49 protein-coding genes and 1 pseudogene (1 of these 50 only partly in view) are annotated in these 57,372 nt (G+C 62.9%); 22 read left to right on the top strand and 28 right to left on the bottom strand.

Annotation, left to right across the window (positions count from 1 at the left end; genetic code table 11):
* Positions 1-110: 110 nt before the first annotated feature.
* Together AC27VQ_RS18475 and AC27VQ_RS18480 are read left to right on the top strand one after the other, a co-directional pair.
* Entirely contained in the window at positions 111-641 is a 531-nt protein-coding gene (locus AC27VQ_RS18475) for a GNAT family N-acetyltransferase (protein ID WP_313530322.1), read from the top strand.
* 169 nt (positions 642-810) lie between these two features.
* Complete coding sequence (locus AC27VQ_RS18480; protein ID WP_488717434.1) at positions 811-1,221, top strand: DUF4864 domain-containing protein; 411 nt, start codon at positions 811-813, stop codon at positions 1,219-1,221.
* 11 nt (positions 1,222-1,232) lie between these two features.
* Here the strand turns inward: AC27VQ_RS18480 and tgt are convergent, their stop codons facing one another.
* The 6 genes from tgt to coaD form a co-directional block, all read right to left on the bottom strand.
* A complete protein-coding gene (gene tgt, locus AC27VQ_RS18485; RefSeq protein ID WP_488717435.1) occupies positions 1,233-2,363 on the bottom strand; it encodes a tRNA guanosine(34) transglycosylase Tgt in 1,131 nt (376 codons plus the stop codon).
* Positions 2,360-3,421, bottom strand: coding sequence for a tRNA preQ1(34) S-adenosylmethionine ribosyltransferase-isomerase QueA (queA, locus tag AC27VQ_RS18490; RefSeq protein ID WP_488717436.1), 1,062 nt, complete (start codon positions 3,419-3,421; stop codon positions 2,360-2,362). Before queA ends, tgt begins: the two co-directional genes overlap by 4 nt.
* Positions 3,422-3,429: 8 nt before the next feature.
* On the bottom strand, positions 3,430-3,879 hold the full coding sequence (locus tag AC27VQ_RS18495) for a DMT family transporter (RefSeq protein WP_488717437.1): 450 nt from the start codon (positions 3,877-3,879) through the stop codon (positions 3,430-3,432).
* Positions 3,880-3,956: 77 nt separating this feature from the next.
* Positions 3,957-4,472, bottom strand: a complete 516-nt coding sequence (locus AC27VQ_RS18500) for a peptidylprolyl isomerase (protein WP_421592487.1) — start codon at positions 4,470-4,472, stop codon at positions 3,957-3,959.
* Positions 4,473-4,552: 80 nt separating this feature from the next.
* Complete coding sequence (locus AC27VQ_RS18505; protein WP_313530338.1) at positions 4,553-5,119, bottom strand: peptidylprolyl isomerase; 567 nt, start codon at positions 5,117-5,119, stop codon at positions 4,553-4,555.
* A 35-nt stretch (positions 5,120-5,154) separates the two neighbouring features.
* Complete coding sequence (coaD, locus tag AC27VQ_RS18510; protein WP_488717438.1) at positions 5,155-5,649, bottom strand: pantetheine-phosphate adenylyltransferase; 495 nt, start codon at positions 5,647-5,649, stop codon at positions 5,155-5,157.
* Positions 5,650-5,898: 249 nt separating this feature from the next.
* Here coaD and AC27VQ_RS18515 point away from each other — a divergent pair, with 249 nt between their 5' ends.
* Both AC27VQ_RS18515 and AC27VQ_RS18520 read left to right on the top strand, forming a co-directional pair.
* On the top strand, positions 5,899-6,024 hold the full coding sequence (locus AC27VQ_RS18515; protein ID WP_280518833.1) for a hypothetical protein: 126 nt from the start codon (positions 5,899-5,901) through the stop codon (positions 6,022-6,024).
* Positions 6,025-6,038: 14 nt separating this feature from the next.
* Positions 6,039-6,185 (top strand): hypothetical protein, encoded by a 147-nt coding sequence (locus AC27VQ_RS18520; RefSeq protein WP_421592485.1) that lies wholly within the window; start codon positions 6,039-6,041, stop codon positions 6,183-6,185.
* Between the two features lie 121 nt (positions 6,186-6,306).
* Here the strand turns inward: AC27VQ_RS18520 and gyrA are convergent, their stop codons facing one another.
* Positions 6,307-9,093, bottom strand: a complete 2,787-nt coding sequence (gene gyrA, locus AC27VQ_RS18525) for a DNA gyrase subunit A (protein ID WP_488717439.1) — start codon at positions 9,091-9,093, stop codon at positions 6,307-6,309.
* Between the two features lie 228 nt (positions 9,094-9,321).
* On the opposite strand from gyrA, the gene AC27VQ_RS18530 reads away from it, so the two are divergent.
* Complete coding sequence (locus tag AC27VQ_RS18530; protein ID WP_244758888.1) at positions 9,322-9,951, top strand: MarC family protein; 630 nt, start codon at positions 9,322-9,324, stop codon at positions 9,949-9,951.
* A gap of 117 nt (positions 9,952-10,068) precedes the next feature.
* Here AC27VQ_RS18530 and AC27VQ_RS18535 read toward each other — a convergent pair.
* Together AC27VQ_RS18535 and AC27VQ_RS18540 are read right to left on the bottom strand one after the other, a co-directional pair.
* Positions 10,069-10,386, bottom strand: a pseudogene (locus tag AC27VQ_RS18535) (cupin domain-containing protein); the annotation flags it as partial.
* An 83-nt stretch (positions 10,387-10,469) separates the two neighbouring features.
* Entirely contained in the window at positions 10,470-11,006 is a 537-nt protein-coding gene (locus tag AC27VQ_RS18540) for a single-stranded DNA-binding protein (RefSeq protein ID WP_488717440.1), read from the bottom strand.
* A 292-nt stretch (positions 11,007-11,298) separates the two neighbouring features.
* Here AC27VQ_RS18540 and uvrA point away from each other — a divergent pair, with 292 nt between their 5' ends.
* From uvrA to AC27VQ_RS18555, 3 genes are read left to right on the top strand one after another with little or no spacing between them, the layout of a single operon-like run.
* Positions 11,299-14,217 carry an excinuclease ABC subunit UvrA gene (uvrA, locus tag AC27VQ_RS18545; RefSeq protein WP_488717441.1) on the top strand — a complete coding sequence of 973 codons (2,919 nt, stop codon included), beginning with the start codon at positions 11,299-11,301 and terminating at the stop codon, positions 14,215-14,217.
* Between the two features lie 4 nt (positions 14,218-14,221).
* On the top strand, positions 14,222-14,845 hold the full coding sequence (locus tag AC27VQ_RS18550; RefSeq protein ID WP_488717442.1) for a glutathione S-transferase family protein: 624 nt from the start codon (positions 14,222-14,224) through the stop codon (positions 14,843-14,845).
* 37 nt (positions 14,846-14,882) lie between these two features.
* Positions 14,883-15,686, top strand: coding sequence for a DUF72 domain-containing protein (locus tag AC27VQ_RS18555; protein WP_488717443.1), 804 nt, complete (start codon positions 14,883-14,885; stop codon positions 15,684-15,686).
* Positions 15,687-15,872: 186 nt separating this feature from the next.
* Here the strand turns inward: AC27VQ_RS18555 and AC27VQ_RS18560 are convergent, their stop codons facing one another.
* Positions 15,873-17,360, bottom strand: a complete 1,488-nt coding sequence (locus tag AC27VQ_RS18560) for an NAD(P)H-hydrate dehydratase (protein ID WP_488717444.1) — start codon at positions 17,358-17,360, stop codon at positions 15,873-15,875.
* 364 nt (positions 17,361-17,724) lie between these two features.
* On the opposite strand from AC27VQ_RS18560, the gene AC27VQ_RS18565 reads away from it, so the two are divergent.
* Positions 17,725-18,063 (top strand): P-II family nitrogen regulator, encoded by a 339-nt coding sequence (locus AC27VQ_RS18565; protein ID WP_003515720.1) that lies wholly within the window; start codon positions 17,725-17,727, stop codon positions 18,061-18,063.
* 61 nt (positions 18,064-18,124) lie between these two features.
* Positions 18,125-19,534: a type I glutamate--ammonia ligase gene (gene glnA / locus AC27VQ_RS18570; protein WP_488717445.1), complete on the top strand. Its 1,410-nt coding sequence runs from the start codon at positions 18,125-18,127 to the stop codon at positions 19,532-19,534.
* A 102-nt stretch (positions 19,535-19,636) separates the two neighbouring features.
* Here glnA and AC27VQ_RS18575 read toward each other — a convergent pair whose 3' ends face one another.
* A complete protein-coding gene (locus AC27VQ_RS18575) occupies positions 19,637-20,671 on the bottom strand; it encodes a TAXI family TRAP transporter solute-binding subunit (protein ID WP_488717446.1) in 1,035 nt (344 codons plus the stop codon).
* 39 nt (positions 20,672-20,710) lie between these two features.
* Positions 20,711-21,742: a hypothetical protein gene (locus AC27VQ_RS18580; RefSeq protein WP_488717447.1), complete on the bottom strand. Its 1,032-nt coding sequence runs from the start codon at positions 21,740-21,742 to the stop codon at positions 20,711-20,713.
* Between the two features lie 155 nt (positions 21,743-21,897).
* Between AC27VQ_RS18580 and hspQ the strand changes: the two genes are divergently transcribed.
* Positions 21,898-22,230 (top strand): heat shock protein HspQ, encoded by a 333-nt coding sequence (hspQ, locus tag AC27VQ_RS18585; RefSeq protein ID WP_313530371.1) that lies wholly within the window; start codon positions 21,898-21,900, stop codon positions 22,228-22,230.
* Between the two features lie 77 nt (positions 22,231-22,307).
* On the opposite strand, the gene AC27VQ_RS18590 is transcribed toward hspQ, so the two are convergent.
* On the bottom strand, positions 22,308-22,931 hold the full coding sequence (locus AC27VQ_RS18590) for an invasion associated locus B family protein (protein WP_313530373.1): 624 nt from the start codon (positions 22,929-22,931) through the stop codon (positions 22,308-22,310).
* A 247-nt stretch (positions 22,932-23,178) separates the two neighbouring features.
* Between AC27VQ_RS18590 and AC27VQ_RS18595 the strand changes: the two genes are divergently transcribed.
* Both AC27VQ_RS18595 and AC27VQ_RS18600 read left to right on the top strand, forming a co-directional pair.
* Positions 23,179-25,014 (top strand): extracellular solute-binding protein, encoded by a 1,836-nt coding sequence (locus AC27VQ_RS18595; protein WP_488717448.1) that lies wholly within the window; start codon positions 23,179-23,181, stop codon positions 25,012-25,014.
* Positions 25,015-25,168: 154 nt separating this feature from the next.
* Positions 25,169-25,840 (top strand): DsbA family oxidoreductase, encoded by a 672-nt coding sequence (locus tag AC27VQ_RS18600; RefSeq protein ID WP_488717449.1) that lies wholly within the window; start codon positions 25,169-25,171, stop codon positions 25,838-25,840.
* Between the two features lie 48 nt (positions 25,841-25,888).
* Here AC27VQ_RS18600 and mfd read toward each other — a convergent pair whose 3' ends face one another.
* Together mfd and AC27VQ_RS18610 are read right to left on the bottom strand one after the other, a co-directional pair.
* Positions 25,889-29,401 (bottom strand): transcription-repair coupling factor, encoded by a 3,513-nt coding sequence (gene mfd / locus AC27VQ_RS18605; RefSeq protein WP_488717450.1) that lies wholly within the window; start codon positions 29,399-29,401, stop codon positions 25,889-25,891.
* Positions 29,398-29,706, bottom strand: coding sequence for an FAD assembly factor SdhE (locus AC27VQ_RS18610; protein WP_488717451.1), 309 nt, complete (start codon positions 29,704-29,706; stop codon positions 29,398-29,400). Before AC27VQ_RS18610 ends, mfd begins: the two co-directional genes overlap by 4 nt.
* A 103-nt stretch (positions 29,707-29,809) precedes the next feature.
* Between AC27VQ_RS18610 and recG the strand changes: the two genes are divergently transcribed.
* Both recG and AC27VQ_RS18620 read left to right on the top strand, forming a co-directional pair.
* Positions 29,810-31,915, top strand: a complete 2,106-nt coding sequence (gene recG / locus AC27VQ_RS18615) for an ATP-dependent DNA helicase RecG (RefSeq protein WP_488717452.1) — start codon at positions 29,810-29,812, stop codon at positions 31,913-31,915.
* Between the two features lie 75 nt (positions 31,916-31,990).
* Complete coding sequence (locus AC27VQ_RS18620) at positions 31,991-32,206, top strand: hypothetical protein (protein WP_488717453.1); 216 nt, start codon at positions 31,991-31,993, stop codon at positions 32,204-32,206.
* 219 nt (positions 32,207-32,425) lie between these two features.
* Here AC27VQ_RS18620 and AC27VQ_RS18625 read toward each other — a convergent pair whose 3' ends face one another.
* From AC27VQ_RS18625 to AC27VQ_RS18645, 5 genes are all read right to left on the bottom strand, one after another.
* Entirely contained in the window at positions 32,426-33,118 is a 693-nt protein-coding gene (locus AC27VQ_RS18625) for a DUF502 domain-containing protein (protein ID WP_313531339.1), read from the bottom strand.
* Between the two features lie 34 nt (positions 33,119-33,152).
* The gene (locus AC27VQ_RS18630) at positions 33,153-33,647 is read right to left on the bottom strand and encodes a GNAT family N-acetyltransferase (protein ID WP_488717454.1); all 495 of its coding nucleotides are present in this window, start codon (positions 33,645-33,647) and stop codon (positions 33,153-33,155) included.
* Entirely contained in the window at positions 33,644-35,470 is a 1,827-nt protein-coding gene (gene glmS, locus AC27VQ_RS18635; protein WP_488717455.1) for a glutamine--fructose-6-phosphate transaminase (isomerizing), read from the bottom strand. Before glmS ends, AC27VQ_RS18630 begins: the two co-directional genes overlap by 4 nt.
* Positions 35,471-35,593: 123 nt before the next feature.
* Positions 35,594-36,973: a bifunctional UDP-N-acetylglucosamine diphosphorylase/glucosamine-1-phosphate N-acetyltransferase GlmU gene (glmU, locus tag AC27VQ_RS18640; protein ID WP_488717456.1), complete on the bottom strand. Its 1,380-nt coding sequence runs from the start codon at positions 36,971-36,973 to the stop codon at positions 35,594-35,596.
* A 70-nt stretch (positions 36,974-37,043) separates the two neighbouring features.
* Positions 37,044-38,690 carry a Na/Pi cotransporter family protein gene (locus AC27VQ_RS18645; protein ID WP_421592467.1) on the bottom strand — a complete coding sequence of 549 codons (1,647 nt, stop codon included), beginning with the start codon at positions 38,688-38,690 and terminating at the stop codon, positions 37,044-37,046.
* 280 nt (positions 38,691-38,970) lie between these two features.
* On the opposite strand from AC27VQ_RS18645, the gene AC27VQ_RS18650 reads away from it, so the two are divergent.
* The 6 genes from AC27VQ_RS18650 to lexA all read left to right on the top strand — a co-directional run bounded on the left by AC27VQ_RS18650 (position 38,971) and on the right by lexA (position 45,362).
* Positions 38,971-40,860 carry a peptidylprolyl isomerase gene (locus AC27VQ_RS18650; RefSeq protein ID WP_488717457.1) on the top strand — a complete coding sequence of 630 codons (1,890 nt, stop codon included), beginning with the start codon at positions 38,971-38,973 and terminating at the stop codon, positions 40,858-40,860.
* Between the two features lie 116 nt (positions 40,861-40,976).
* Entirely contained in the window at positions 40,977-41,999 is a 1,023-nt protein-coding gene (gene trpD / locus AC27VQ_RS18655; protein ID WP_488717458.1) for an anthranilate phosphoribosyltransferase, read from the top strand.
* An 8-nt stretch (positions 42,000-42,007) separates the two neighbouring features.
* A complete protein-coding gene (trpC, locus tag AC27VQ_RS18660; RefSeq protein ID WP_488717459.1) occupies positions 42,008-42,823 on the top strand; it encodes an indole-3-glycerol phosphate synthase TrpC in 816 nt (271 codons plus the stop codon).
* A complete protein-coding gene (gene moaC / locus AC27VQ_RS18665; protein WP_488717590.1) occupies positions 42,823-43,317 on the top strand; it encodes a cyclic pyranopterin monophosphate synthase MoaC in 495 nt (164 codons plus the stop codon). Before trpC ends, moaC begins: the two co-directional genes overlap by 1 nt.
* Positions 43,317-44,540, top strand: a complete 1,224-nt coding sequence (locus AC27VQ_RS18670) for a molybdopterin molybdotransferase MoeA (RefSeq protein ID WP_488717460.1) — start codon at positions 43,317-43,319, stop codon at positions 44,538-44,540. The genes moaC and AC27VQ_RS18670 overlap by 1 nt, the downstream gene beginning before the upstream one ends.
* Before the next feature lie 93 nt (positions 44,541-44,633).
* Positions 44,634-45,362, top strand: coding sequence for a transcriptional repressor LexA (gene lexA, locus AC27VQ_RS18675; protein ID WP_488717461.1), 729 nt, complete (start codon positions 44,634-44,636; stop codon positions 45,360-45,362).
* A gap of 134 nt (positions 45,363-45,496) precedes the next feature.
* On the opposite strand, the gene AC27VQ_RS18680 is transcribed toward lexA, so the two are convergent.
* Positions 45,497-48,025 (bottom strand): ComEC/Rec2 family competence protein, encoded by a 2,529-nt coding sequence (locus AC27VQ_RS18680; RefSeq protein WP_488717462.1) that lies wholly within the window; start codon positions 48,023-48,025, stop codon positions 45,497-45,499.
* 305 nt (positions 48,026-48,330) lie between these two features.
* On the opposite strand from AC27VQ_RS18680, the gene gltA reads away from it, so the two are divergent.
* On the top strand, positions 48,331-49,620 hold the full coding sequence (gene gltA / locus AC27VQ_RS18685) for a citrate synthase (RefSeq protein ID WP_313531317.1): 1,290 nt from the start codon (positions 48,331-48,333) through the stop codon (positions 49,618-49,620).
* 30 nt (positions 49,621-49,650) lie between these two features.
* Here gltA and lpxB read toward each other — a convergent pair whose 3' ends face one another.
* From lpxB to rseP, 7 genes are all read right to left on the bottom strand, one after another.
* Positions 49,651-50,829 (bottom strand): lipid-A-disaccharide synthase, encoded by a 1,179-nt coding sequence (gene lpxB / locus AC27VQ_RS18690; RefSeq protein ID WP_488717463.1) that lies wholly within the window; start codon positions 50,827-50,829, stop codon positions 49,651-49,653.
* 4 nt (positions 50,830-50,833) lie between these two features.
* The gene (locus tag AC27VQ_RS18695; protein ID WP_488717464.1) at positions 50,834-51,703 is read right to left on the bottom strand and encodes an LpxI family protein; all 870 of its coding nucleotides are present in this window, start codon (positions 51,701-51,703) and stop codon (positions 50,834-50,836) included.
* A 5-nt stretch (positions 51,704-51,708) separates the two neighbouring features.
* The gene (gene lpxA, locus AC27VQ_RS18700; RefSeq protein WP_488717591.1) at positions 51,709-52,524 is read right to left on the bottom strand and encodes an acyl-ACP--UDP-N-acetylglucosamine O-acyltransferase; all 816 of its coding nucleotides are present in this window, start codon (positions 52,522-52,524) and stop codon (positions 51,709-51,711) included.
* Positions 52,521-52,988 (bottom strand): 3-hydroxyacyl-ACP dehydratase FabZ, encoded by a 468-nt coding sequence (gene fabZ, locus AC27VQ_RS18705; protein ID WP_257950766.1) that lies wholly within the window; start codon positions 52,986-52,988, stop codon positions 52,521-52,523. Before fabZ ends, lpxA begins: the two co-directional genes overlap by 4 nt.
* The gene (gene lpxD, locus AC27VQ_RS18710) at positions 52,981-54,048 is read right to left on the bottom strand and encodes a UDP-3-O-(3-hydroxymyristoyl)glucosamine N-acyltransferase (RefSeq protein ID WP_488717465.1); all 1,068 of its coding nucleotides are present in this window, start codon (positions 54,046-54,048) and stop codon (positions 52,981-52,983) included. The genes fabZ and lpxD overlap by 8 nt, the downstream gene beginning before the upstream one ends.
* Positions 54,049-54,098: 50 nt before the next feature.
* Positions 54,099-56,429, bottom strand: a complete 2,331-nt coding sequence (bamA, locus tag AC27VQ_RS18715; RefSeq protein ID WP_488717466.1) for an outer membrane protein assembly factor BamA — start codon at positions 56,427-56,429, stop codon at positions 54,099-54,101.
* Between the two features lie 239 nt (positions 56,430-56,668).
* Positions 56,669-57,372: the 3' portion of an RIP metalloprotease RseP gene (gene rseP / locus AC27VQ_RS18720; RefSeq protein ID WP_488717467.1), read on the bottom strand. The gene runs 430 nt beyond the window's last position; 704 of the gene's 1,134 nt are visible here — the last part of the coding sequence; its start codon lies beyond the right edge, outside the window; it ends in the stop codon at positions 56,669-56,671.

Below are 57,372 nucleotides of genomic sequence, written 5' to 3' on the forward strand. Positions count from 1 at the left end.
GTGAAATGAACATGATTTGCGCCGTGAACGTTCCCCGGCCCGCTGTCGACTATGGCCGGCAAACCATAGTAGTTTGTCGCTCCCACCGCATCCCAGACAGCGATACCGATATGACCGATATTCCCGTGCTCGAAACCGGCCGCCTCATCCTGCGTGGCTTTCAACCCGGCGATCTCGATGCCATGACCGCCATGTGGGCGCTGCCCGACGTCGTGCGCTACATCGGCGGCGTGCCGCTAACGCGCGAGCAATCCTGGACGCGGCTGCTGCGCCATATCGGCATGTGGCACGTCATGGGCTTCGGCTTTTGGGTCGTCACGGACAAGGCCACCGGCCGCCTCATCGGCGAAGCCGGGTTTCATGAAATGCGTCGTGAGATGAGCCCCAGTATCGAGAATACGCTGGAAGCCGGCTGGGGCCTGCTGCCGGAAATGCATGGCCAAGGCTATGCCAGCGAGGCGCTGGGGGCCATGGCCGCCTGGGCTGCGCAGAACTATCCCGGCATGCCGATCACCTGCATCATCGACCCGGAGAATACCGCCTCACTGACGCTCGCTGCCCGGCACGGTTTTGAGGAAACCGCCCGCGCGGTCTATCAAGGCTCCGAGGTCGTAATCCTAAGCAAAACAGCCGCCCGATAGGCGATGTGCGCGCCCTACTCCAACATTAAGACTTTAACAAAATTAAGCATCTTTATGTTTATGAAGGGATTTTATAATCTACAAACCACTTTAAGCTCTTCGCGCCACACCAGAAGCGTTTTGCACTTTCCTGTGTTATCCTGTCGTCATCGAAACGGGAGTGTGCGCCATGAGATTACCTGTCGCCGTGTTTCTTTGCGTTTCCATGCCTTTGTTTGCGCATGCGGAAGAGCCCGTCGATACCGCGCAGGGCATCATCCAGAACCAGATCGCCGCCTTCCTGAACGACGATGCGAAGACGGCCTACTCCTTCGCCTCGCCCACGATCCGCGGAAAATTCCCGAACGAGACCGCGTTCTTCGACATGGTCAAGAAGGGCTATGCGCCGGTCTACCGTCCGGGCAACTTCGCCTTCGGCCGGTCCAAGGTCGCGGGCGACATGGTGGTGCAGGAGGTGCTGATTTCGGGACCTGACGGCAAGGACTGGACGGCGCTCTACCAGCTTCTGAAGCAGCCGGATGGCAGCTACAAGATCAACGGCGTGCACATGGTGCACGCCGCGCCCGGTCCGGAAATCTGACGCCGATTCCGTCAGAGCGGGGCGAGATCGCCCCTCGCCCATTCTTCCTGCGTCTCCGCCATGAAGTCGGCAAAGCGGCCTTCCTCGATCGCCTTGCGGATGCCGGCCATCAGGTCCTGGTAGTAGGACAGATTGTTCCAGGTCAAAAGCATGCCGCCGAGGGATTCGTTGGCGCGGATGAGGTGGTGCAGGTAGGCGCGCGAATAGTCGCGAGCGGCCGGGCAGTTCGATTCCTCGTCGAGCGGGCGCATGTCCTCCGCATGGCGGGCGTTGCGCAGGTTGATGCGGCCGCGACGGGTGAAAGCCAAGCCATGGCGGCCGGAGCGGGTCGGCATCACACAGTCGAACATGTCGACGCCGCGCGCGACGGATTTCAGCATGTCGTCCGGGGTGCCGACACCCATCAGGTAACGCGGCTTTTCGAAGGGCATGTGCGGGATGACCGTGTCGATCATGTCGAGCATGACCTCCTGCGGCTCACCCACGGCAAGGCCGCCGATGGCGTAGCCCTTGAGGTTCAGGTCGGCGAGCGCCTGCGCCGAGCGTACGCGCAGATGCGCGATGTCGCCCCCCTGCACGATACCGAACATCGCCTTGCCCGGCTGGTCGCCGAAGGCCACCTTGCAGCGTTCGGCCCAGCGCAGTGACATTTCCATGGCGCGCTCGATTTCCTTGGGCGATGCCGGCAGCGCCACGCATTCGTCGAGCTGCATCTGGATATCGCTGCCGAGCAGGCCCTGGATCTCGATGGAGCGTTCCGGCGACATATGGTGCAGAGCGCCGTCGATATGGCTCTTGAAGGTCACGCCCTGCTCGTCGAGCTTGCGCAGGCCGGACAGCGACATGACCTGGAAACCGCCCGAGTCGGTGAGGATCGGATGCGGCCAGCGGATCAGCTCATGCAGGCCGCCGAGGCGGGCGACGCGCTCCGGGCCGGGGCGCAGCATCAGGTGATAGGTGTTGCCGAGAATGATGTCGGCCCCGAGCTCGCGCACCTGGTCGAGATACATCGCCTTGACCGTGCCCACCGTGCCGACGGGCATGAAGGCCGGCGTGCGGATAGTGCCGCGCGGCATGGAGACCTCGCCGCGGCGAGCCTTGCCATCGGTGGCGAGAAGCTTGAACTGGAAAGTTTCGGTCATCGGTGGTCCCGGAAAAGCAGGCTGGAGTCGCCGTAGGAATAGAAGCGGTAACCGGTCGCAATCGCATGGTCGTAAGCACCACGCATCGTCTCGAGGCCGGAAAAGGCCGAGACGAGCATGAAGAGCGTCGATTTCGGCAGATGGAAATTGGTCATCAGGATATCGGCCGTGCGGAAACGGTAGCCGGGCGTGATGAAGATGCCCGTCGCACCCGACCACGGCTTGATCGTGCCGTCGGCGTCGGCCGCGCTTTCGAGCAGGCGCAGCGAGGTGGTGCCGACGGAGACGATGCGCCCGCCCCTCGCCTTCACGGCGTTGAGTGCTGCGGCGGTCTCTTCCGAGACATAGCCGATCTCCTCGTGCATGACGTGTTCGGTCGTGTCGTCGGCCTTGACCGGCAGGAAGGTGCCGGCGCCGACATGCAGCGTCACGAAATGGCGCTCCACGCCGAGCGCGTCGAGCTTTTCGAACAGCGCATCGGTGAAGTGCAGGCCGGCTGTGGGGGCTGCGACGGCACCCTCTTCACGCGCATAGATCGTCTGGTAGTCCTTGCGGTCCAGCTCGTCTTCGGCGCGCTTGGAAGCGATATAGGGCGGCAACGGAATATGGCCGACCATGGCGATGGCGCGGTCGAGATCGGGGCCGGAGGCGTCGAAATGCAAGGTGACTTCGCCGCCCTCGCCTTTCTGCTCGACGGTTGCAGAGAGTTCATCGCCGAAGGTGATCCGGTCGCCGAGCTTGATGCGTTTACCGGGCTTGGCAAAGGCCTTCCATCGATCACCGGCAATGCGCATATGCAGCGTGGCGGACACCTTCTGGCCGCCTGCCCCTTCGCGATGGCGGACGCCTTCGAGCTGGGCGGGAATGACGCGCGTATCGTTGAAAACAAGCGCATCGCCTGCCTTGAGCAGCGACGGCAGGTCGCCGACGGTATGATCTTCATAGAGCGTTGCATTGCCCGGCTGCACGACGAGAAGCTTTGCAGCCTCACGCGGTGTCACCGGACGAAGCGCGATATTGTCTTCCGGCAGATCGAAATCGAAGAGGTCGACACGCATAGCAGGCCTCAGAGAAAGCGGATCATCAGCGCGCCGGCGACGAGCAGGATGGCGCCGCCGATGCGGCCGACGGAGATTTCGCGCACGGCCATGCCGAGGAAACCGATCCGATCCAGCAGGATGCCGGCCAGCAGCTGGCCGGAGACGGCGAAAGCCATGACGGCGGCGGCGCCGATGCGCGGCGTCAGGAAGATGGCGGTGGTGACATAGACCGTGCCGAGCGCGCCGCCGGCGATGTAGAGCCAAAGGTCCGGGCCGCGCCAATCCGGCGAGCGGCCTTCGAAGGATGCGGTCGCTGCGACAACCACAGCCAGAATGATGGCGCCCGACAGGAACGAGACGTACGCAGCTGCCACCGGCATGCTCAGGCCGCGGCCGAGCATGGCATTGATGGGAGCCTGAATTGCGATGCACGCGCCGGCCGCGATGGCGAGCAGCGCCCAGAGGAAAGCAGCCATATCGCCGGTCCTTGAAAAGCGCACAAAGAAAAACCGCGCCCGCCGAAACGGACGCGGTCGAAATCGACGGCGTTCTATCAGGCCGCTACGTCGGCGGCAACCTTCATCGAGACGATGGTGTCAGGATCGCGCACCGGCTCGCCGCGCTTGATCTTGTCGATGTTTTCCATGCCTTCGATGACCTGGCCCCAGACCGAGTACTGCTTGTTGAGCCACGGGCTATCCGTGAAGCAGATGAAGAACTGCGAGTTGGCGGAGTTCGGCATCTGGCTGCGGGCCATCGAGCAGGTGCCGCGCACATGGCTCATGTTGGAGAATTCAGCCTTCAGGTCCGGCTTGTCGGAGCCGCCCATGCCGGCGCGGGCCGGGTTGAAGTCCTTGCCGCCGGTCTTGCCGTACTGCACGTCGCCCGTCTGGGCCATGAAGTCTTCGATGACGCGGTGGAAGACGACGCCGTCATAGGCGCCTTCACGCGCCAGTTCCTTGATGCGTGCCACGTGGCCCGGTGCGAGATCCGGAAGCAGCTGGATGACCACCTTGCCCTTGGTGGTTTCCATGATGATGGTGTTTTCCGGATCCTTGATCTCGGCCATGGTGTCTCTCCTTTAAAGTGTGATGCAAAAGGTGTGTCGGCCGTTCTGCGATTACAACGGCCGACACACCAAAAAGTGGATTATTTGCCGACGGTGACCTTCACCATGCGGTCGGGATCCGTCACCGAACCATTATTGGCATCGTCGCCGAGCTTGATCTTGTCGACGTTCTCCATGCCGGAAACGACCTTGCCGACGACCGTGTACTGGCCATTCAGGAAGTCGCCGGGGGCGAACATGATGAAGAACTGCGAGTTGGCGGAGTTCGGATCCTGCGAACGGGCCATTCCGACCGTGCCGCGCTCGAACGGGATGTCGGAGAATTCCGCCGGCAGATCCGGCTGGCTGGAACCGCCCGTGCCGGCAGCCTGGGCCTGATATCCATCGGCCATATCGCCGTACTGCACGTCGCCCGTCTGGGCCATGAAGCCCTTGATCACGCGGTGGAAGGCGACATTGTCATATTCGCCGGCCGCGGCCAACGCCTTGATGCGCTCGGCATGCTTCGGCGCCTTGTCGTTCAGCTCGATGACGACGGGGCCGTCCTTCAGCTGGATCGTGATGAAATCGGCAGCCTGAGCGACGAAAGCACCGGTGGCGGTTGCCAGGAACAGGGCTCCTGCAAAGGCGGTACGAAGAATGTTCATGATAGCTCCCTTGAGGGGTTCAGGATGATTGGGCTTCAGCCCTTCTGGCGGGCCTTGAGGGCCGCGAAGACGGGCGCTGGCACGAAGGCGCTGACATCGCCGCCCATGGCCGCGATCTGGCGGACCAATGTGGCGGTAATGGGCCGCGAGGCGACGCCGGCCGGCAGAAACACGGTCTGCACGTCGGCGGCCATCTGGCGGTTCATGCCGGCCATCTGCATTTCATAGTCGAGATCCGTGCCGTCGCGCAGGCCACGGATGAGGAGGCCTGCCTTGTGGGCGCGCGCCGCATCGACCACCAGATTGGAGAAGGAAACGACGCTGACATCCCCTGCCCGCTCCGGCAATGCCTCGGTGATGGAGAGACGGATAAGTGCGGCGCGTTCTTCGAAGGAAAACAGCGGTGTCTTGCCGGGATGGATGCCGATCGCGACGATGACCTTGGGTGCGACGTTCAGCGCCTGCACGAGCACGTCGATATGGCCGTTGGTGATCGGATCGAAAGAGCCAGGATAGAAGGCGACTGTCATCGGCAGGGTCCCGTTTGCCGCCTTTTGTCATGGTCCGCCGTGATCCGCAAGGGTGCCCGCCGTCGCATCCCGAACTGTCCCCTGCCAAGACGATGAACCCGGGATGAACGGGTCGTTCAAGAGCATTTCAGCTGCACCACGCATAAATACCAGCATGGACGTCGGGAACAAAGGTCGCAATCGCGCATTTCCCCGACCGAACACAACGGAACAAGTAACGCGTTTCCTTAGGCTGGAAGGAATACGAAAATGGCACTCGCTCTACTCTGCATGACCATGTTCATTGCGCTTAGCGTCGCGACGATCCATGCGCTTCGCGAAGAGGATCGCCCGGCCGCTTCGAAGCTCGCGGCGCGCGGCAAGTGGCTGCGCTGAGCGAGGACGCAGCCATGGTCGGTCTCACCATTCTCTTCACAGTCTTCATAAGCGTGGTCTTCACCTTCGACTTCACGCGCACGATCCTCGACCTGAAGCGGGATCGCGCGGTGCTGAAGGCCACAAAGCTGAAAACAGAAGCAGGCGGCTTCGGCGTCTAAAGCGCCCCCTTGTCGCCGACCCTGCGGGTGGCCTTTCCTCCGGGCTACCCGCAATAAATGAAAAGCCGGACGGTCGTTCCCTGCCCGTCCGGCTTTTTCGTGTCTTGATGTGGCGAGGCTGTTACGCCTCGCCCTCGCCTGCATCGCCGGCCTGGACGTCACCGTCGGCCACTGCCGCTTCCGCCTCGATCTCTGCGTCTTCATCGCCTTCCGGCTCGCTGATGCGTTCGACGGAGACCACCTTCTCGTCCTTGGCGGTCGAGAAGATCGTGACGCCCTTCGTGGCGCGGCTGGCGATGCGGATGCCATCGACCGGTACGCGGATGAGCTGCCCGCCGTCGGAGACCAGCATCAGCTGGTTCTTCTCCTCGACCGGGAAGGCGGCGACGAGTTCACCGATCTCATTGGTCTTGGAGGTGTCAGTGGCGCGGATGCCCTTGCCGCCACGGCCCGAGGTGCGGAAGTCGTAGGACGAGGAGCGCTTGCCGAAGCCCTTCTGCGAGACGGTCAGAACGAACTGTTCCTGCGCCTTGAGCGCCTGATAGCGCTCCTCGGAGAGATCACCGATCTCGCCGATCTCCTCGCCGACCAATGCGATATCCTCCTCGTCGACACCGCTCGCGCGGCGCTCGGTGGCGGAGCGCTTGAGATAGGCGGCACGTTCCCACGGTTCGGCATCGACATGGCTGACGATGGTCATCGAGATGATGCGGTCGCCGGCACCCAGATTGATGCCGCGCACGCCGACCGAGTTGCGGCCGGCGAAGACGCGCACGTCATCGACCGGGAAGCGGATGCACTGGCCGAGCGCCGTCGTCAGGAGAACGTCGTCCTGCTCGGTGCAGGTCTCGACGTTGAGGATCTCATCGCCCTCTTCCTCCAGCTTCATCGCGATCTTGCCGTTGCGGTTGACCTGGACGAAATCGCTGAGCTTGTTGCGGCGCACCGTGCCGCGGGTCGTCGAGAACATGACGTCGAGGTTTTCCCACGTCGTCTCGTCCTCGGGCAGCGGCATGATGGTGGTGATGCGTTCGCCGGGCTCGATCGGCAGCATGTTGATCAGCGCCTTGCCCTTGGACTGCGGCGTGCCGATCGGCAGGCGCCAGACCTTCTCCTTGTAGACGATGCCACGCGAGGAGAAGAACAGAACCGGCGTGTGCGTGTTGGCAACGAACAGGCGGGTCGCGAAATCCTCGTCCTTCATGGCCATGCCGGAGCGGCCCTTGCCGCCGCGGCGCTGCGCGCGATAGGTCGCGAGCGGCACGCGCTTGACATAGCCGGCATGCGAGACCGTCACGACCATGTCCTCGCGGGCGATGAGGTCCTCGTCGTCCATGTCGGGACCGCCCTCGGCGATCTCGGTACGGCGCGGCGTGCCGAACTCGTCGCGCACGGCAATGAGCTCGTCCTTGACGATGGTCATGATGCGCAGGCGCGAGGAGAGGATATCGAGGTAATCCTTGATCTCCTCGCCGATCTTGTTCAGTTCCTCGTCGATTTCGTCGCGACCGAGCGCCGTCAGGCGGGCGAGACGCAGTTCGAGGATGGCGCGGGCCTGCTCTTCGGAGAGATTGTAGGTCAGGTCTTCGTTGATGCGGTGGCGCGGATCATCGATGAGCTTGATCAGCACGTCGACGTCCTTGGCCGGCCAGCGGCGCTCCATCAGCTGCTCGCGCGCCGTCTGCGGATCGGGCGCGCGGCGGATGAGGGCGATCACCTCGTCGATATTGGCAACCGCGATGGCGAGACCGACCAAGACATGGGCGCGGTCGCGCGCCTTGCGCAGCAGGTACTTCGTGCGGCGGCTGACGACTTCCTCGCGGAAGGAGACGAAGGCGCGCAGCATGTCGAGCAGCGTCATCAGCTCCGGCTTGCCGCCGTTCAGCGCCACCATGTTGCAGCCGAAGGAGGTCTGCAGCGGCGTGTAGCGGTAAAGCTGGTTCAGGATGACATCGGCATTGGCATCGCGTTTCAGCTCGATGACGACGCGGTAGCCATCGCGGTCGGATTCGTCGCGCAGATCGGAAATGCCTTCGATACGCTTGTCGCGCACCAGTTCGGCCATCTTCTCGATCATCGTCGCCTTGTTCACCTGGAAGGGAACCTCGGTGATGATGATCTGCTCACGGTCGCCGCGCATCGGCTCGATGGTGGCACGGCCGCGCATGACGACGGAGCCGCGGCCGGTCTCATAGGCCTGGCGGATGCCGGCGCGGCCGAGGATCAGCGCGCCGGTCGGGAAATCGGGACCCGGAATGTGCTGCATCAGGTCGAGCAACTCGATCGCCGGATTGTCGATCAGCGCGATGCAGCCGTTGATGACCTCGGCGAGATTATGCGGCGGGATGTTCGTCGCCATGCCGACGGCGATGCCGCCCGCGCCATTGACGAGCAGGTTCGGGAATTTCGCGGGAACGACGACCGGCTCGCTCATCGTGCCATCGTAGTTGTCGCGGAAGTTGACCGTTTCCTTGTCGAGGTCGTCGAGCAGCGAGTGCGCGGCCTTCTCGAGGCGGCATTCCGTGTAACGCTGGGCGGCCGGCGGGTCGCCGTCGATGGAGCCGAAATTGCCCTGGCCGTCGATCAGCGGCAGGCGGAGCGACCAGTCCTGCGCCATGCGCGCCAAGGCGTCGTAGATCGCCGAGTCGCCGTGCGGATGGTATTTACCCATCACGTCACCGGTCACGCGGGCCGACTTCACGTATTTCTTGTTCCAGTCGACGCCCATCTCGCTCATCGAGTAGAGGATGCGCCGGTGCACGGGCTTCAGGCCGTCGCGCACATCGGGCAGCGCGCGCGACACGATTACGCTCATGGCGTAATCGAGATAGGACCGCTGCATTTCCTCGATGATGGAAATCGGCTCAATGCCGGGAGTCTTGCCGCCGGGTGTCGATTGTTCTGTCAATTTCGGTCACGATCGTTGTTCAGAATCAGATGCAATTTTATAGCCTACCGAGGCTGGAAGCGCCAATTTCACCAGGGGTTGTGAACAGGCTTTTCCCAGGAAATCCGCCAATTTGCGCATTTTCATGGCCACTTTCCGGCCACCCTTCCCTTCCTCTCCACGCTCGCCTAACAATGGGGCGGCAAGGCCGTCGAAAACGGCCGCTCAACGGCGAGGGGAACGCCTGACATGCTCAATATCGATCTCGTGGTCAACGCGATCACGACCCTGCTCGTGACCATCGATCCGCCAGGCCTCGCGCCGATCTTCCTCGGCCTCACGGTGGGCATGACGCGGCCGCAGCGCAAGCAGGTGGCGCTGCGCGGCTCCATCATCGCGTTTTGCATCCTCGCCGTCTTCGCGCTGACGGGAGCGGGCGTGCTGTCGCTGCTCGGCATCTCCATCGGCGCCTTCCGCATCGCGGGCGGCCTGCTACTCTTCTGGATCGCCTTCGAGATGATTTTCGAGCGCCGCAACGAGCGCAAGGAAAAGACCAGCGAGGTGGCGATCACCCGCGATCACATCCACAACATCGCCGTCTTCCCGCTCGCTTTGCCGCTGATTGCCGGCCCCGGCGCGATTTCCGCGACGATCCTGCTCTCCGGCTCCTTCCCTTCCGCGCTCGAACGCACCGCCCTCATCGGCGTGCTCGCGCTCTGCATTGGCATCCTGTTCCTGGCGCTGGTCATCGCCGACCGCATCGACCGCTTCCTCGGCAACACCGGCCGCGCCATCCTGACACGCCTGCTCGGCGTCATCCTGGCGGCGCTGGCGGTGCAGTTCGTCGTGGACGGTGTGAAATCGGCCTTCGCGCTTTGACAGCCTTTCCGGAGCTCGCACGGACCCACGGCGTCTAGGGATTGTCTGCAAACCATTTGGCGATAGCCGGCATATTTCCTCGAAACCGCCGGGCAAGAAGATGTTGAGCAGACCGACACGCTCGTCCGTCCGGTTCTCGAAGTCGTGCATCACGGTCGCCGGAATGCGCACGAAACTGCCGGCCGGCGCCTCCAGCCAGTCCTCGCCTGCCAGAATGCTCGCCACGCCCGAAAGCACGTAGAAGAGCTCGACATTGTCGTCATGGGAATGTGCGCCGGGTCCCGGTGTTTTCGGCTCCAGCCACCATTCGGAAACGCAATAGGCATTGTCCGTCTCGCCATGATCGGCCTTGAAGACCGCACTCATGCGCCCGAGCGGATAGGTTCGCCCCTCGCCCGGCCGGAGGAAAAGTACGTCCGTCCCGGTCTTTTCCATGCACCCGCCGCGCCTCCCGCGCACCCTTTCACCCCGTCCGCACCAAAGAAAAAGGCCGGCGCTTTGCCGGCCTTTGTCCGTTCTCAGAACGGAATGTCGTCATCCATATCGCGTGATAGCGAACCGCCGCCACTACCGCCCGAACGGTTGCCGCTTCCGCTGCTGCTGCCACCGCCCGAAGCGGGCCGCGAGCCGTAATCGTCGTAGCTCGGCGCGCCGCCACCGAAATCGTTGCCGCCCCGGCCAGCGCCAGCACCACCGCCTTCGCCGCGTCCGTCCAGCATGGTCAGCGTCGAGTTGAAGCCCTGCAGCACGATTTCCGTCGAATAACGGTCGTTGCCGTTCTGGTCCTGCCACTTGCGGGTCTGCAGCGCGCCCTCGATATAGAGCTTGGCGCCCTTCTTCACATATTGTTCGACGACCTTGCACAGGCCTTCATTGAAGACGACGACGGTGTGCCATTCGGTCTTCTCGCGGCGCTCGCCGCTGTTGCGGTCGCGCCAGGTTTCCGAAGTCGCGATGCGCAGGTTGGCGATCGGTGTGCCGGATTGCGTGCGCCGGATTTCCGGATCCGCACCCACATTCCCGATCAAGATCACCTTGTTGACGCTTCCAGCCATACCCGTACTTTCCGTTGTCGCGCCGGGCATCTGGCGCCCGACATCTTTTCACTACACGAATGCGGCATCTTATCGGCTGCCGCGCCGCCGCGCCGCCCCGCAAAAGGGATAATCCACAGATCAATTGCGAAATTTCGTTCTTTTTTTGTTCTAATAATTCCCTACACTCTTGTCAACCGAATCGGAAACGGGCACGGAATCTTCTGACCGCGCGATGGACAGGCCTCGATCAATCCCTACATAGGGGCCTACCCCTTTTAAGAATGCGCAACGACTTTTGACGCTGGATACCATGAGCGAACTCAAGACCATTTCCATTCGCGGCGCACGCGAACACAATCTCAAGGGCATCGATCTCGACCTGCCCCGCAACAAGCTGATCGTAATGACCGGGCTTTCGGGCTCCGGCAAATCGTCACTTGCCTTCGACACGATCTATGCCGAGGGCCAGCGCCGCTATGTCGAGAGCCTCTCGGCCTATGCGCGCCAGTTCCTCGAGATGATGCAGAAGCCCGACGTCGACCAGATCGACGGTCTGTCGCCGGCCATTTCCATCGAGCAGAAGACGACCTCGAAGAACCCGCGCTCGACCGTCGGCACGGTCACCGAGATCTACGACTACATGCGCCTGCTTTTTGCGCGCGTCGGCGTGCCCTATTCGCCGGCGACGGGCCTGCCGATCGAGAGCCAGACGGTCAGCCAGATGGTCGACCGCGTGATCGATTTCGGCGAGGGCACGCGCCTCTATATCCTCGCGCCCATCGTGCGCGGCCGCAAGGGCGAGTACAAGAAGGAACTCGCCGAGCTCATGAAGAAGGGCTTTCAGCGCGTCAAGGTCGACGGTCAGTTCTACGAGATCGCCGACGTGCCCGTTCTCGACAAGAAGTACAAACACGACATCGACGTGGTGGTCGACCGCGTCGTCGTGCGCGCCGATCTTTCCTCGCGCCTCGCCGACAGTATCGAAACCTGCCTGAAGCTCGCCGATGGCCTGGCCATCGCCGAGTTCGCCGACAAGCCCCTGCCGATCGAGGAAACCTCTGCTGGCGGCTCGGCCAACAAGTCGCTGAACGACACGCATGAGCGTGTCATGTTCTCGGAGAAATTCGCCTGCCCGGTCTCCGGCTTCACCATCCCGGAAATCGAGCCGCGGCTGTTCTCGTTCAACAACCCCTTCGGCGCCTGCCCGACCTGCGACGGCCTCGGCAGCCAGCAGAAGATCGACCCGGACCTCATCGTGCCGGAAACCGAACGCACGCTGCGCGACGGCGCCATCGCGCCCTGGGCCAAGTCCTCTTCGCCCTATTACAACCAGACGCTGGAAGCGCTCGGCGCCGCCTATGGCTTCAAGCTTTCCAACCGCTGGTCGGAACTGTCGGAAAAGGCGCAGAACGCCATCCTGAAGGGCACGGACGAGAAGATCGAGTTCAACTACAAGGATGGCGCGCGCTCCTACAAGACGGTCAAGACCTTCGAAGGCATCGTGCCGAACCTCGAGCGCCGCTGGAAGGAAACGGATTCGGCCTGGTCGCGCGAGGAAATCGAGCGCTACATGTCGGCGGCGCCCTGCCCGGCCTGCGCCGGTTATCGTCTGAAGCCGGAGGCGCTGGCGGTCAAGATCAACAAGCTGCATATCGGCGAGACGACGGCCATGTCGATCCGTGTCGCCCGCGACTGGTTCGAGGCACTGCCGGAGCATCTCAACGCCAAGCAGAACGAGATCGCGGTGCGCATTCTCAAGGAAATCCGCGAGCGCCTGCGGTTCCTGAACGATGTCGGTCTGGAATATCTCTCGCTGTCGCGCAATTCCAGCACGCTGTCGGGCGGCGAAAGCCAGCGCATCCGGCTCGCCTCACAGATCGGCTCCGGGCTGACGGGCGTGCTCTACGTCTTGGACGAGCCATCGATCGGTCTGCACCAGCGCGACAATGCGCGCCTGCTCGATACGCTCCGGCATCTCCGCGACATCGGTAACACCGTCATCGTCGTCGAGCATGACGAGGACGCGATCCTGACAGCGGATTATGTCGTCGATATCGGCCCCGCCGCCGGCATCCACGGTGGCGAGGTCATCGCGCAGGGCACGCCCGGCGAGGTCATCGCCAATCCGGCATCGCTGACGGGGAAATATCTCTCCGGCGAACTCTCCGTCGCGGTGCCCACCGAGCGCCGCAAGCCGAAGAAGAAAAAGGAAATCAAGGTCGTCGGCGCCCGCGCCAACAACCTGAAGAACGTCACGGCCTCCATTCCGCTCGGCGTCTTCACGGCGGTCACGGGCGTTTCCGGCGGCGGCAAGTCGACTTTCCTGATCGAGACGCTCTACAAGTCCGCTGCCCGCCGCATCATGGGCGCGCGCGAAATCCCGGCCGAGCACGAGCGCATCGACGGTTTCGAATATATCGACAAGGTCATCGATATCGACCAGTCACCGATCGGCCGCACGCCGCGCTCCAACCCGGCGACCTATACCGGTGCCTTCACGCCGATCCGCGACTGGTTCGCCGGCCTGCCGGAGGCCAAGGCGCGCGGCTATCAGCCGGGCCGCTTCTCGTTTAACGTCAAGGGTGGCCGCTGCGAGGCCTGCCAGGGCGACGGCGTCATCAAGATCGAGATGCACTTCCTGCCCGACGTCTACGTCACCTGCGACGTTTGCCACGGTAAGCGCTACAACCGCGAAACGCTCGACGTCGCCTTCAAGGGCAAGTCAATTGCCGACGTGCTGGACATGACCGTCGAGGAGGGCGTCGAATTTTTCGCGGCCGTCCCGGCCGTACGCGACAAGCTGGTAACGCTGAACCAGGTCGGTCTCGGCTATATCAAGGTCGGCCAGCAGGCGAACACCCTGTCGGGCGGCGAGGCGCAGCGCGTCAAGCTTGCCAAGGAACTGTCGAAGCGCTCCACCGGCCGCACGCTATACATTCTCGATGAGCCGACGACTGGCTTGCACTTCCATGACGTGGCGAAGCTGCTGGAGGTGCTGCACGAGCTGGTCAACCAGGGCAATTCCGTCGTGGTCATCGAGCACAATCTGGAGGTCATCAAGACCGCCGACTGGATCATCGACTTCGGCCCCGAAGGCGGCGATGGCGGTGGCGAGGTGATTGCCGAGGGCACCCCGGAGGATGTCGTGAAGGTCGAGCGCTCCTATACGGGCCAGTTCCTGAAGGAGCTGCTGGAGCGCCGCCCGATCAAGAAGATCGCGGCGGAGTAGCCGGATGATCCTGATCGGCCAGTACGATTCGTCCTATGTGCGCCGTGTCGGGATCGCGCTCAGACTCTACGATCTCCCGTTCGAGCACCGGCCCTGGTCGGTGTTCAGCGAGGGAGAGAAGGTTCAGGCGGTCAATCCGCTGATGCGGGTGCCGACGCTGGTGCTCGACGATGGCGAGGTGGTGGCTGACAGCAACTCTATCCTCGATTATCTCGACGGCCTCGTACCGGCGGAGAAGCGGCTTTTGCCACAGGCCGAGCCGGAGCGCCGTCAGGTTCTGAAGGTGATGACCTTTGCGACCGGTTTCGCCGACAAGGGCATCAGCCTTTTCTACGAGCGTCATCTGCACGAGACACCGTCGGCCTACTTCGCCGAGCGTTGCCGTTCACAAATCCTGACTGTGCTTGCTGCGCTGGAGGATGAGCGCGCTAAGCGGTCCGGAATATTCTGGTTCGGGCGGATCACCCATGCCGATATCTCCGTCGCCTGCGCCTGGCGGCATATGAGCGAGGCGCATCCGGACCTGATCGATCCGGCCGCCTATCCCGCGCTCGCAAACCATTGCGCCGGCATGGAGGCCCTGCCGGTGTTCCAGGAGATTTCCCAGCCTTTCATCGCGCCCGCCTGATCGGCGCGCCGCGTTCCGTCTGTCGAGGAGAACTGACATGAGCACATCCGGCACCATCAGAACCGGCATCGGCGGCTGGACCTTCGATCCGTGGGAAGGCACGTTTTATCCGGAAAAGCTGACAAAGAAGCGGCAGCTGGAATTCGCCAGCCGCGAGCTTGCGGCCATCGAGGTCAACGGCACCTACTACGGCTCGCAGAAGCCGGAAACCTTCGCCAAATGGGCCTCCGAAGTGCCCGATGGTTTCATCTTCTCGCTGAAGGCCAGCCGCTTCACGACCAATCGCAAGGTTCTGGCTGATGGCGGTGAATCCGTCGAAAAGTTTTTGACGCAGGGCCTCACGGAACTCGGCGATCATCTCGGCCCGATCCTCTGGCAGTTCCCGCCGACGAAGAAATTCGAGCCCGACGATTTCGAGGGCTTCTTGAAACTGCTGCCGGAAAAGCTCGATGGCCTGACGCTGAAGCACGCGCTGGAAGTGCGCAACGAGACGTTCATGACGCCGGAATTCGCCGCTTTGGCCCGTAAATACAACGCGGCCATCGTCTATGCGCAGCACGAAGAATACCCTGAGATCGCCGATGTCACGGCCGATTTCGTCTATGCACGTCTGCAAAAAGGGTCCGACGACATCAAGACCTGCTATCCGGAAGACGCGCTCGACGAATGGGCCGGGCGGATCAAGGACTGGGCTGCCGGCGGCGAGCCGTCAGATCTGCCGAAGATCGCCCCCGCCACGAAGCCGGCCAAGGTAGCGCGCGACGTCTTCGCCTTCTTCATCACATCGGGCAAGGTGAATGCGCCAAACGGCGCGCGGGAACTGCAAAAGCGCGTGCGCTAAGAAAACTCGATTCAGGCGGCAGCCGATGCCGCCTGAATCTGCTTCGCCTTGGGAGCGCAAAAGCGGCGCGTCCCGAACCGCACGGGTCCCACGTCAAATATAGGCCGCCGCTGCCTGTGGCCTGCTTACAGACACGAGTGCGTCGAGACGTTCAGTTCGAGCCTTCTCGACCGCACCAAAATAGAGTCACAGATCCACCCAGGCAGGAATGGCGGCCGACAGGTCTTCCGCCGTCAACCCCTCGCCCGCGATCTGCCCAGCCTTGCCATGGCGCCAGACGGCGCTGGCGGCGGCCTCGAAGGCGGGCATGCCCTGCGCCATATGAGCGCCGACGATGCCGGCAAGGACATCGCCGGAGCCTGCAGTCGCAAGCCACGGCGGCGCATTGTCGTTGACGAGTATGCGGCCGTCAGGCGCGGCGATGACGGTATCGGCGCCCTTCAGGATGACGATGCCGTTGCTGCGGGCGGCGGCTTTGCGCGCGCGGTCGATCTTGGAGAGCGTCGCGTCGGTGGCGAGATCGGGGAAGAGCCGGGCGAACTCGCCGTCATGCGGCGTTAGCACCAAGCGTGGGACGCCCGCGGCAAAGAGTGAGGACAGCGCGTCGGGATCCTCGCGGAAGGCGCTGATGCCATCGGCATCCAGAACGAGCTGGCGGCCCTGTTCGGCGAGCAGGGAAACATATCGTCTGGCCTTGTCCCGATTGCCGAAACCGGGGCCGAGCACGAAGGTCTTCAGCCGTTCGTCCTCCAGCAATGCCGCAAGGTCCTTTTCATTGTCGATGACCTTCAGCATGACGGCGGTCAGATGCGTGGCATTGACCGGTGCTGCCTCCTGCGGCGACAGAACGGTGACGAGGCCCGCCCCTGCACGAAGGCCGGCCGCGGCGGACAGCCTTGCAGCGCCGGTGGCAACGGGCGGACCGGAAAACACGGCGAGATGGCCGCGAACATATTTGTGGATCGCGCCGGTTTGCGCCGGCTGGGCCATACGCCAGATGGCCGGTCTGTTGAGCCGCATATGATCGACATGACGCGCGAGAAGACGCGAAGGGATGCCGATATCGAAGATTTCCAGTGTGCCGGTAAGATTCCTGCCGGGGAGCAGCAGATGGCCAGGCTTTCGGCACACGAATGTGATGGTCGCCTCGGCCTCGAAAGCAGCCCCCCTCACCTGCCCCGTGCGCCCGTCGATGCCGGAGGGAAGATCGATCGCGAGCACGGCAATGGCGGCCGTGCGCACCGCATCGATGACGCGCTCCACCGCGTCGGGAACATTACGCGACAGGCCGGCGCCGAACAGCGCGTCGATGACGACATCGCCGGTGCGTGGTGCATAACCTGAAAGCGGTGCAACGCGGCCTTGGAAGGCGGCGAAGGCGATTGCGGCGTCGCCTGTAAGCGCGGTCGGGTCGCCGAAAGTGTGGACGATCACCGCAGCGCCCGTGTCCATCAGCGCCCGCGCGGCGACATAGCCGTCACCGCCATTGTTGCCGGGGCCGCAAAGCACGGCGAAACGCAGCGCGCCGGGATATCGGCGAAGGGCCGCCGCGGCGACGGCCTGCCCTGCCCGTTCCATGAGACCGTAGCTTGAAAGGCCCGATGCGGCGGCGACGCGGTCTATATGGCCCATATCCTCAGGCGTGACGATCAGCGTATCGATTTCCTGGTGCATGCCCCACAATGCCCGCAAAGGACAGGCGGAGACAAGCCCGGCGGCAAATCCATGCATTCGCTCATTTATTCGGCATCTGCATAGTCTATGTGCTCAAATTTGCAGCTTTGCGCGCCACTCCTGAGCGAGGCGGTGTATGCCGCCGCCTGCCGACGTAGAAAGTGACAATTTTTAGGCAGATTCCACTAGCCCTTTTACACGGAAAGCCGCATCATCGCAGCGTGATGACGAGCAGGATCAACAAAGACACGAAATTCGTCCGATCTGGCATGCATTCTGCCTCAAGTTGGCATGCTACGTGCATTTGGAGTTTGCAGCGGGCGCAAACCGCGCGCGAACGGGAGAAGCGGAGAGACATTTTCTCATGAAAAAGATCGAAGCGATCATCAAGCCCTTCAAGCTCGATGAGGTGAAGGAGGCGCTGCAGGAAGTCGGCCTGCAGGGTATCACCGTCACCGAGGCGAAGGGCTTTGGACGCCAGAAGGGACACACGGAACTCTACCGTGGTGCCGAATATGTTGTCGACTTTCTGCCCAAGGTGAAGGTCGAGGTCGTTCTGGCGGACGAAAACGCGGAGGCCGTGATCGAGGCGATCCGCAATGCGGCCCAGACTGGTCGCATCGGCGATGGCAAGATCTTTGTCTCCAACGTCGAAGAAGTCATCCGCATCCGCACCGGCGAGACCGGCGTCGACGCCATCTGATCCCGCCCGGCCGTCCGGCCGAGGCTTATCCACTCGTCATTTCACACAGGGACCAATACACATGACGACTGCCAACGAAATCCTCAAGCAAATCAAGGAAAACGACGTCAAGTTCGTCGACCTGCGCTTCACCGATCCCAAGGGTAAGCTGCATCACGTCACGATGGATGTCGGCGTCGTCGATGAAGACATGTTCGCCGATGGCGTCATGTTCGACGGTTCCTCGATCGGCGGCTGGAAGGCCATCAACGAGTCCGACATGGTGCTGATGCCCGATCCGGCAACGGTTCACGTCGACCCGTTCTTCGCGCAGTCGACCCTCGTCATCATGTGCGACATCCTCGACCCGGTCTCGGGCGAAGCCTATAACCGCGACCCGCGCGGCACCGCCAAGAAGGCCGAAGCCTACCTCAAGGCCTCTGGTATCGGCGACACGGTCTATGCCGGCCCGGAACCGGAATTCTTCGTGTTCGACGACGTGAAGTACAAGGCCGATCCGTACAACACGGGCTTCAAGCTCGACTCGTCGGAACTGCCCTCCAACGACGACACCGACTACGAGACCGGCAACCTCGGCCACCGTCCGCGCGTCAAGGGCGGCTACTTCCCGGTTCCCCCGGTCGACTCGTGCCAGGACATGCGCTCGGAAATGCTCACGGTCCTGACCGAAATGGGCGTAACCGTCGAAAAACAGCACCACGAAGTGGCGGCCGCCCAGCACGAGCTCGGCGTAAAGTTCGACACGCTCGTTCGCAGCGCCGACAAGGTGCAGATCTACAAATACGTCGTGCACCAGGTCGCCAATGCCTATGGCAAGACGGCCACCTTCATGCCGAAGCCGATCTTCGGCGACAACGGCTCGGGCATGCACGTCCACCTGTCGATCTGGAAGGATTCCAAGCCCCAGTTCGCCGGCGACGAATATGCCGGCCTGTCGGAAAGCTGCCTCTACTTCATCGGCGGCATCATCAAGCATGCCAAGTCGATCAACGCCTTCACCAACCCGACGACGAACTCCTACAAGCGTCTCGTTCCGGGTTATGAAGCGCCGGTTCTGCTTGCCTATTCGGCCCGCAACCGCTCGGCCTCCTGCCGCATTCCGTTCGGCACGGGTCCGAAGTCAAAGCGCGTCGAAATCCGCTTCCCCGACCCGCTCGGCAACCCCTATCTCGGCTTCGCCGCCATGCTGATGGCCGGCCTTGATGGCATCAAGAACAAGATCCATCCCGGCAAGGCCATGGACAAGGACCTGTACGACCTGCCGCCGAAGGAACTGAAGAAGATCCCGACGGTCTGCGGCTCGCTGCGCGAAGCGCTGGAAAGCCTCGACAAGGACCGCAAGTACCTGACGGCCGGCGGCGTGTTCGACGACGACCAGATCGACAGCTACATCGAGCTGAAGATGGTCGAAGTCATGCGTTTCGAAATGACCCCGCACCCGGTCGAATTCGACATGTACTACTCGGCCTGATCGATCGACACGCCTTCCGCCTTCAGGCTGGAGGCTTCCCCAGACGACGAAAAACCCGGCCACTGGCCGGGTTTTTTGTTGGTCGGTGAAACGTTGTTGGCGTTACTGCTGGAGCCTCTTCTTCAGAAGATCCAGATATTCCTCGTTCGAATCGTCCGCACCGCCGGATGCGGCGCCGGCGGCCGGTTTGCAGCTCGGCTTGTAGTCCATCGCCATGCCGGCCTTCACGCAGACGCCGACCTGCCAGCCGGGTGGCAGGGCCGTGAGGTCAACGGTCTTCCACTTCGGGTGCCCCGTCGTCTTCAGCTTGTCGAGGCCCGTGATGATGAGGTTGGAGAAGTCGGCGACCGTCTTGCAGCTGTCGCGGTGATAGGCGTTGCGCTTGATGTCGTAGTCATAGGTCATCATCACCGCCTTCACTGCGATCAGATCGACCGGCTGGTCCTGGAAGGAATAGGTGCCGGCCTCGATGCGCGACGGCGTGTAGGTCGCGAGCAGCGGCGCTTCGGTGATCGGTAGGAGATGGAATTTCGACTTGTCGATCGTGGTGCTGGTGAAGAGAGATGCGGGCGCGCCGGCGACATAGAAGAAGGCGTCGATCTCGCCGGAGAGCAGTTTCGGCAAGGCCTCGTCCGGGTTGATATCGAGCCGTTCTCCGGCCTTCACGCGCAGAATGTCCATGATGAGGGTCGCCGTCAGGAAGGTGCCCGAATCCTTCTTGCCGACCGCGATCTTCTTGCCGGCAAGGTCCTTCATGCCGGCAATGTCCTTGCGCGCCAGCACATGGATCTCTTCGTTGTAGAGCGGGAACATGATGCGCACGCCCTTGACCGCCTTCTGAACCTCCGGGTCGTTTGCCTCGAAGGTCTTCAGATATTCCAGCACGTCGCTCTGCACGATGCCGAATTGCGTGTTGCGCCGGTTGCGCACGCCGACGAAGTTTTCGAGCGAGCCGGCGCTTTCCACCACATTGAGGTTCAGGCCGCATTCGGCGCCGAGCGCTGCGATGTCGCGGCCGATCTTGATATAGGTGCCCTGCGGGCCGCCGGTCATGATGTTGCGCTCGAAACTCTGCGCGGATGCGCCGCCGACGGAAAGCGCAAGGCCGAGCGCGGCCGCCAGAACAGATCGCTTCATCGAAATCTCCTTCCCAGACCCGGCAAAGCGCCGGCGTGATTAACAGCCGCTGTCGAGATCGCGCATCAGGTTGCGCATCGCCAGCGCCGGTATGTGCTTGAAGACGCCGCCGAGCGCAATGGTGACGCATTCGCCCGAGACAAGCGTGCGCTCGAGCTGATCGCGCTGGTCGCCGCTCAGCCGATCGAGGCCCGGCATCACGCGCACGGCCGCGGCCACCAGGGCCGCATTGCGCGGGCTGCGTCCGTCTGTTGCGGGTTTTGCGTTGTCGAGCGCCGGCTTAGTGCCGCCGTCCTTCTGGCCACCCGGCTTTGTGACGGCGGCCGCGGCCTCCAGCGCCTCGATACGCGCCGTCAGCGCCTTATTGCGCGCATTCAGCGTGGCGACCTCGCGTTCCTTGGTGGCGATGCCTTCCTGCAGGATCGGGATTTCCTTCGCGCGCAGCTGTTCTTCCGCGTTTTGCGCTTCCTCGAGTTCACGGCGCAGCGTATCGGCCTCGGCCTCGCGACGCTCGGTCTCGGCGTTCTGCGTCGTGTTCCGGGTGCTGCGGGCCTCATCCAGCGCCTTCTCCAGCCGCGCGATCTGGTCGGCCTGGAGCGAAAGCCGGCGCTCGCGGTCGAGCACGGCCTCCTCGGCACGCTTTTTCAGGGCTTCGGCATCGGCGACGCGCTGGCCGGCAAGCTCGAGATCGTTTTCAAGTTTCGGCAAGACGTCGCGATTGAGGCGGGTGTTTTCGGCCTCGGCATCGGCTGCATCGCTCGCGGTGCTGTTGCTCCGAAGGGATTCGACCTGACGCTTGAGTGTGCCGTTCTCCTCGGTCAGCGCCTGCGCCTTCTGGCTGTTTTCCTCGACCTGGGCCGCGCGGGCATCGAGTTCCTTGGCCAGGTCGGCGATGCGCTGGTCGCGCGCCTCGATCTCGCCTGCCGGAGCCGCATCATCCATCAAGCGGAAGGCGCCGTAGCCCCCGGCCCCGCCGAGCGCCAGGCTGACGACGACGGCAAACAGGATGCCGCCGATGCCGCCGCCACCCGAGGTCTGTCCGTTGCCGCTCCTGCCCCACTGATTGTTCATGCTGCCCGATCCGCCTGAGATGCCGTCCTTCGAGGTACGCCGAAACCGCTGGAGGCGCAAGCGCCACACCCTGCCTATGAAAGACGTATGACAGCAGCGGAACTATTGATGTTTCTCAGCAATTACCCAAATATAAGGGGAAAGGTAGGTACGCCATGAAGATGCGTAACGCAAAATTTGCCATCGGCGACATCGTCCGCCACCGGGTCTTTCCCTTCCGTGGCGTGGTCTTTGATGTCGATCCCGAATTCGCCAATACGGAGGAGTGGTGGAATGCCATTCCGGCGGAAATCCGGCCGTCGAGGGATCAGCCCTTCTATCACCTGTTCGCCGAGAACGCGGACAGCGAATATGTCGCCTATGTCTCCGAGCAGAACCTGGTGGCCGACGATAGCGGTCAGCCGATCCGTCACCCGCAGGTTCGCGCGCTGATGGACGTGGACCAGGGCCACTATCGCTGGAAAGAAGAGACCGGCGTCTTCCACTGACTGGTCTTCCCCGACACCAGACAACAAAAAACCCGGCCATTGGCCGGGTTTTCCATATCTTGGATGAAGCGGGACGCTTACTGGCTCTTGGCAGCCTTCTGGGCGTCTTCGAGCTTCTTGCGGGCTTCCTCGGCCTTCTTCTGCATTTCGTCCTGCAGCAGGCGCTGGCGCTCTTCGAGCTTCGACTGTTCGATCGGCTCGCCGTCGAACACGCCGGTGAAGCCTTCGAGCGACATCTTGATCGGGTTCGGCGCGCGCTGGAAGTTGATCGAGGTCAGGACCAGTTCGCCGCCCTTCTTGAGGCTTGCGATCATCTGGTCGGTGAGCAGAACTTCAGCAACGCACTTGTCGGGCATGCAGATGGCGTAGTCGAGCTTCAGGCCCTTGCCGCCGTCGATCTGCATCTGGATGCCCGGCGGGATCAGGCGCGCGCTCGGAACCGAGACCTGCATGATCTTGCGGTTGGTCTTGCCGGTGACGGTGATGAGGCCGACAGCCGTGATCAGCTGGCCGCTGCTGGCCGTCAGCAGGTTCTGCACGATGCAGACGTCGTTGTCTTCCTGCTTGGTGCAGACCTTGAACCAGCCCTTCGGCGGAGCGGCCTGCTGTGCGAGCGATACGGAAGGAGCCGCCGCCAGGGCAACCGACGCGGCGAAAGCGGAAAGCACGGTCCGCTTGATGAGGTTCGATGTGAAGATCATACGAGTTCGGTCTCCTGAAAATCCGGTGCCGGAGCAACGACGCTCCTCCAAGCCCCTCTGGCGTGGGTCAGTCGTGCGCTCTCCTGTCGGCGAATTGAGGCATTTGCATGACCCGCTTCGGCGACACCTGTTACAATGGGCTGCGCCGGATATCCAGCCTTTCCTTGCGAAATTCGCCTCTAGGACCGATTTCCGGCACCCGCCGCCCTATTGTGTCTATTGCGCGCAGTATAAAGACAGGAATCATATGGAATTGACGAGGAGAGCTTCTTTGCGCCCCATCCTGACGGCCCTTGCGGCCTGCATGTTCGGCCTGCCCGTTTCGCTGGGTCACGCCGCCCCCCTGCACGGGATCGCGATGCATGGCCAGCCGGCGCTGCCGGCGGACTACAAGCACTTCTCCTACGTCAATCCGGATGTGAAGAAAGGCGGGCGCATCGCCTATGGCGTCGTCGGCACTTTCGACAGCCTCAACCCTTTCATCCTGAAAAGCATGCGCACCACCGCACGCGGCATGTGGGACCCGGAATTCGGCAATCTCATCTACGAATCGCTGATGGTGCGCTCGCGCGATGAGGCTTTCAGCATGTATGGCCTGCTTGCCGAGAGCGTGGAATGGGACGACGACCGCAGCTTCATCGAATTCCATCTCAATCCGAAAGCACATTGGGCGGATGGGCAGCCGGTCACGCCCGAAGACGTGATCTTTTCCTTCGAACTGCTGCGCGACAAGGGCCGCGCGCCGTTCAGCACCCGCCTGAACGTGGTCCAGAAGCTTGAGAAAACCGGCGAGCACAGCGTCCGCTTCACCTTCAACGACAAAAGCGACCGCGAGGCCCCTCTCCTGATCGCCTTCTCGCCGATCCTGCCCAAGCATGCGATCGATCCGGAAACCTTCGACCGGTCGTCGCTCGCCTTGCCGCTCGGCTCCGGCCCCTACACGGTCAAGGCGGTGAAGCCGGGCGAGCGGATCGTCTATGAGCGCGATCCGAACTACTGGGGCAAGGATATCCCCTCCAAGGTCGGTTTCGACAATTACGACGAAATCTCCGTCGAATATTTCCTGCAGGACAATTCGCTGTTCGAGGCTTTCAAGAAGGGCGTGATCGACGTCTATCAGGAAGGCAATCCGACGAAATGGACGCGCAATTACGATTTCCCAGCGGTCCAGACAGGCACCGTCATCAAGGACGCGGTGAAATCGAAACTGCCCCCCGTAATGTTCGGTTTCGTCTTCAATACGCGCCGGCCGGTCTTCCAGAACGCGGAACTGCGCAAGGCCCTCTCACTCGCCTTCGATTTCCAGTGGGTCAACCGCACGCTGTTTGAAAACGCCTATACTCGCACGGAAAGTTTCTGGCAGAATTCCGAGCTGTCGTCGCTGAATGCCTCCATCGATGCACGCGAGCGTGAGATCATCGGCGCGGCGGCAGGCCGGATCGATCCTGCTGTAGCAGATGGCACCTTCCGTTTCCCCGTGACCGACGGCTCCGGCCGCGACCGCAAGGTACTGCGTCAGGCGATGGATCATTTCGAGAAGGCGGGATATTCGATCAAGGACGGTCGCATGGTGGATGCTTCCGGCAAGCCGCTCGCCTTTGAGATCATGACGCAGAATGCCGACCAGGAGAAGCTGGCGCTGGCCTACCAGCGCTTCCTCGCCGCACTGGGCGTTCGTGTGAGCCTGCGGACGGTGGATGATTCGCAATATCAGAGCCGCAGCCAGACCTTCGATTACGATGTCATCATGAAGGCCTTCCTGTCGTCACTGTCGCCCGGCCTGGAGCAGGTGCGGCGCTGGGGCACGGATGCGCGCGACCGACAGGGCAGCGAAAATTTCGCCGGTGTCGCCGATCCCGATCTCGACCGCGTCATGGCCGCCATTCTCTCCGCCCGCACGGCAGAGGATTTCCGCTCCGCCGTGCGCCTTCAGGACAGGATGTTGCTGTCAGGCAATTACATCGTCCCGCTCTATCATCTGGGCGAGCAGTGGATTGCCCGCAACAAGCATATCGGGCGACCGGAGATGACGCCGCTCTGGGGTTTCCAGCTTCCCGCATGGTGGGACGAGAACGCGCAGTAAAGGGGCTATCCCCAGAATTGCGGTTACCTTGAGGTAACCTGTTGAAAGCTGTGGCCGGTGGGCCTATCTCGGCGGTAAGTTTGAAGTGACGGCGCGAGGCCTGCACAGGACCGCGCCAAAGCCGGAGATCCCGGCCTCTCGAAAGGATACCCGGATGGAAGCCATTACGATCGATGTCGTCTCCGATGTCGTCTGCCCCTGGTGCTACCTCGGCAAGAAACGGTTGGAACAGGCGATCGAGAGCGTGAAGGACGACCTCGCCGTCTCGGTGACGTTTCGCCCCTATCAGCTGAACCCCGACATGCCGCCCGAGGGCGTGGACCACAAGAAGCACCTCGCCGAAAAGCTCGGCGGCAAGGACGCCGTGGACCGCGCGCATGACATGCTGGCCGGCCTCGGCAAACAGGACGGCATCGCCTTCGATTTCCCGGCCGTGACGATCAGCCCGAACACGCTCGACGCGCACCGCCTGCTGCGCTGGGCGATGATCGAAGGTCCCGAAGTCCAGAGCCGCGTGGCCGTCGCCCTGTTCAAGGCCTATTTCGAAGAGGGCCGCAATGTCGGCGACCGCGCCGTGCTGCTCGACGTGGCGGAGGCAGCCGGCATGGACCGCGCCGTCGTCACCGCGCTGTTCTCCGCCGGTGCGGACGTCGATTCGGTCAAGGAAGAGATCGGCATGGCCCGCGACATGGGCGTCACCGGCGTGCCCTGCTTCATCATCGACAACAAATATGCTGTGATGGGCGCCCAGTCCGTGGATGTGCTGACTAACGCTTTGCGGGAGATCGCGGCGATGAAGGCGCAGGAACGCGTCGGCCAGAACTGAATGTGCCGAAAGATCTGAAAAGCCGCCCGTTCGAACCGGGCGGCTTTTTCATGCCTGCTGTTTTGCCAGTCCCGCCAGCTGCGTCATCACCTGTGCCGCGCCCGTAAGGCGCTTTTCGGGCGTCGGATAATCGCGCGAGAGAAACAGGCTCTGGTCGGCGCGGATCTTCACCAGCGTGCCCTGCTTGGCGATATAGCCAACCAATGCTGCCGGGTTCGGGAACTGCTTGTTGCGGAACTGGACGACGACGCCCTTCGGGCCGGCATCGAGTTTTTCGACATTGGCCACGCGGCAGAGCGACTTGATATAGACGATCTTCAGAAGGTGCTGCACCTCGATCGGCAGCGGACCGAAGCGGTCGATCAGTTCGGCGCCGAAGGCGTCGATATCGCCGAGTTCGGTGATCTCGCCGAGACGGCGGTAGAGGCCGAGGCGCAGATGCAGGTCCGGCACGTAGTCGTCGGGGATCATGACCGGCGTGCCGACGGAAATCTGCGGCGACCAGCCGCTGTCCGCGACCTCCTCGTCCCCCTTGATCTCGGCGACGGCCTCTTCGAGCATCTGCTGGTACAGCTCGAAGCCGACCTCCTTGATATGGCCGGACTGCTCTTCGCCGAGCAAATTGCCGGCGCCGCGGATATCGAGGTCGTGGCTGGCAAGCTGGAAGCCGGCGCCCAGCGTATCGAGCGATTGCAGCACCTTCAGCCGCCGCTCCGCCGTGCCCGTCAGCGTGCGGTTGACCGGCAGCGTCAACAGCGCGAAGGCGCGCACCTTAGAGCGGCCGACGCGGCCGCGCAGCTGGTAGAGCTGGGCAAGGCCGAACATATCGGCACGGTGGATGATCATCGTGTTCGCCGTGGGAACATCGAGGCCGGATTCGACGATGGTCGTCGAGAGCAGCACGTCGTACTGGCCCTCGTAGAAGGCGTTCATGATGTCTTCGAGTTCGGTTGCCGGCATCTGGCCATGCGCGACCGCAACCTTCAGTTCCGGCACATCCTGACGCAGGAAATCATGGATTTCCGAGAGATCGCTGAGACGCGGGCAGACATAAAAACTCTGGCCGCCGCGATAATGCTCGCGCATCAGCGTTTCGCGGATGACGAGCGGATCGAAGGGCGAGATGAAGGTGCGCACCGCCATGCGGTCGACCGGCGGCGTGGTGATCAGCGAAAGCTCGCGCACGCCCGTCATGGCAAGCTGCAGGGTGCGCGGTATCGGCGTCGCCGAGAGCGTCAGCACATGCACGTCGCTCTTCAGCTCCTTTAGCCGCTCCTTGTGCTTCACGCCGAAATGCTGTTCCTCGTCGATGATCAGCAGGCCGAGATTGGCGAACTTGATCGACGAGCCGAGCAGCGCATGGGTGCCGACGACGATATCCGTCTTGCCCTCGGACAACTCCTTCTTCGTCAGCGCCAGCTCTTTCGAGCCAACGAGGCGGGACGCCTGCTGGACGCGAATGGGCAGGCCGCGGAAGCGTTCGGAGAAGGTCTTGAAATGCTGGCGGGCAAGCAGCGTGGTCGGTACGACGACGGCGACCTGCACGCCGTTCATCGCCGCGATGAAGGCGCCGCGCAACGCGACCTCCGTCTTGCCGAAACCGACGTCGCCGCAGACGAGGCGGTCCATCGGCCGGCCCGCACCGAGATCCTCGCGCACGGCGTCGATGGCGTTGGCCTGATCGTCGGTCTCGTCATAAGGGAAACGGGCGGCGAACTCGTCGTAGATACCGTCAGGTGCCGCCAGCACCGGCGCATGGCGCACAAGACGCGCGGCGGCGATCTGGATCAGGCCGCCGGCCATGTCGAGCAGGCGCTTCTTCAGCTTGGCCTTGCGTGCCTGCCAGGCGACGCCGCCGAGCTTGTCGAGCATCGCATCCGTGCCCTCGCCGCCGTAGCGCGAGAGAAGGTCGATGTTTTCGACCGGCAGGAAGAGCTTTGCATCGTCGGCGTAGACGAGTTCGAGGCAGGCATGCGGCGCGCCCGCAGCCTCGATGGTGCGAAGCCCGACGAACCTGCCGATGCCGTGCTCGGCATGCACGACGATCGAGCCCTCGTCCAGGCCAGCGACCTCGGTGAGGAAATCCGCGCCGCGCTTGCGCCGCTTGGAACGCCGCACCATGCGGTCGCCGAGAATGTCCTGTTCGCCGATGACGACGAAGTCGCCGGCCTCGAAACCGCTTTCGAGGCTGAGAACGGCGGAGCCCGCCTCGCCCGGCTTCAGCTTCGCGAGATCGCCGAATTTTTCGACCGGCACGACATTGCCGAGGCCGTGTTCGGACAAAACCTGCAACAGGCGGTCGAGCGACCCCTCCGACCAGCCGGTCACGAGCACTTTCGCGCCGGATGCCCGCTTGTCGGCGATATGTTTCACGGCTTGATCGAAGACGTTGACACGGGCGCCCTCGGCATCCTCGCTGCCCGAAGGCCGCGCCCAGCGCTGACCGGTGCGCGCCTCGACGGTCACGACCTGCCGCGCCTCGCCTTCATGCTCGTTGAAGGGGGTCAGACGGATGGCATTGCGTTCGTCGAGTTCGCGCGCAAAGCGCTCGGCATCGAGATAGATAAGGCCCGGCGGCACCGGCTTGTAGGGCGTCGATTGCGCGACGTGTCCCTTGCCAGGTGTCGCGGAGGCGAGGCGCGCGTCGTAATAATCGCGCACGAGGCGGGACCGCTCGACGGCGGCCTCACGCACGGTATGGTCTGTGACGATGCGAAAACCGTCGAGATAGTCGAAGGCAGTTTCGAGTTCGTCATAGAACAGCGGCAGCCAGTGCTCCATGCCCGCATAACGCCGCCCCTCGGAGACGGCCTGATACAGCGCGTCGTCGCGCGTCGCAGCACCAAAGGAGGAGAGATATTGCTTGCGGAAATGCGAGATCGTCTCCGGCGTCAGCGTCACCTCGCTCATCGGGTTGAGATCGAGCGAGCGCGCCTGCCCCGTCGTGCGCTGGCTGGCCGGATCGAAGGAGCGGATCGATTCGAGCGTATCGCCGAAGAAATCGAGACGCACCGGCTCCAGGCTGCCGGGCACGAAGACGTCCAGAATGCCGCCGCGCACGGCGAATTCGCCGACCTCGCGCACCGTCGCGACGCGGTCGAAGCCGTTGCGCTCCAACCTTGCTGCGATGTCGTCCATACGGACGGTATTGCCGGGCTTGGCCGAGAAGGCGAGGCTTTCGATCGTCGTGCGCGGCGCCGTCTTCTGCAGCATGGCATTGACGGTCACCAGCACGATCGCCGCATGCGGCTTCTTCTGATGCGCAATCAGCGCCGACAATGCCGAAAGGCGGCGGGCGGAGACTTCGGCGCTCGGCGAGACGCGGTCATAGGGCAGGCAGTCCCAGCCGGGGAGCGTCAGAACCGGAATATCGGGCGCGACGAAACCGAGCATCTGCTCCAGATCGGAAATCCGCTGGCCATCCGAGAGGACATAGGCGACGGGGCCGGTCTTGCGGGCGAGATCGGCAAGGATCAGCGGCTCGACGCCCGAGGGCACGGCGCCGATGGTCAGCGGCCGGCCGGCGGCCGCGATGCGCTCGGGAGAAAAACCAGGGATCATGCGCGGACGTCTTTGAAGAGCGGGGAGAAATCGGGGCGATAGGCGGCGATGCGCGCGAAGAGGCCGTCGCGGAATTCCTCCGGCACCGGCCGTTCGCCGGTCACCCACTTGATGAGGTCGTTGTCTTCCTCGGCCATGATGCGTTCCAGCTCATCGAGTTCGATTTCGGAGAGCGTCGCGATCTCGGCATCGGCAAAGCTGCCGAGCACTAGGTCCATCTCGCGGATGCCGCGGTGCCAACAGCGGAAGAGGATGCGCTTGCGGCGCGGGTCGATCTCGGCGCTCGAGCGTGTCGTTCCCGTCATGATCGTCCTGCCTTCCCTGAAATGCGGTCCGGCGCTTCTATAAACCGGCAAAAGCCGCTTGTCAGCCTTGCCAAAGGCTCCATCTCCGGCGATTTTGCCCACCATGAGACCCGCATTGCTTGATCCCCTCTTCGCACCGCTCTCCACGCTTCCCGGCATCGGCCCGAAGCTTGGCGAATTGTTTGCGCGCCTGCTCGGGCAGGAAAGCATCGAGGATTGCCGGGTCATCGATCTCGTTTTCCATTTCCCGCATTCCATCGTCGACCGGCGCAACCAGCCCGGCATCGCCAATGCGCAGCAGGGCGTCATCGTCACCATCACGGGGCGCGTCGACCGTCACCAGCCACCGCCGCCCGGCAAGTCGAACATGCCCTACCGCGTCTTCCTGCATGACGAGACCGGAGATATTGCGCTCACCTTCTTCCGCGCCAAGGGCAACTGGCTGGAAAAGGCATTGCCGATCGATGAAACCGTCGTCGTCAGCGGCAAGGTGGACTGGTTCAACGGCCGCGCCTCCATGGTGCATCCGGATTATATGGCGCGGCTCACCGAGGCGGACAACGTGCCCTTGGTCGAGCCCGTGCATGGCCTGACTGCCGGCCTCACGTCGCGCGTGTTGCGCAAGGCGGTGGAGGCGGCGGTCGCCCGTGTGCCGCATCTGCCGGAATGGATCGATCCGCCGCTTGCCCAGCGCCAGAGTTTTCCCAGCGCCTACGACGCGATCCACCGCCTGCACGACCCGCGCGACGAGACCGACCTCGACCCGCAGGCCCCCGCCCGCCGCCGCCTCGCCTATGACGAATTCCTGGCCGGACAGGTTTCGCTCGCCCTCGTGCGCCAGCGCCTGCGCAAGGTCGCCGGCCGGCCGGTGGTCGCCACGGGTGCATTGAGCCGTCCCGTGATCGATGCCCTGCCCTTTTCGCTGACCAACAGCCAGCAGACGGCAATTGCCGAGGTGCTGAAGGATATCGCCGGCGAGCAGCGCATGCTGCGGCTTCTGCAAGGCGATGTCGGCGCCGGCAAGACGGCCGTGGCGCTGATGGCCATGCTCGCCGCCGTCGAATCCGGCGGGCAGGCCGTGCTGATGGCCCCCACGGAAATTCTGGCCCGGCAGCATTTTGCGACGATCTCCCGCATGGCGGCACCGGCCGGCGTCACCATCGACGTGCTCACCGGCCGCACCAAGGGCCGCGAGCGCGACGCCATCCTCGAACGCATCGCGTCGGGCGAAACGCAGATCGTCATCGGCACGCACGCCCTCTTCCAGGACAATGTCGCCTACAAGGACCTCGTGCTCGCCGTGGTGGACGAGCAGCACCGCTTCGGCGTACACCAGCGCCTGCGACTGACCGCCAAGGGCATTTCCCCGCATATGCTCGTCATGACGGCAACGCCCATCCCGCGCACGCTTGTTCTGGCCGCCTTCGGCGACATGGACGTCTCGAAACTCACGGAAAAGCCGGCCGGCCGCAAACCGATCCAGACCGTCACCGTACCCCAGGAGCGCGTGGGAGACATCGTCGACCGCCTGCGCGCGGCTCTTGCCGAAGGCAAGAAGGCCTACTGGATCTGCCCGCTGGTCGAGGAGACCGAGGAAAGCGAGCTGATGTCCGTCGAGGAGCGGCATGCCACGCTTGCCAGCGTTTTCGGCAATGCCGCCGGCCTCGTGCATGGGCGCATGAGCGGGCCGGAGAAGGACGCCGCCATGCTGGCCTTCAAGAATGGCGAGACGCGGCTTCTCGTGGCGACCACCGTCGTGGAGGTCGGCGTCGACGTGCCCGACGCCTCCATCATGGTCATCGAACATGCCGAGCGCTTCGGCCTCGCCCAGCTTCACCAGCTGCGCGGCCGTGTCGGGCGCGGTGAGGAGGCGTCGAGTTGCGTCCTGCTCTACAAGGGGCCGCTCAGTGAGAACGGTCAGGCGCGGCTCTCCATTCTGCGCGAGACGGAGGACGGTTTCCGCATTGCCGAGGAGGACCTGAAGTTGCGTGGCGAAGGCGAGCTTCTCGGCACCCGCCAGTCCGGCACGCCCGGCTTTGTGGTGGCGAGCCTCGAGGCGCATGGCGATCTCCTGGAAATCGCCCGCAAGGACGCCGCCTATGTGCTGGAACGCGACCCGGAGCTGACAAGCGAGCGCGGCGAAGCGATCCGCACGCTGCTCTATCTCCACCGTCGCGACGAGGCGATCCGGTTCCTGCGGGCGGGCTGACCACAAAATCGTGATTTCGCCGATACAGGCCGTGAAGGCATACTTACTCGCGTAAAGCGAAGAAGGAGAAATGCCATGAAGACAGTTCTCGTAGTCGCAGCGACGCTCGGCCTTTCGGCATCCGCAGCCTTTGCGGACTGCGCCTGGCACACCAAAACCTCGGCGGAGGTCAAGGTCGACAAGACCATCACGACCGCCAGCGTCACCACCACGGAAAAACAATCCCGCCTTCCGGCCGAAGACGGCAAGGTGCTCGTGGGTGACCAGAAGAGCGCCGACGTAACAGAATAATGCGCTCGAGTCGTCTCGTTTTCGAGACGGCTCGAAATTCCGATCACATCCCGTACGCCTCCTTCATCATCCTCAGGCTTGACCCAAGGATCCACGCGGCAAACTCAGCGGGTGTGGCTGGATCCTCGGGTCAAGCCCGAGGATGACGACGGCTAAGGCACCGCTCATAGACGACGGGTGGAGCGTTGTTTAGAAAAAGAAAGCGCTCGCGCGTTTTCCTCAGCCCTTTTTCTTTGCCTTGCGCTCTTCGTTCTCGATGAGCTGCAATGCCTTCTCCGGCGGCGTGACGAGGCCGACGGAGATGATGAGCTTGGCGGCATCTTCCGCGCTCATATCGAGCGGCACGAGTTTTTCCCTGGGAACATAGACAAGCCAGCCGGCGGTCGGAAACGGTGTCGGCGGCAGGAAGCAGGCAACCATGTCCTTGCCCATCGACTTGAACTTCGTCGCGATCTCGCCGCGTGCATCCGTCGCCACGAAGACGATGGCCCAGAGTCCCGGCCCCGGATACTCAATCATCGCAGCCTTGTTGAACGACGAGCCCTTGTCCTTCAGCACGGTCTCGAAAATCTGCTTCAGGCTCTTGTGAACCGTGCGCACCAGCGGCGTGCGGTTGAACAATCCGTCGCCGAATTCGACAATCGAGCGGCCGATGAGGTTCTTGCCGAGAAAACCGACGAGCGTGATCAGCACCAGCGCGATCAGCAGGCCGAAGCCGGGAATGGCGAACTGGAGATAGCTTTCGGGGTTATAGCGCGCGGGGATATAGGGTTTCACCCAGCTGTCTGCCCAGTGGATGAAGGTCCAGGTCAACCATATGGTGATGGCGATCGGCGCGCAGATGACGAGGCCGGTCAGGAAATTGTTTCGCAGCCGCGTCGCCAGCGACTGTCTCGGAAGTAGGTCGGTCATCGGATATCCAGCTTGGGCGAGCGTGGGAGGTGGCTCAGCCGTAGAAACCCGGATGATAGGAAACGGTTCCCCCGTCGTAAACCGGAGAAAACGGCACATGCATGAAATACTCCGGAGGCACGCCGTCCAGCGCCAGTCTGGAATCCGATGCAAAACCGAATCGGCTGTAGTAGGCAGGATCGCCCAAGAGCACGCAGCCAACGGCCCCGAGCGCTTTCAGCCGCTCCAGCCCGTCATGGATAAGCTTGCTGCCGATCCCCGCGCCCTGGCGCGCCGGGTCAACCGAAATCGGCCCGAGGCCGTACCAATCCGCACTGCCATCGGAAAGCGTAACCGGGGAGAAGGCGACATGGCCGACGATTTGGCCATCCGCCTCCGCCACCAGCGACAGAGTTAATGCCCCGGCCGCACGCAGGCGATCGATGATCAGATGCTCGGTGCCGTCAGCATGCGGCGCGGTTTTGAAGGCCGTTTCCGTCAGTGTGCGGATCGCATCGATATCGCCTTCGCGTTCGGGACGCAGGATCATTCCACCGTCACCGACTTTGCGAGGTTGCGCGGCTGGTCGACGTCGGTGCCCATGAAAACGGCCGTATGATAGGCGAGCAGCTGGATCGGCAGCGAATAGATCATCGGCGCGACGATCTCGTTGACCTCGGGCAGGATGATCGTCGCCATGGTCTCCAGCTTCGAGGCGGCAGCACCCTTCGCATCGGTGATGAAGATGATCCGGCCGCCGCGGGCCGCAACTTCCTGCATGTTCGACACGGTCTTTTCGAAGAAGCGGTCATGCGGCGCGATGACGATGACCGGCATGTTCTCGTCGATCAGCGCGATCGGGCCATGCTTCAGCTCGCCGGCGGCATAGCCCTCGGCGTGGATATAGGAGATTTCCTTGAGCTTCAGCGCGCCTTCCATGGCCAGCGGATAGCTGGTGCCGCGGCCGAGATAGAGCACGTCCTTGCACTTGGAGAGATCGCGCGACAGCTGCTCGATCGACGGCTGGATCGTGTTGAGAACGCTCGCCATGATGCGCGGCATCTCGGCGAGATGGCGCACCAGCTCCTTTTCGTCCGCTTCGCTGATCGTACCACGCGCGCGGCCGGCGCCGACGGCAAGGGCTGCCAGAACGGTCAGCTGGCAGGTGAAGGCCTTCGTCGAGGCGACACCGATTTCCGGGCCGGCGAGGATCGGGAAGACCACGTCGGATTCCCGCGCAATCGTCGATTCCTTCGTATTGACCACGGCGCCGATCTTCAGGCCGTGCTCCTTGCAGTAGCGCAGCGACGCCAGCGTATCGGCAGTCTCGCCGGATTGCGAGATGAACAGCGCTGCGGATGCCGGGTTGAGCGGGATCTCGCGATAGCGGAACTCCGAGGCGACGTCGATTTCGACCGGCAGGCGGGCATAACGCTCGAACCAGTATTTGCCGACGAGGCCGGCAAGATAGGCCGTGCCGCAGGCGGAAATCGCAAGGCTCGGCGTCCTGGCAAAGTCGATATCGACAGCCGTCGGGCGCACGGTGTGCGAGAGGAAATCGACATAGTGGCTGAGCGCGTGGGAAATCGCCTCCGGCTGCTCATGGATTTCCTTTTCCATGAAGTGGCGGTGATTGCCCTTGTCGATGAGATAGGCGGCAGCGGACGAAATCTGCCTGGGGCGTTCCACCGGGTTGCCGTCGAGGTTGAAGACATGGGCGCCGTCGCGGCCGAGGATCGCCCAGTCGCCATCGACGAGATAGGTAATCTCATTGGTGAAGGGAGCGAGCGCGATGGCATCGGACCCCAGGAACATCTCGCCCTTGCCGTGACCGATGGCGAGCGGCGGGCCGTTGCGGGCGGCCATGATGGTCGACGGATCGTCCTCGAAGATTACGGCGAGCGCATAGGCGCCGGTGACACGGCGCAGCATGGCATGCATGGCCTCCCGACGCCCAAGGCCGTCGCGGCGGAGTTTCGCGATCAGTTGCGCAACGACTTCGGTATCGGTCTGGGTGGTGAAGGTTGCGCCGGCAGCGGCAAGCTCATCTTTCAGTTCCGAAAAGTTCTCGATGATTCCGTTGTGCACGACGGCAACGCCGTCGACGAAGTGCGGATGGGCATTGCCTTCCGTGGGAGCGCCGTGGGTTGCCCAGCGGGTGTGCGCAATGCCGATCGTGCCCGCAAGCGGTTCTTCGGAAAGACGCTTCTCAAGGTTGAACAACTTGCCTTCGGCACGGCGACGCGCGAGTTTACCCTGGTTTATCGTGGCAACACCGGCGGAATCATAGCCCCGATATTCGAGGCGCTTCAAGGCATCGACAAGTCTGCCAGCAACGGGCTGGTTTCCAACGATACCGACAATTCCGCACATAGGCTGCTTCCTTAATTCGAAAGGCTTCGATTGCACTCCTTCGTAGAGTGTTTTTATGGCAGTGCAACAACACTGCACTCACTTTCGATTGCATGCGTTAATGTGGGCGCGCCCACCGCGATTTTACGTCGCGACTTTCTTTTTCGCATCCTTGATCGCTTGGTTGCGCTCACGGATCAGTACGGCACGGCCTTCCTTGTTTTCCTGGCGCGCACGGCCGAAGGCAACGGCATCATCAGGCACATCGGTGGTAATGACGCTGCCGGAGGCGACATAGGCGCCGTTGCCGACGGTCACAGGCGCTACGAGCGACGTATTAGAGCCGATGAAAGCATCGGCACCAATACGGGTGATATGCTTGTTGATGCCATCGTAGTTACAGGTGATGGTGCCTGCGCCGACATTGGTGTGCGCGCCGATGAAGGCATCGCCTATATAGCTCAGATGATTGATTTTGGCGCCGGGACCGACGTCCGCCTTCTTCACCTCCGTGAAATTGCCGACCTTGGACCCTTCGCCGAGCTTAGCTCCGGGGCGCAGGCGCGCATACGGACCGATCTCCGCATCCGCTGAAATAAAAGCGCCCTCGATATGCGAGAAGGAATGGATCAGCGCACCGCCTTCGATGGTGACGCCGGGGCCGAAGACGACATTCGGCTCGATGGTCACGTCGCGGGCAATCTGCGTATCAAAGGACAGGAAGACAGTCTCCGGGGCGATCATCGAGACACCGTCGATCATCATCTGATGCCGGCGGCGCTGCTGCCAGAGGCGTTCGATGACGGCGAGTTCGGCGCGGGTGTTGCAGCCGGTCAGCTCCTCCTCGGGCGCCTCGACGGCGATGGCGCGTCCGCCGTCGGCCCTGACGACCTCGACGATGTCGGTCAGGTAATATTCGCCCTTGGCATTGTTGTTGCCGATACGGTCGATCAGCCCGAGCGCCTTGCGGCCGTCGATGGCCATCAGGCCGCCGTTGCAATAGGTGATGGCGCGTTCGGCTTCGCTGGCATCCTTGTGCTCGCGGATCGCCAAAAGCTCGCTATTCTCGACCAGAAGGCGGCCATAGCCCGTCGGGTCGGCGGTGCGGAAGCCGATGACCACGACATCGGCGCCGGCAGCAAGCCCCTCGCGGGCGGCGATCAGCGGTGCTTCGGTGATGAGCGGCGTATCGCCGAAGACGACGAGCACATCGTCATAACCCTTGGCGATCGCGTCGCGGGCGGCGAGCACGGCATGCGCGGTACCGAGACGCTCGGTCTGGAGATGGACGGTGCTTTGCACCGCAGCGTTCTTCGCTGCGGCTTCGACCTTCTCCGCATCGCGGCCGAGCACCAGCGCGATATCGGAAATGCCCGCCTTTGCCAGCGCTTCGACCACATGGGCAATCATTGGCCGGTTAGCGACGGGATGCAGCACCTTCGACTGCGCGGACTTCATGCGCGTGCTTTCGCCGGCAGCCAGGATAACGGCCAGGCAGGTGCGTTTCGTCCGGTCAGCAGTCATGGAATCCCTCGTTCATCCGAATTGACGGCGTTTCTTAGCAATATCACCGCAGGGAAGACAAAGGGATTTCTTACTTGGCGCTGCGCAGGCGGCTTTCGGTGAGGAGGCCGTTTTCGTCGAGGATCGGATAGGCGACGGAGACGAGGTGGGCATTGACGCGCTTGAGGTCGCGCAGCATGTCCAGATGCAGCGAGCTCGTCTGGAGGCTGTCGAGACGGCCGTCGCGCAGGCGCTCCAGATGCCGCTCGGACGATTGTTTCTCCATGCGCCGCACATCGACCTTCACCTCCATCAGCTGACGGGCAAGGCCGGCATCGCGTGTGACGAAAATCGTCTGGGCGATGCGCAGGTTCTCGATCGTCAGGTTGAAGAGATTGGCGAGTTCCTTGTAGCCGTCCTCGGAGAATTTCAGGCCGTTGGCGATCTTCTTGCGCACCTGCTCCTGCAGGCCTTTCTCGATGATGTCGCCGACATGTTCGAGATTGATGGCATAGTCGATGATGACGATAGAGCGCGCCGCGCATTCGCCGGTCACACCCTGGCGGCCGAGGCGGGAAAGGTAGATCTTCACTTCCTGCTGAAGGGCATCGACCTGGCGCTCCAGCTCGCCGATATCCTTCATCGGCGCGAGGTTGTTGTCGTTGAAGGCGCGCATGGTGCGGATCAGCATGGATTCGATGAGATCGCCGACGCGTAGCACCTCGCGCGTCGCACCCGAAAGCGCCACGACCGGGCTCGAAAGCGCGGTATCGTCGAGATATTTCGGCCCGGTCTCCGGCTGCTTCTCTTCGGGAATGAGTTTTTCCATGAGCCGCGACAAGAGACCGGAGAGCGGGAAAAGCACCAGCGCGACCACCACATTGAAGGCAAGGTGCACGTCGACGGGCAGTTTCGAGGCGGGAATGGGCAGGGTTGCAAGGAGCGCTGCGACCTGGCCGGCAAAGGGCAGGACGACGAGGCATCCGACACCGCGCACCAAAAGATTGCCGAGCGTGACGCGCCGCGCCGAAGCGGTCGATTTCAGCGTCGCGATGACGGGTGGAACCGCGCCGCCGAGATTGGCGCCGAGCACGAGGATGACCGTGAGCGCCGGCGACAGAATACCCATGGCCGTCAGCGACAGGATCAGCACCACCACCGCGAGGCTGGAAGACGAGATGATCGCCAGCACCGTCGAGAAAGCGAGCGCGACCGGCCAGGCGCCATCGAGCAGCTTCAGGAAGGCGGCAAGCGCCGGCGATTGGCGCATCGGCTCGGTCGCCAGGCTGAGCAGGTGCAGCGACAGAAGCATGAGGCCGATGCCGACCAGCGCGGAACCAAGGCCCTGCCGCGCGGTGGAACTGCTCGATTTGTAGAGCACGACACCGACGAGGATGATCAGCGGCGAAACCGATTCGATACCCGTGGCGACAAGCCATGCCGTGACTGCCGTGCCAACATTGGCGCCGAGCAGCACGATCTGCGCCATGCGGGCGCGCACCAGATTGCGCTCGACGAAGGAGGACACCATCAGCGCCGTGGCGGTGGAGCTTTGCAGGGCGATGGTCGCGACGAAGCCGGCGAAGAAGGAACGGAACGGCCCGCGCGTGCCGAGTGCCAGCCCGGAGCGCAGTTTCACGCCGAAGGCCCGCGTCATGCCATCCTTCACCTGTGCGAGGCCGAACAGGAGCAGCGCGACCGCGCCGAACAGGTTGATCATGACAACAGTCGATTCCACCGTAATATTCCTCCTGCCACTCGGAAGGGACTCAAACCCGCCTCACCCCGTATCGGATCACGTTCCACGCCGTACCGATAGGGTATTGCGACAGGAATACGTCAATAATTTCAAAAAAATTTGTTTCGCCGACGAACAAAATCGGCATGCGATATCCGATCAGCGCCGGGCGTGATTTTCCCGTAGCATCAAGGCGGTCTGCGCACTTCAATTCGCGCAAACTTTCCGATAAGAGACGAACTCCGGCCGCATGGCCGCCGATATTGAGGAAATGTAGACGATGCTCGAAGCCCTGAGAAGCGCTGCCCAGACCTGGGTGGCAAAAGCCCTGATGATCGTATTGGTCGGTTCCTTTGCGATCTGGGGTGTTTCGAGTTCGCTGGTGACGGGCGCATCGAATTCCGTCGTCACAGTCGGCGATGTCAGCGTGTCCCCGACGGATTTCCGCCTCGCCTATGAGCGCCAGGTCGCAACGCTGTCGCAGCGCTTCGGCACGCGCCTCAATGCCGAGCAGGCCCGCGCCTTCGGCGTCGAAAACCAGGTCTTTGCCGAACTCGTCGCGGGTGCCGCGCTCGATCAGCTGTCGCGCGACATGAACCTCGGCCTATCCGAAGGCCGCCTTGCGCAGCTGATCGCCGACGATCCGGCCTTCAAGGGCGTCAACGGCCAGTTCGACCGCACCGCCTTCTCCGCCGTGCTGCGCAATGCCGGCCTGCGCGAGAACGATTATATCAACAACCGCAGCCAGGTCGCCGTGCGCACGCAGATCGTCGAAGCGGTGTCCGACGGCTACAAGGCGCCGGACGCGCTGACCACCGCGCTGCGCCAGTATCGCAACGAATCCCGCACCATCGATTTCCTGCTCTTGAGCAACGCCAATATCGATCCGATCAAGACGCCGGGCGACGACGTGCTGGCGCCCTGGTTCGAACAGAACAAGGCGAAGTACCGCGCGCCTGAGTACCGCAAATTCGTCTATGTCGCGCTGGAACCGAAGGATCTCGTCGACACCGCCGCCATCACCGATGACATGGTGAAGGCCGAATACGAGCGCATCAAGGACAAGTACCGCACGCCGGCCACGCGCACGATCGAGCAGCTGACCTTCAAGGACCGCGCCGCCGCCGATGCCGCCGCCGCCAAGCTCGCCGCCGGCACGACCTTCGACGCGCTGGTGACCGAAGAGGGCAAGACCGCAGCCGACGTGCTGCTGGGCGATTTCACGCAGGCGAACGTTCCCGACCAGAAGCTTGCCGAGCCGGCCTTCGCCATTGCGGCAAACGGCGGCACGACGCCCGTCATCGACGGCACCTTCGGCCCGATCATCCTGCGCGTCACCAATATCCGTCCGGAAACCACCAAGACCTATGACGAGGTCAAGGAAGAGCTGCGCAACGAGCTTGCGCTCTCGGAAGCCGCCGACGGCATTCTCGCCGTGCACGACCGTATCGAGGATAGCCGCGCCGAAGGCCTGACGCTGGCCGAAGCCGCCGCCAAGAACAACCTCAAGGCCGTCACGGTCGACGCCGCCGACGCGCAGGGCAACGACCAGAAGGGCGAAGAGATCGCCGCCCTTCCGGAAAAGGCTGCCCTGCTTGGCGAAGTCTTCAAGACCGATGTCGGCACCGAAACCCAGCCGATCAATGTCGGCCGCGAAGGCTATGCCTGGTTCGAAGTGCTCGACGTCATCCCGGATCGCGACCGCACGCTCGACGAAGTGCGCGACCGTGTCGTTGCCGACTGGACGGCCGAGCAGCAGCGCCAGGCGCTCGCCAAGAAGGCAGGCGAACTGGCCGAACGCGTACGCAAGGGCGGGGATCTCGCCGCCATCGCCAGCGAGTTGGGCCTGACCGTCGAAAACAAGACGGGCCTGCACCGCGGCGCACAGGACGCGATCCTCAGCCCGGCGACCATTGCCTCGGCGTTTTCCGGCCCGGTCGGCACGGTCGCCAACACGCCCGGCACGGATGGCGAAGGCCAGATCCTGCTGAAGGTGACGGAAGTCAATGCAGACGCGACGACCGACGCGCTCTCCAACGACGAGCAGCAGATCGAAGCCGTCGCCCGCGCCAGCGGCGACGACATCCTCGACCAGATGGTGAGCGCGCTCCAGACGTCCTACGGCGTTTCGATCAACCGCACGCTCGCCGAGCAGAACATGACGCGATAGAGTTTGTCCGGGAAAAGTGGAAACCGGTTTTCCCGACAAGACAAACGACAACAAGGAAATCGAGAGCCTGTCCGGTTCGGAATGAACCTGACAGTCTCTAGGGAGACGCAAGCCGCATGTCCGACCTGAAACCCTTCATCGCCAAGGTCGCCGCCGGCAACGCGCTGGACCGCGAAGAGGCTCGCGGTGCCTTCGAGATCATCATGTCGGGTGCCGCCACCCCCTCGCAGATCGGCGGTTTCCTGATGGCGCTGCGCGTGCGCGGCGAGACCGTGGACGAGATCTACGGCGCCGTCGGCTCCATGCGCGCCCGCATGCTGCCGGTCAGCGTCCCCGCCGATGCCATGGATATCGTCGGCACGGGTGGTGACGGTGCGGGCACCTACAACATCTCGACGCTCGCAGCGATCATCGTCGCGGGTGCCGGCGTTCCGGTCGCCAAGCACGGTAACCGCGCGCTGAGCTCGAAATCCGGCACGGCGGATGCCCTCTCCTGCCTCGGCGTGAAGCTCGATATCGGCCCGGCCGAAATCGCCCGCTGCGTGCACGATGCCGGCCTCGGCTTCATGTTCGCCCAGCTGCACCATTCCGCCATGAAGCATGTCGGGCCGTCGCGCGTCGAGCTCGGCACGCGCACGATCTTCAACCTGCTCGGGCCTCTGTCCAATCCCGGCGGCGTCAAGCGCCAGTTGCTCGGCGTCTTCTCGCCGCACTGGCTGGTGCCGATCGCCGAAGTGATGCGCGACCTCGGCTCGGAAAGCATCTGGGTCGTGCATGGCGAAGGCCTCGACGAGATCACCACCACGGGCACGACCCAGGTCGCAGCCCTCGAAGACGGCAAGATCCGCACCTTCGAACTGACGCCGGCCGATTTCGGGTTGCCGCAGGTGGTGCTGGACGATCTGCGTGGCGGTGACGGCACGCACAATGCCGCAGCCCTCCTCTCCGTGCTCGGCGGCGCGCATATGCCCTACCGTGACATCTCGCTCGCAAATGCTGCCGCCTCTCTCGTCGTCGCCGGCAAGGCGGAGACGCTGAAGGACGGCATGCGGCTCGCAACCGAATCGCTCGAAAGCGGCCGTGCCCGTACCGTGCTGGAACGCCTCGTTGCGGTTTCCAACGAAGGCGCGGCGGAGTAGGATTGGCCATGACCGATATCCTGAAGAAGATTGAAGCCTACAAGCTCGAAGAGATCGCCGCCGCCAAGGCGCGTGTCGCCCCGGCCGAGCTGCGCGCCCGCATCCGCGATCAGGAGCCGCCGCGCGGCTTCTTCGCCAGCCTCAAGGACAGACAAGCGCAGGGCCAGTTCGGCCTGATCGCCGAAATTAAGAAGGCGAGCCCTTCCAAGGGGCTGATCCGCCCGGATTTCGATCCGCCGGCCCTTGCCAAGGCCTATGAGGCCGGTGGTGCCGCCTGCCTCTCCGTGCTCACGGACACGCCGAGTTTTCAGGGCGCGCCGGAATTCCTGACCGCCGCCCGCGAGGCCTGCGCGCTTCCGGCATTGCGCAAGGATTTCATGTTCGACAGCTACCAGATGCTGGAAGCCCGCGCCTGGGGTGCGGATTGCATCCTGCTCATCATGGCTTCGCTCAGCGACGACACGGCCAAGATGCTGGAAGATGCCGCCTTCTCGCTCGGCATGGACGTGCTGATCGAGGTGCATGACGAAGAAGAGATGGAACGGGCGCTGAAGCTCAAGTCCAAGCTCGTCGGCATCAACAACCGCAACCTGCGCACCTTCGAAGTCGATCTCGCCGTTTCCGAAAAGCTCGCCGGCATGGTGCCGGACGATCGCCTGCTCGTCGGCGAAAGCGGAATCTTCACCCATGCCGATTGTGCGCGCCTCGGCAAGGTCGGCATCTCCACCTTCCTCGTCGGCGAAAGCCTGATGCGCAAGGTCGATGTGACGGCAGCAACGCGCGAACTGCTGACCGGCTCCGCCGGCATGCTGGCGGCGGAATGATGGCCGAAAACGGCCGCACGCTCACCCATATCGGTGCCTCCGGCGAGGCGCACATGGTCGATGTCGGCGACAAGGCCGAGACCGTGCGCATTGCCGTGGCCGAAGGTTTCATCCGCATGGCGCCGGAAACGCTCGACCTGATCCTCAAGGGCGACGCCAAGAAGGGCGACGTGATCGGCACGGCACGACTGGCCGGCATCATGGCCGCCAAGCAGACGTCCAATCTCATCCCGCTCTGCCACCCGCTGATGCTGACTAAGGTGACGGTGGATATCCGTGAGGATCGCGCCTTGCCCGGCCTGCGCATCGAGGCCATGGCGAAGCTCACCGGCCGCACCGGCGTCGAGATGGAGGCGCTGACCGCCGTCAGCGTCGCGTGCCTCACAATCTACGACATGGCCAAGGCGGCCGACCGCGAGATGGAGATCGGCGGCGTGCGCCTTGCCGAAAAGTCCGGCGGCCGCTCCGGTGATTACAAACGCAGAGATCTCTGATGTCCCTCCTCCCCGTTGCCGACGCCCTCGACCGCCTGCTTTCCGCGGCCAAGCCCACGCAACGGACGGAAAAGGTTTCGCTTCATGAAGCGGACGGCCGCGTGCTGGCTGAAGACGTCGCCGCCCGCCTCACCCAGCCGCCTTTCGACAATTCCGCCATGGACGGCTATGCCGTTCGCCACGCCGATATCGCCGAACTCGGATCGATCCTCAAGGTCGTCGGCACCTCCGCGGCTGGCCATGCCTTCGACGGCACAGCCGGCCCCGGCGAGGCCGTGCGCATCTTCACCGGCGCGCCAATGTCTGCCTTCGCAGATACCGTTCTGCTGCAGGAAGACGCGGAGAAGCTGGAGGATGGACGCATCCGCACCACCTTCCTCACGCCCAAAGGCCGCCATATCCGCCCGCGCGGCCAGGATTTTTCGGAACGCGACGTGCTGCTCAAGGCCGGCGATATGCTCGATGCCGGCCGTCTCACCGTCGCCGCTGCGATGAACCACGCCGAGCTCACGGTCTACGCCCGCCCCCGCATCGCCGTGCTCGCTACGGGCGACGAACTCGTCACGCCCGGCACATCGCCCGGCACAAGCCAGATCATCGCCTCCAACACCTATGGCGTCTCCGCCATCGCGCGCGCTTCCGGTGCCGAGATCATCGACCTCGGCATTGTCGGCGACGATAAAAAGGCGATCCTCGAGGCCGTGCAGAGGGCACTTGCCTTGGATATCGACGTGCTCGTCACACTCGGCGGCGCCTCGGTCGGCGATTTCGATCTCGTGCAGCCGGTGCTCGGCGAAGCCGGCATGGAACTCGATTTCTGGCGCATCGCCATGCGTCCCGGAAAACCGCTGATGGTCGGCCGCCTTGGCGATATCCAGATCGTCGGCCTGCCGGGCAATCCCGTCTCCAGCCTCGTCTGCGCGCTGCTTTTCCTGGAGCCGCTGACGCGCCGCCTCGCCCGCCTGCCGGCGAATGACCGCGTTTACAAGGCCGTCACCGCCGTGCCGGTCAAGGAAAACGACCACCGGCAGGACTACATTCGCTCCCGCATCACCCGCGGGCCGGATGGAGATTTGCAGGTGACGCCCTTCGACAAGCAGGATTCTTCGATGATGCGAATCTTCGCGGAATCCGAAGGCCTGCTCATCCGCCCGCCGAACGCGCCCTCCGTCGAAGCCGGCGTTGCTTGCGACGTCCTTATGGTACGCCAGCCACCCCCCTGAACAGTATTATTGTTTCAGCAGCCCCTTGCGGAACACAAATGGAACAGATAGTGTCTGTTCTGGATTTGTTTCACGATTCTCGGTGGAGAGACCATGCTGACGCGCAAACAACAGGAGCTGCTCCTGTTCATTCACGAGCGTATGAAGGAATCCGGTATTCCGCCGTCTTTCGACGAGATGAAGGATGCCCTGGATTTGGCCTCCAAATCCGGCATCCATCGCCTCATCACGGCGCTTGAAGAGCGCGGCTTCATCCGCCGCCTGCCGAACCGGGCGCGGGCACTGGAAGTCATCAAGCTTCCCGAGGCCTATTCACCGATCCAGCAGCCCCGCCGTGGGTTCTCACCCACCGTCGTAGAAGGCAGCCGCGGCAAACAACCGATGGCGCCGGCGCCCTCCCAGCGTGTCGCAACACCGCAGTCCGATCTCATGCCCTCCTCGGTCTCCGTACCTGTCATGGGCCGCATCGCCGCCGGCGTGCCGATCTCCGCCATCCAGAACAACACGCATGATATCACTGTCCCGGCCGAAATGATCGGCGTCGGCGATCACTATGCGCTCGAGGTGAAGGGCGATTCGATGATCGAAGCCGGCATCTTCGATGGCGACACGGTCATCATTCGCGATACCAGCAGTGCCAATCCCGGCGAAATCATCGTAGCCCTCGTCGACGATGAAGAAGCCACGCTGAAGCGCTTCCGCCGTAAGGGTGCGTCGATTGCGCTGGAAGCCGCAAACCCTGCTTATGAAACCCGCATCTTCGGTCCGGATCGCGTCAAAATCCAGGGCAAGCTTGTGGGCCTTATTCGGCGCTACAACTAACCAGGCCAAACTCGAGACGTCGTAAGTGCCCCGAGGGCATTAGCTTTCATGGACTGTGCGGCCTTCGAGGTGAAGGTGCGGGAGCTTTTGGTTCAGGAAATGGTTTATGCTGCCGGCCAACTCAGCTGCTCAATTCAGAAGTCGCTCGAAATGGCTGCGTCGGTTTCATTGATTTCGCCTTGAGTATCGCGTTGAGGGCGTTCTCCCTCTGCGTTGCCACTCGTATACGTTCCGGTTCGCCAATCATAAGTCCGATGGCGCGACCACGGGCGATCCAGCGTTTCGATAGCTGGTATTATGCTGGCTTCCAGTATGAACGGTGCATTTTCCTCTTCGCCGGGGATGATTTCCAGGGCGCCGGTGCGCCGAAGATGGCGAGCGGTGATGAGCCTTGCGCCGGAGCGGCAAGCGGCGGTCCGAAGCGGCGCCTGCGTGACGACGACGTCTGCGGCGTCGCAGGCCGTGCCAAGAAATGCGACGTCGTCAAGCGTGACGATGCGCCATTCGTTTGGTGAAACAGCCACGCAGAAAGCCTTCGTCTCGCAGATGAAACCCGCCTGGCTTGCTGCCGCGTCGAACGCAGACGCCATGGCCGCTTTCGCCTTTTCGCGGTTTGCCCGGTGGCGTGACGATTTTCGCTTTTTCGCGGTTTCGACAGCGGTAGCTTCCTCTTCAACTGTCAAACCGGCGGTCTTTCTCATCGTCGGCTTGACGACGTCGCCCAGCCGCAGGGCCCGGCGCCATTGCGCGTAGACGAAATCCGGCGGACGGGCACGGTTCGTCGCAACGCCATCGTCGCGCAGGATAGCAACGAGGCGACCGTCCTCCGAGATCAGGACCTCGGGTCTTACGGGATCACCCGGCCAGAATGCGATGGCAATGCCGATCAGCACGAGCAATGTACCGGCATGGCGAAGGCGTGTGCGCAGGATGCAGACGAGCCCGCCGCCAAAACCGATCAGCAGGAAGGCGGCAGGCGGAATGCGGCCGGTGACGATCTCGCCCTTCCAGCTGGCGACCCAGTTGGACAGGGCGATCATCCACTCGATCCCCTTGCCCATGATGGCGAAAGGAATGGCATCCAGCCCGAAGGGCATCAGCAGCACGGCGACAAGGCCGAACGGCATGACGATGGCGCTGATGGCGGGCATGGTGAGGAGGTTGCCCGCCAACCCGTAGGCCGGAATCCGGTTGAAGTGGCCGATCGAATAGATCAGCGTCGAAAAACCGCCGATCAGCGAGGAGAGCATCAATCCGCCAAGGAAGCGGCCGGTCGAACCGCCGGCGGCCCGCAACATGCCGCCCCGGCCTTCCCGTTTCACCGGCCGCTCGCGCCATGCCGCATAGCCGGCGACGAGCCCCAGCGTTGCGGCATAGGACATCTGGAAACCGGGATTGGTGATGGCCGAGGGCGTGACCACCAGAATGAGGATGGCCGAAAGGGCGACATTTCGCAGGCTGATCGCCGACCGTCCGAACAGCACGGCGACGAGCATGACGCAGATCATGATCCACGAACGCACCGCCGAAAGTGCCCCACCCGACACGAGTATATAGAGCGTCACCATGACGAGCGCCCCGACGGCGGCGATTTTCTTTGCCGGATATCGCTCGGCAAAGCCGGGGATCAGTGCCATCAGCATGCGTGCGCCGACAAGAAATGTGCCGGCCGCAAGCACCATGTTCAGCCCGGAAATCGCCAACACATGGGCAAGCCCCGCCTGCCGCAACGCCTCCACCGTTTCCGGGCTGATCGCACGCTGTTCGGCCGTCACCAAGGCGGCGGCGATCGCGCCGGCATCGCCATCGATCCGGCTACGGATATGCTCGGTCAGATTGTTGCGCCACGTCGCGATTTCCTGCCGGATCCGCTCCTCCAGACCGGCCGGCGCCGCTGCAATCCGTTCGGGCGCCTGGTAGAAATAGCCGACCGCCCCGGTGCCGGCGAAATAGGCGTCGAAGGCAAAATCGTTGAGCCCCGTCAATGCGGGACCGGAGGGCGGATTGAGCCGCGCGCGGCCAGCAATGCCGTCGCCGATCACGATCGGTTCGTGCCTGTTGCGGGCGAGAACCGTCACCACATCAGGCGCACGTTTCAAGGTGGGATCGCGTGTCGCCGTAAGGGCAATGCGATAGCGGATTGCACCTCGCCCGTCGCTTTCGCGCGACAGCACGCGGCCGGTGATCTCGGTGGTCACGGGCGCATCGAGCAGGACGGTGTCGAGCCGGGCACTTTCGAAGGCCGCCAGCAGCATGCCGATGGGCACGAGAAACGCAGCGCCTGCGGCAAGCGCTCGCCAGTCTTCCCGGTGTCGCAGGCGCCAGGCAGGCCAGAAGGTGATGAAAGCGATGAAAAGGAGGGCGAGAACGGAGGGATTGGAGATAGCCGCAAACCAGAGTGCTGCTCCCGCGCCGAGGAAGACCGGCACGAAGAGAAAGAAATGGCCGTGTGCCCGCTCCTCCGCAAAGGCGGCGTGCACGTCTCGCCACGGCAGGAGGACGTGGCGAAGGCGGCCTTCGATCCGCCCCAGAGTGGCTAGCGGCGCTTTCGGACGTGCACCATCCTCGAGCACTGCCGGTGGCGATGAGACATCGGAAAGCGTCCGCCAGGCATCGGCCTCGCGCAGCGCATCCCGTCCCTCCGCCTCCTTCACCTTGGCCATGGCCTCGGCCCCTTTTCCTGCCACCATAATGCAATCGACGACAAAAATCCTCAATCAACAGTAGGCGCGAAAAATACTAAGCCAGCAAGAAAGGATGCGCCCTCCGCAATTGCGCGAGCACTCTCAAAGGTTGCTTGCAACTTCACCGAAACGGTAGATATTGCGTTGCCGGAAAGCTTATTTTCGCAGTGCACAATTTGCCTTTGGTATCGCTTGGCAGGGCACCGTAAATGGGCTAGCAAAACGAGCATGTTCATGGGTGCGGCACAACTGCGTGCCACCATTCGAAACAACGGAGGATCGTCATGACAGGAACTAGCGCGGGTGTATCGATCGGTGGCAAGACAGTTGAGCTGCCGACGCGATCCGGGACGATCGGCCCCGATGTGATCGACATTGGCACCCTCTACAAGAATACCGGCGCCTTCACCTACGATCCCGGTTTCACCTCCACGGCCTCCTGCGAATCGAAGATCACCTATATCGACGGCGACGAAGGCGTGCTGCTGCATCGCGGCTACCCCATCGACCAGCTGGCCGAACATGGCGACTTCCTGGAAGTCTGCTACCTGCTGTTGTACGGCGAACTGCCGACGAAGTCCCAGAAGGACGATTTCGATCACCGCGTGACGCACCACACCATGGTGCACGAGCAGATGAGCCGCTTCTTCACCGGCTTCCGACGCGACGCGCATCCTATGGCTGTCATGTGCGGCTGTGTCGGCGCGCTCTCGGCCTTCTACCATGACTCGACCGACATCACCGATCCGCACCAGCGCATGGTCGCGTCACTGCGCATGATCGCCAAGATGCCGACGATCGCCGCCATGGCTTACAAGTACCATATCGGCCAGCCCTTCGTTTACCCGAAGAACGATCTCGACTATGCGTCGAACTTCCTGCGCATGTGCTTTGCCGTGCCCTGTGAAGACTATGTGGTGAACCCGGTTCTGGCCCGCGCCATGGACCGCATCTTCATCCTGCATGCCGACCACGAGCAGAACGCATCGACCTCGACGGTTCGCCTTGCCGGCTCCTCCGGCGCCAATCCGTTCGCCTGCATCGCCGCCGGCATTGCCTGCCTCTGGGGCCCGGCGCATGGCGGTGCCAATGAAGCCGCACTCAACATGCTCGCCGAAATCGGCACGGTCGATCGCATTCCGGAATATGTCGCCCGCGCCAAGGACAAGAACGACCCGTTCCGCCTGATGGGCTTCGGCCACCGCGTCTATAAGAACTACGACCCGCGCGCCAAGATCATGCAGAAGACGACGCATGAGGTCCTCGGCGAACTCGGCATCAAGGACGATCCGATGCTGGAAGTCGCGATGGAACTCGAGCGCATCGCGCTGACGGACGAGTACTTCATCGAGAAGAAGCTCTACCCGAACATCGACTTCTACTCCGGCATCACGCTGAAGGCGCTGGGCTTCCCCACCACCATGTTCACCGTGCTCTTCGCGCTCGCCCGCACGGTCGGCTGGATCGCCCAGTGGAACGAGATGATCGAAGACCCGGAACAGCGCATCGGCCGTCCGCGCCAGCTCTATATCGGCGAGCCGAAGCGCGATTACATGCCGGTCTCCAAGCGCTGATCGCAGCGATCCTGAAAAGAAAAAGCCCGGTCAGTTTTGACCGGGCTTTTTTGTTGCGAGAAGATCGAGGATCACCGCCGCGCCGGTCTCACCGGGCGGGCGCGGCGTTTGCATGCGGTCATAGACGAGGTCATAGCCTTCCAGCATGGCGCGACGTTCCGCGGTATCGGCCGACAGGCGCTCGAACCAGCGGGCGAGGCTGCCGGGGCGGACCTGCTCGTTCAGATATTCCGGTACGACCGTATAGTCCGCGATGAGATTGGGGATCGCCGCGGTCCAGACCTTTATCCTGCGAAGAAAGAGATTGGCCAGCCAGTCGAACCTGTAGGTGGAAATGACAGGCACGCGGGCGAGCGCCAGTTCCAGGATGACCGTGCCGGACGCCGCGATGGCCGCATCCGCTTGCGCAAAGGCCTGCCACTTCTCGTCCTGCGAGACAGTGATGACAGGCTTCACCGGCCAATCGGCGGTCAACCGCCGCACCAGCGCCTCCTGACGCGGCACGGTGGGCAGGAGGAAGCGAGTACCCGGATTGCGAAGCGAAAGCTCCCTTGCCGTTTCACCGAACACCGGAAGCAAGCGGGTGATTTCCGTGGAACGGGAACCGGGAAGCAGCAGGCACATTTTTTCCGCAGGGCCGCGATCGGCACGGGAAAGCCGGGCGGCGCGAACCTCGAGGACCTGCGGATCACTGATCAGGCGATGGCCGACATAGATGGTCTCGGGGCCGCCGAGGCGCTGCATGGCGGCGGGCTCGAAGGGCAGCAGGGCGAGCACGCGATCGACATAGCCCCGCATGCGCGGTGCGCGCTCTTCCTTCCACGCCCACACACTCGGGCAGACATAATTGACGACGGGCAACTCCGGCAGGGCCTTGCGCACACGACGCGCGACACGATGGGTAAAATCCGGGCTGTCGATGATGATGAGCAGATCGGGACGGGCGGCGATCAGGGCGTCCGCCGTCTGGCGAATGCGGCGCAGCAGCGACGGAAGGCGTTTGAGCACCTGCGAAATGCCCATGATGGAGAGTTCGGAGAAATCGAACAGGGATTTCAGGCCCTGCCGCTCCAGCGCCTCTCCACCGACGCCGACGAGGCCGATAGGGCCGGCATAGGCCTCCCGCAGCGCCGCGATCAGGTCGCCGCCCAGAAGGTCGCCGGAGACTTCGCCGGCGATAATGCCGATCTTGAGCGCCTTGTCTGACATGCCTTCACTCCGTTCGCGATGGCAGGATGCCGGTGACAAAAAGGCCTTGCGCATCCGCTTCGGCCACCATAGCTGCGCGCTCCAGCACCAGCGAGCGTCCGGCCTCCACGGCAATGCCGGCTAGGCCCGCGGCCCGTGCCCGCCGCAGCGTTTCGAGGCCGATCGACGGCAGGTCGGCGCGTAAGTCCTGTCCCGGCTTGCAGAGCTTGACCAGCACGCCCTTGCGCCGCTGGGAAATGCGTCCCTCGGCGCGCAGCTGCGCTACGCGCTCCAGCATGCCGTCCGTGCCCTCCGCGCCCTCCAACGCCACCACGCGGCCACCCACGGCGACGGCGCCCTGACCCACATCCAACCGGCCGAGCGCCAGTGCAGCGGCGGAGGCGGCCGCGATATCGCCTTGCGCAGCGGCATCCGGCGTAACGGCTCCAAGAGGTCCTTCTGTACCAAGGAGATCAGGCACGATTTCATGCGCACCGACGACGCGCACTCCCTCGCTCTCGATCAGGCGGATGACCATCTTCAGAACGGTATCGTCGCCGCCATTCATGAGCGTTCGCACGACGGAGGGAGTGGCCAGCAGCGCCTTCCAGGGGGCATGAATATCCCGCCATTCCGGCCGGCGACGCACGAAGCCGGAAAGCACGGCGCGGCCGATGCCCTTCGCCCGGAACGCGGCGCCGATGCCGGCATAATTGCCTATCGAAATCGCCTCATGGTCGAAGTCGGACCAGTTTTCAGCGGATTCGTTGCTGAGAGCGAGAATATAGGGATTTTCGCCGCGGGCGCGGGCAGCATCCGCCACATAGCGCGGTAGCAGGCCGCCGCCGGCGATGATGGCCAGCCGGCCGTGTTTCTCGGCCCGGCCGTCCGTCATGGTGGTCAGCCCTTGCCCCGGTTGGGCGAGGAGAGCGCGCGGTCGCTGTCGGCGGCGATGAAATCGAGGATGTGCATGACCGGAACGCTGCCGGCATACTCATCGCGGATCGCCGCAGCATTGACGCGGATCGAGCCTTCGCCTTCGAAAATCTGCTTGAAGGCGCGGCGCACCTCGTGGATCGCCGCCTTTTCGATACCGGAGCGGCTCATGCCGACGACATTGAGACCGCCGAGAATGCCCGGATTGCCGTTCAGCATGCCATAGGGAATGACATCGTAGGACACCGCCGAGAGGCCGCCGATAAAGGCCTGGCGGCCGATGCGGGTGAACTGGTGCACCGCCGAGCCGCCGCCCAGAATGACGCGATCCTCGACCACGACATGGCCGGCCAGCATCACATTGTTCGACATGACGATATGGCTGCCGAGAATGCAGTCATGCGCCACGTGGGAATTTGCGAGAAAGAGATTGTTGTCGCCGATAACAGTCTTGCCGCCGCCTTCGGTCGTGCCGGTGTTGACCGTCACGCCTTCACGGAAGGTGCACTTCTCTCCGACGGTGAGCGTGGTTTCCGCCCCGTCATGGTGCAGGCTCTGCGGATCGCCACCGATCACTGCATTGGAAAAGACGCGGCAGCCGCGGCCGATAATCGTGCGCCCGGTGACGACCGCATGCGCGAGAAGCTCCACGTCATCGTGCAGAACGACCTTCGGCCCGACATAAGAGAAGGGGCCGACGACGACATTCTCGCCGATGACCGCTCCGTCTTCCACGACGGAGAGCGGATGGATCTTCGCGCTGGCGGCAATCATTTTCAGGCGTCTTCCTTTTTCACGATCATCGCGCCGATATCAGCTTCCGCGACGAGTTGCCCATCAACTTTTGCGTCGCAATGAAACTTCCAGATATTGCCGCGCTGCTTCTGCTTGACGACGTGGAACTCGACACGATCGCCGGGCACGACCGGCTTGCGGAAACGGGCATTGTCGATCGTCATGAAATAGACGAGGTTCGACCCCGAACGCGACTTGCGCGCGCAGATCGCGCCGGCCGTCTGCGCCATGCCTTCGATGAGCAGGACGCCGGGCATGATCGGGTGGTCGGGGAAATGGCCCATGAACTGGGGCTCGTTCACCGTGACGTTCTTGATGCCGATCGCCGAGTTGTCGTCGTCGATCTCGATGATCTTGTCGACGAGCAGGAACGGATAGCGGTGGGGAAGCAGCGTGAGGATCTCACGCAAATCAGCCACGCCGAGCGTCGCCTTGGTTTCTTCACTCATCGTTGCCCCCCTTTTTCTGGACTCGAGTGCTGGAGCGCGTGACAATTTCCGCCATGTCGCGCAGGAAATCGCGCATCGGGCGGGCCGGAACCCCGCCATATTTCTCGCCCGCCGGAATATCGGCGATGACACCGCTCATCGCGGCGATTTGCACGCCGTCGCCGATGGTGATGTGGCCGTTGATGCCGGACGCGCCGCCGATCATCACGCCATCACCGATGCGCGTGCTGCCGGCAATGCCCACCTTGCTGACGATGCCGCAATGGCGGCCGATGCGCACATTGTGGCCGACCTGAACCTGGTTGTCGATCTTCGTCCCCTCGCCGATCACCGTATCGTCCATCGTGCCGCGGTCGATCGTCGTGTTGGCGCCGATCTCGACATGATCCTGGATGATGACGCGGCCGATCTGCACGATCTTGATCATACCGGGCTTGAGGCCGGGCGCATAACCGAAACCGTCCTGGCCGATGCGGGCGCCGGGATGAATGATGACATTGTTGCCGATAAGCGCACACTGAATGGTCGCGCCCGCCGCAATGGTGCAGTCGCGCCCGATCTTCACATTCGCCCCGATGATCGCGCCGGCGCCGATATGGCTGCCCTCGCCGATCTCGGCACCCGCGCCGATGACGGCCATGGGCTCGACGGAGACGCCCGGTTCGAGGCGTGCGGCGGGATCGACATAGGCTGCCGGGGAAATCGAAGCCGTCGCGGAGGTCATCGCTTCGGGGCGCATCGCTGACGGATACAGAAGCTCGCCTGCCCGCGCGAAATCCGTGTGTGGACGCTTCGAGACCAGAACGGCAATGTGCGCGGGTATCAGAGAAACCAGCGCACGATCGCAAAGGATCACCGTCGCCTCGCTCGTCTCGAGCTCGGTGCGAAATTTGCGCGAGAGAATATAGCAGAGATCGCCTTCTTTCGCCCGGCTGACGGGCGAAACGCTGCGCACGATGCGATCGGCATGCGCGGCATCGGCAAGTTCCGCCCCAAGCGCACTCGCGAGGTCGCCCAGACGAAGTCCGTCGTGGGGCGGAAAAAACCGGGTATGCTCCATCGGCAAGTCTCCAGAACGTCCGTGTGCTCTGAGGTTCTGGACGGCCGTCGTCAGAACTGCGTCGCGATACCGAACTTGAAGCGCTGCGTATCGTCGTACTTTTCCTTCTTGATCGGAATAGCATAGTCGAAACGCAACGGACCAAACGGCGAGGCCCAGATCACGCTGGCGCCGACGGAGGCGCGCAGGCTCATATCCGTGCCCTGAACCTTGTCCGAAGCGGCAGTCTTGACCTCGTTTCCGTACAACGTGCCGGCATCGACGAAGACGGCACCACGGAAGCCGGAGTCACGCGCAATACCCGGGATCGGGAACGACGCTTCGGCAGAAGCCGTGAAATACGTCGTGCCGCCGAGCGAGTCGCCCGTCGACGTCGCGCGCGGACCGATACCGCCCGACTCGAAGCCACGTAGGTCGTTTGCCGACAGCGTGAACTGGTCGTAGACCCGCGTGGTGCCGAAGCCCCACATATGACCGCCGCTCACGGCAACCGAGCCGATAACGTCAGCATCTTCCATTAGCGTGTGGAAGTAACGGGCCTTACCGTAGATCTTGTAGTATTCGGAATCACCACCGAGGCCGGCAACTTCCTGCGTAATCTGAGCAAAGATGCCATCACGCGGCAGCGTCCGATCGTCGATCGTGTCATAGGTCAGGCTATGCGCGACTGCAGAGCGAACCCAGGGACCGTTGTTGACGACATCCTGGTATGGCGTAGACAGCTTGGCCAGATTACTGGAGTTATAATCTAGGCGCGCATAGTTGTAGCGGAGCGTCGTCGAGAGGTCTTCGGCGATCGGCGCCGTTACGCGCAGAGTGAAGCCCTTCGTGTTGAGCGTGTAATAATCTTCGCTCTCGTCCTTGTTGCTGAAAATATCAAAACCAGCAGCAAGGCGATAACCGAGGAAATAGGGCTCGGTGAACGACAAGCTGTAGTCGCGCGAATTGCGGCCCGTGCCGGCAGCAACGCGGATATACTGACCGCGGCCGAGGAAGTTCTTTTCCTCGATCGAGGCTTCGATCTTGAAGCCGCCGTTCTTACCTGTTTCGTAGCCTGCGCCGATGCCAAACGAACCGGTCGACTGGTCCTGAACGTCGACGACGAGCACGACGCGGTCGGACTGGCTGCCCGGTGCGGTCGTGATGTTGACGGACGAGAAGTAACCGAGCGCTTCCAGGCGACGCTTGGCGCGCGTGATCACTTCCTGGTTGAAGGCGTCGCCTTCACCAATATCGAACTCGCGGCGGATGACGTAGTCGCGCGTGCGGCTGTTGCCGCGGATTTCGATGCGCTCGACATAGGCGCGCTCGCCCTGATCTACGAGATAGTCGACGGCGATCGTGCCGTTGCCGAGGTCGCGGTTGCCGCGCGGCGTCACGCGGGCGAACGGATAACCGGCAGCCGCGACGCGCTGGGAAATCGCGGACATCGTGTCCTGCACATCCTTGGCGCGGTACGTCTTGCCTTCGCGGGTCTCGATGAGACCCTTCAGCTCTTCGGGATCAATGCCTTCGACGGTCGATTCGACATTCACGCCACCGAAATTGTAACGCTGACCTTCGTCCACCGTAAAGGTGACGACATATTCGTTCGAGGCTTCATCCAGCACAGCTTCCGACGAAACGACGCGGAAGTCGGCATAACCGTTGTTGAAGTAGAACTGGCGCAGCGATTCTTCGTCGGCGCGCAGCTTTTCTTCGCTGTAAACGTCCTTGCGGGTCAGGAACGACAGGAAGTTCGACTTCTTGGTGACGATGACGGCCTGCAGGCGGCCATTGCTGTAGGCCTGGTTGCCGACAAAGTTGATCTGCGAAATCTTCGTGCGGTCACCTTCATCGACGACGAAGGCAAGGTTCACACGGCCGTTGCCGAGCGGATAGGTCTGCGTCGTGACCGTGGCGTCGCTGCGGCCGATCGAGGCATAGGCGTCGCGGATCGTCTGCTTGTCGGCTTCGATCGCGGTTTCGCTGTACGGACCGAGCGACTGCGAACGCAGCAGGCCGACGAGCTTTTCGTCCTTGATCTTCTTGTTGCCGTTGATGACGACCTGGTTGATCAGCTGGTTTTCATTGACGCTCACGACGAGCGTGCTGCCGGAAACCGAAATCTTCACGTCCGAGAAATAGCCGGTCGCAAAGAGGCGGCGCACGGAGGCGTCGATATCGGCGTTCGAGAAGCTCTTGCCCGGCACAATGGTGACATTGGCCTTGACCGTTTCAGCACTCACACGATCCGCACCGCGGACCTGGATGCTGCGGATCGTGGCCGCTTCCGCGACGGATGCGGAGACAAGCGTGGCAAAAGAGCCGCCCGTGACAACCATACTGGCCGACAATGCAACGGCCGACACGGCGTTCAAAAAGTTTGAACCAGCTTTCATCTTCACTACTTACCTTCGTTTCAACGTCCCGGCGGGCGTGCACCCGAGTCCGGTCACGTTTGCCGTTTTAACCGCTTTTGCCATACAAGCAAGGTCACGCGTTAATTTCTGTTTACTTCAATTCAAACCGTGGCCCTAAGGCCACTACCTGCGTTTCATTACGGTAAACAGACCCTTAGCATTCACACCTGCGGCAGGCGGCTCCCCTTATATTCCTCAACCGGCCGAAGCCGGTACTCTCAGCCCAGAAGCATCGAAATATCGTTCCAGGTCGCAAAGACCATCAGCATGAGCACCAGCGCCATGCCGATGCGAAATGCGATCTCCTGCGCCCCGGGCCCGACAGGTCTGCCCCGGATAGCTTCCACCGCATAGAACATCAGATGGCCGCCATCAAGTACCGGAACGGGCATCAGGTTCAAAAGTCCAATGGAAACAGACAGAACGGCGGCAAGCTGAAGCACGGCGGCAACACCGAGCGTCGCCATCTGGCCGGAAGCCTGTGCAACACGGATGGGACCGCCAAGCTGATCGGCCTTCATGCGGCCGCTGACGAGGTTCGACAGATAGTCGAACGTGCCCGTCACGATATGCCAGCTCTGAAGCACACCCTGCCCCACGGCCTCCACCGGCCCATATTCCACGACGCGGAAGTTGCCGGTTTCCTGATTGGTGACGATGCCGATCAGACCAAGCTCCATCTTGTTGCCGAACTGGTCGGTGATCTCGGTGCGCTGCGGTATCATCGGCAGGTCGAGATCCGCGCCGTCGCGGCGCACGGTCACGATGATCTTCAGTTCCGGCCGCACGCTGACATAGCGGCGCACGTCGTCGAAGGTCGCGACCGGATTGCCGTCGATTGCCACCAGCAGGTCGCCCTTCTGGACGCCGGCAGTTCCCGCCGCACTGCCTGGACGCACTTCCGCGACGATCGGATCGGCAA

The organism is Shinella sp. 20P9.1.1, assembly GCF_057798995.1.

What these genes read in the sequence shown, in the direction of transcription:
- AC27VQ_RS18475 (WP_313530322.1), top strand. Translation starts at nt 111, where the DNA reads ATGACCGATATTCCCGTGCTCGAAACCGGCCGCCTCATCCTGCGTGGC.
- AC27VQ_RS18480 (WP_488717434.1), top strand. Translation starts at nt 811, where the DNA reads ATGAGATTACCTGTCGCCGTGTTTCTTTGCGTTTCCATGCCTTTGTTT.
- tgt (WP_488717435.1), bottom strand. Translation starts at nt 2,363, where the DNA reads ATGACCGAAACTTTCCAGTTCAAGCTTCTCGCCACCGATGGCAAGGCT.
- queA (WP_488717436.1), bottom strand. Translation starts at nt 3,421, where the DNA reads ATGCGTGTCGACCTCTTCGATTTCGATCTGCCGGAAGACAATATCGCG.
- AC27VQ_RS18495 (WP_488717437.1), bottom strand. Translation starts at nt 3,879, where the DNA reads ATGGCTGCTTTCCTCTGGGCGCTGCTCGCCATCGCGGCCGGCGCGTGC.
- AC27VQ_RS18500 (WP_421592487.1), bottom strand. Translation starts at nt 4,472, where the DNA reads ATGGCCGAGATCAAGGATCCGGAAAACACCATCATCATGGAAACCACC.
- AC27VQ_RS18505 (WP_313530338.1), bottom strand. Translation starts at nt 5,119, where the DNA reads ATGAACATTCTTCGTACCGCCTTTGCAGGAGCCCTGTTCCTGGCAACC.
- coaD (WP_488717438.1), bottom strand. Translation starts at nt 5,649, where the DNA reads ATGACAGTCGCCTTCTATCCTGGCTCTTTCGATCCGATCACCAACGGC.
- AC27VQ_RS18515 (WP_280518833.1), top strand. Translation starts at nt 5,899, where the DNA reads ATGGCACTCGCTCTACTCTGCATGACCATGTTCATTGCGCTTAGCGTC.
- AC27VQ_RS18520 (WP_421592485.1), top strand. Translation starts at nt 6,039, where the DNA reads ATGGTCGGTCTCACCATTCTCTTCACAGTCTTCATAAGCGTGGTCTTC.
- AC27VQ_RS18530 (WP_244758888.1), top strand. Translation starts at nt 9,322, where the DNA reads ATGCTCAATATCGATCTCGTGGTCAACGCGATCACGACCCTGCTCGTG.
- AC27VQ_RS18540 (WP_488717440.1), bottom strand. Translation starts at nt 11,006, where the DNA reads ATGGCTGGAAGCGTCAACAAGGTGATCTTGATCGGGAATGTGGGTGCG.
- uvrA (WP_488717441.1), top strand. Translation starts at nt 11,299, where the DNA reads ATGAGCGAACTCAAGACCATTTCCATTCGCGGCGCACGCGAACACAAT.
- AC27VQ_RS18550 (WP_488717442.1), top strand. Translation starts at nt 14,222, where the DNA reads ATGATCCTGATCGGCCAGTACGATTCGTCCTATGTGCGCCGTGTCGGG.
- AC27VQ_RS18555 (WP_488717443.1), top strand. Translation starts at nt 14,883, where the DNA reads ATGAGCACATCCGGCACCATCAGAACCGGCATCGGCGGCTGGACCTTC.
- AC27VQ_RS18560 (WP_488717444.1), bottom strand. Translation starts at nt 17,360, where the DNA reads ATGCACCAGGAAATCGATACGCTGATCGTCACGCCTGAGGATATGGGC.
- AC27VQ_RS18565 (WP_003515720.1), top strand. Translation starts at nt 17,725, where the DNA reads ATGAAAAAGATCGAAGCGATCATCAAGCCCTTCAAGCTCGATGAGGTG.
- glnA (WP_488717445.1), top strand. Translation starts at nt 18,125, where the DNA reads ATGACGACTGCCAACGAAATCCTCAAGCAAATCAAGGAAAACGACGTC.
- AC27VQ_RS18575 (WP_488717446.1), bottom strand. Translation starts at nt 20,671, where the DNA reads ATGAAGCGATCTGTTCTGGCGGCCGCGCTCGGCCTTGCGCTTTCCGTC.
- AC27VQ_RS18580 (WP_488717447.1), bottom strand. Translation starts at nt 21,742, where the DNA reads ATGAACAATCAGTGGGGCAGGAGCGGCAACGGACAGACCTCGGGTGGC.
- hspQ (WP_313530371.1), top strand. Translation starts at nt 21,898, where the DNA reads ATGAAGATGCGTAACGCAAAATTTGCCATCGGCGACATCGTCCGCCAC.
- AC27VQ_RS18590 (WP_313530373.1), bottom strand. Translation starts at nt 22,931, where the DNA reads ATGATCTTCACATCGAACCTCATCAAGCGGACCGTGCTTTCCGCTTTC.
- AC27VQ_RS18595 (WP_488717448.1), top strand. Translation starts at nt 23,179, where the DNA reads ATGGAATTGACGAGGAGAGCTTCTTTGCGCCCCATCCTGACGGCCCTT.
- AC27VQ_RS18600 (WP_488717449.1), top strand. Translation starts at nt 25,169, where the DNA reads ATGGAAGCCATTACGATCGATGTCGTCTCCGATGTCGTCTGCCCCTGG.
- mfd (WP_488717450.1), bottom strand. Translation starts at nt 29,401, where the DNA reads ATGATCCCTGGTTTTTCTCCCGAGCGCATCGCGGCCGCCGGCCGGCCG.
- AC27VQ_RS18610 (WP_488717451.1), bottom strand. Translation starts at nt 29,706, where the DNA reads ATGACGGGAACGACACGCTCGAGCGCCGAGATCGACCCGCGCCGCAAG.
- recG (WP_488717452.1), top strand. Translation starts at nt 29,810, where the DNA reads ATGAGACCCGCATTGCTTGATCCCCTCTTCGCACCGCTCTCCACGCTT.
- AC27VQ_RS18620 (WP_488717453.1), top strand. Translation starts at nt 31,991, where the DNA reads ATGAAGACAGTTCTCGTAGTCGCAGCGACGCTCGGCCTTTCGGCATCC.
- AC27VQ_RS18625 (WP_313531339.1), bottom strand. Translation starts at nt 33,118, where the DNA reads ATGACCGACCTACTTCCGAGACAGTCGCTGGCGACGCGGCTGCGAAAC.
- AC27VQ_RS18630 (WP_488717454.1), bottom strand. Translation starts at nt 33,647, where the DNA reads ATGATCCTGCGTCCCGAACGCGAAGGCGATATCGATGCGATCCGCACA.
- glmS (WP_488717455.1), bottom strand. Translation starts at nt 35,470, where the DNA reads ATGTGCGGAATTGTCGGTATCGTTGGAAACCAGCCCGTTGCTGGCAGA.
- glmU (WP_488717456.1), bottom strand. Translation starts at nt 36,973, where the DNA reads ATGACTGCTGACCGGACGAAACGCACCTGCCTGGCCGTTATCCTGGCT.
- AC27VQ_RS18650 (WP_488717457.1), top strand. Translation starts at nt 38,971, where the DNA reads ATGCTCGAAGCCCTGAGAAGCGCTGCCCAGACCTGGGTGGCAAAAGCC.
- trpD (WP_488717458.1), top strand. Translation starts at nt 40,977, where the DNA reads ATGTCCGACCTGAAACCCTTCATCGCCAAGGTCGCCGCCGGCAACGCG.
- trpC (WP_488717459.1), top strand. Translation starts at nt 42,008, where the DNA reads ATGACCGATATCCTGAAGAAGATTGAAGCCTACAAGCTCGAAGAGATC.
- moaC (WP_488717590.1), top strand. Translation starts at nt 42,823, where the DNA reads ATGGCCGAAAACGGCCGCACGCTCACCCATATCGGTGCCTCCGGCGAG.
- AC27VQ_RS18670 (WP_488717460.1), top strand. Translation starts at nt 43,317, where the DNA reads ATGTCCCTCCTCCCCGTTGCCGACGCCCTCGACCGCCTGCTTTCCGCG.
- lexA (WP_488717461.1), top strand. Translation starts at nt 44,634, where the DNA reads ATGCTGACGCGCAAACAACAGGAGCTGCTCCTGTTCATTCACGAGCGT.
- AC27VQ_RS18680 (WP_488717462.1), bottom strand. Translation starts at nt 48,025, where the DNA reads ATGGCCAAGGTGAAGGAGGCGGAGGGACGGGATGCGCTGCGCGAGGCC.
- gltA (WP_313531317.1), top strand. Translation starts at nt 48,331, where the DNA reads ATGACAGGAACTAGCGCGGGTGTATCGATCGGTGGCAAGACAGTTGAG.
- lpxB (WP_488717463.1), bottom strand. Translation starts at nt 50,829, where the DNA reads ATGTCAGACAAGGCGCTCAAGATCGGCATTATCGCCGGCGAAGTCTCC.
- AC27VQ_RS18695 (WP_488717464.1), bottom strand. Translation starts at nt 51,703, where the DNA reads ATGACGGACGGCCGGGCCGAGAAACACGGCCGGCTGGCCATCATCGCC.
- fabZ (WP_257950766.1), bottom strand. Translation starts at nt 52,988, where the DNA reads ATGAGTGAAGAAACCAAGGCGACGCTCGGCGTGGCTGATTTGCGTGAG.
- lpxD (WP_488717465.1), bottom strand. Translation starts at nt 54,048, where the DNA reads ATGGAGCATACCCGGTTTTTTCCGCCCCACGACGGACTTCGTCTGGGC.
- bamA (WP_488717466.1), bottom strand. Translation starts at nt 56,429, where the DNA reads ATGAAAGCTGGTTCAAACTTTTTGAACGCCGTGTCGGCCGTTGCATTG.